The organism is Chitinophaga sp. CC14 (assembly GCF_048957795.1).
GTDB classification, from domain to species: domain Bacteria; phylum Bacteroidota; class Bacteroidia; order Chitinophagales; family Chitinophagaceae; genus Chitinophaga; species Chitinophaga ginsengisegetis.
Genome location: NZ_JARBFY010000003.1, coordinates 1,903,155 through 1,960,825, shown reverse-complemented (window position 1 = coordinate 1,960,825; position 57,671 = coordinate 1,903,155). Strand labels below are relative to the sequence as shown.

Sequence of the window (57,671 nt, the reverse complement as noted above, 5' to 3'; positions counted from 1 at the left end):
GATCAGCTCCCTGATCTTTTCACCGGCGTTGCCATGCAGCTCCCTGTACAACACCACCGCATCGTATACAACTGTTAAGGAAGCATAGGCCGGAATAAGATCCAGGATGTATGGTTTATGCAGCTCCTGCAACTGCCGGAATGCCTGCATTACCCGGCGGTGAATATCCTCACTGATCTGCTGTTCCCATTCAATGATTACAGCCCGGTCGCCCAATGGAGATATAGTGTAGTTTCTACGCATTAGCTTATGAAGATAAAATAACTATTGCACATTACTATTAATAGCGTAAATTCAGGGTACATAACGTATCCATGAATGAACCTTTTTAGCCTGGCAAAGCTTAAATTGGGTCCATCACTACTTATTTTGCTATTAGCGGATTGTTTTATTTTCTCGGGAGCAAAGGCACAAATTAAAGCAGACTTCAATGCATCATCAACCAGCGATTGTGAACTGCTACTAACAACATTTAGTGATAAATCAACAGGCCAGCCTATATCCTGGCAATGGGACTTCGGTAACGGTTATACCTCTACTGAACAGCACCCCGGGGCTACCTATGTCAAACCCGGCGTGTATACGGTATCCCTCACGGTAAAAGATGCCGCCGGACAATCAGCTACCATCACCAAAACAGGATTTATTACCGTAAGATCCAGACCTAAAGTGGATTTCACAGCCACCAACGTAACCGGCTGCGCACCTTTACAAACCACCTTCACAGATAAATCAGACCCGGTAAGCGGCACTCTCCTTACCTATACCTGGGATTACGGAGACGGCACCACCGGCACCGGCAGCACCAGTACGCATACTTATCAGCAGGCCGGGAAATACCCGGTAACGCTCATCGTTACCAACAGCTATCAATGCACCAGCTTCAAATTAGTGGATACCATGGTAAAGGTAGCCCCTCCCATTGTAGCCGGTTTTTCCGTACCCGAAAAAATATTCTGCAGCGCCCCTGCCACCGTGCAGCTCACCAATACTTCCACCGGACCAGGTACCCTCGTTTACAACTGGGCTTTTGACGACGGCAGCACATCTTCTTTAAAAGATCCCGGCACGCATACCTTTACCAGCAAAGGGCTCCATGCTATTACGCTGACAGTGACCAATGAAATGCACTGTACCTCGGTCAAAAAAGCAGCCGATATTAACGTGGCCGCCTATACTACCAACTTTACCTTTCCATCACCCGTTTGTGCCAATACACCCGGCACTTACGGCGGCGTATTTGCTACTACAGATCAGCTCAAAGTAGCCTGGGAAATAAACGGGCAACCAGCTTTGAACAACGCGGACAATACCACTGTCTACACCCCTCCTGCTACCGGTTCGTTAAATGTTAAACTAACCGCTACCTATGGTAAATGTGTGGAGGTGGTAGAAAAAAAACTGGATATAAAACCATCTCCCACCGCCAGTATCAGCGTGATGATACCTCCTTTCTGTAACATGCCCGCTACCGCCACGTTCACGGACAATGCTCCTGCTGCCGCTGCCTGGCAATGGGACTTTGGCGACGGGCAAACTTCCACCGCGCAACATCCCGCACACACCTACACTGCAGCCGGCAACTACACCGCTACCCTGGTAACCACCAGCAAAGATGGCTGCGCAGCTACTACCAACAGCAGCTTTGATATAGCCCCGGTAAAAATAACGGCAGATGGAAAAAACAGGAGCGGCTGCGAAGGATTAATAACCACCTTTGGCGCGGTGGTTAACAATGCAGACGTTATTAAAACCTACCAATGGGACTTCGGCGATGGTAGCCCGGTATCTGCGTTAGCAGCGCCTGTACATCAATATAATAATGCGGGCATCTACACCGTTTACCTCACCTATACTACCGTCAACGGCTGTACGGGAAAAGTAGAAACAGTGAATAAGGTAGAAGTATATAAAAAGCCTGTTCCTGAATTCTATTCACCGGACGCCCCCGAAATCTGCGGTAATAACCCGGCAGCATTCAAAGACCAATCAGATATTGGCGACAGCTGGCGATGGGATTTTGGAGATGGAGCCACCGGCACCGGTAAAAACACCACATATAGCTACCAGCTACCAGGAACGTATACCGTACAGCTGATAGTAGGTAATCACACCTGCTATGATACTATTGTTAAAGAGAAATACATTACCGCTACCAATCCATTCCCCCGGTATTCGATCCGGCCGGTCGACTGTAACAAACGTACCACCATTGTTTTTGAAGATCATTCTATCGGGGCGGAATCCTGGCAATGGTCCTGGGGCGATGGTACCGATACTGCCTATACCGTGCCTACCGCAACTTTAACGCACGTTTTTCCCGGCAGCGGCACTTACCAGGTGGCACTTACTACGAAAGACAGTCACTGTACCACGCATGAAGGACTAACGGTAACAGTGATTGCTCCGTCTCCTGTGGTGATCAGCACCGATAAAAGTACGCTGTGCAGCAACGATGTGCTGGGCGCCGCCATCACCAGCTACAACCCGGCTATCTATAAATCTTCCGGCTACAAATGGCTGGCTGGTGGCATCGATCAGAGCGATCCTGACGACCAGCAAACATTCATCTACAAAAATCTTTCTCCCGGCAAACAACTCATACAACTATCAGCCGAAAACCTGCAGGGATGTATAGATCTCAGTAACATCGTTCCCGTAAATGTACGGGGTCCTGTTGCCGCGTTTAAACTGCCTGCCGCCAAATGCGCGGGCAGCGAACTGAGTTTCACCGACATGACCAATACCACTTACAGCGCAGGTATTAGCGAGTGGCAATGGGATTTCGGAGATGGCACTCCTGTAGAAACCTTTACCAAAGGACCTTTCCGGCATACCTATAAACAACCGGGAAATTATAACCCTATGATGAAGGTGACTGACAAAGAAGGTTGTGTAAGCTATGGCTATGATAATACCCTCCAGGTAAAAGGCCCTCAGGCCGTATTCGATGCCAGCAGCTATCTTGTTAAACCAGGCACAGATGTATACTTCTACAACAAATCCAGCGAAACCGGTGGCGCTATCACCAGTGTGAACTGGAGTTTTGGAGATGGCCATACTTCTACCGCCACCGGAACAGTGACAAACAACTACACCCTGCCAGGCGCCCACCAGGTAGTACTGCGCGTGCAGGATAATAATGGTTGTGAAGACAGTGCCAAAAAACAGGTAAGGGTATCCAGCGTTGGCGCCGACTTTACCTATAGCTCCCGCTTTGCAAATGGTGGCAGTTGCGCACCTATGATCTTCTTCTTTACCAATACTTCTCTCAGCTATACTTCCAGTTATTGGAGCTTTGGCGACGGCACTACTTCCATTGAAGCCAATCCTGTACATACCTACACGGAACCAGGGCTTTACGAGGTGATCCTAACCGCACAGGGAGAAGCAGGCGTAACAGACAAATACATTGATACCATAGAAGTAAAAGGTCCCTATGCCGCTATAATAGCCAGTTCCGACGGCGGATGCCTGGAAAAGGAAATTCAGTTTAATGTTGTCAGCAAGGGTTCGCAGGATTTCAGCTGGGATTTTACGGACGGCATTATTCTTCATACCACCGACAACGTAGTGAAACACGTTTTTAAAACACCGGGCATTTATCAGCCGAGACTACTGCTGACTGATGCCGCCGGTTGCAGAGGCAGCGCCCTTCTCCGCAACCCCATCGTTATTGATAAACTGGATGTGCAGTTAACACCAGCACCAGCTATTCTTTGCGGTAAAGGAACCGTTACATTCAATCCTGTATTCAACAGCTTCTCTATTGACCAGTTAGGCAAACCAGCTACCTACAAATGGGACTTCAATCCCTCACTGGTACCATCCAACGAAACAACCGCTACTCCTTCTTTTTATATTCCTGCACCGGGCAGGTATGATTTTAGTTTTACCACCACTACCGCTTATGGTTGTAAACAAACAGTGACTACTAACGTGAACGTATATACTAAACCGGAAGCCATTATTGCAGGCCCCGATAAAGTATGTGTATCCTCACCGGCCGGGTTCAGCGGCAGCGCTGCGAACGACAATGGTCTTACCTGGGAATGGAACTTCCCTAACGGGGAAAAACCAGCCGGAAGTAAGCCTCCGCAACAGGTATTCTCCCAGCCTGGTCCGGCAGATATATCCCTTGTTGTTACCAATAAAGATGGATGTACTGATACGGCCCATCACCTCTTAAACGTGCTGCCTTTGCCCGATGCAAAAGCCACCTCTATGAGTGAATTTATCTGTTTGCATAATACTACCCTGTTACAGGCTACCGGTGGCGCCAGTTATGAATGGACACCGGTTACAGGACTCAGCAACCCGCTGATCGCAAACCCGTCGGCTAGTCCTGATACCAATACCACCTACCATGTGAAAGTAACAGACAGCAACGGATGTATCAATACCGACCAGTTAACGCTGCAGGTAATCCAACCGTTTAAGGTAACGGCCTCACCGGATACCTCCCTGTGCCAGGGTGCAGTGCTGCCGTTATATGCCTCCGGCGCTGATTATTACAAATGGGAAGGCACCGGGCTGGCAAATCCTAATGAAGGCGTTACCACGGCTACGCTTACTAACACAGGCAACTATACCTACGCGGTAACAGGCTACGACAGCAAAGGATGCTTCTCTGATAAAACATCCCTGCAGGTAATCGTAGCACCGTACCCGTTAGTAAACACTGGCCCCGACCGGAATGTTCCTGCCGGCACCCCCGTACAGCTCACTGCCTCCGCCAGTAACGATGTGGTCAGCTACAAATGGTCGCCATCACAGGACCTCAACTGCCCCGGCTGTGGCAGCATACAGGTGATTCCCAATCTTACCACCACCTACGCTGTGGAAGTGGAAAACCGCTATGGCTGCAAAGCAAAAGACGACGTTACCATACACATCCTGTGCAATCAGTCTGCCATTTACATGCCTAACGCATTTACTCCCAACCAGGATGGACAAAACGACCGCATCTATCCTAAGGGAAAAGGCGTAAAGGAAATCGGGTACCTGCGCATTTATGACCGCTGGGGAAAACTTATCTTTGAAAATATTCACTTCCAGATCAATACCCCTGCCGCTGGTTGGGATGGCCGGATCAACAATCAGGAAGCCGCTTTTGGAAGCTACATTTATTACATGCAAACCATCTGCGAAAACGGGGAGAAATTTGAATTCAAAGGAAGCATCCTACTGGTGAAGTGAGTCGGCTACCAGCAACTTCATAGCATTGTATGCCCCGTCCGACAGCCGGTACGGCCGTTCGTTTACCATCTGCACAAACTCAACGCTAAACGCCAGGAACAAAGGAAAAGGACTGCCCGGTGAAACGCTGGCGGTAAGCGTGAGTGGTTCGGTAAGGTGGCTATCCAGTATCAATGCCTCACTGCTTATTTCATCGCTTTCATACTGCGCTTCCTCAAAATCAATCGCGCTAAAGCCACAGGTAATGATTACATGCGTGGCGCCGCGGGGCGACTGCACCTCCCTTGCCGGATAGAATGGCGGTATTATTATAGTTCCTTCCCCGGCAGCACGATCAATAGTTGCCGTTAAAGGCGCATAAAAAGAAGTGCTCATCCCGCTCGTCGTATTGAACTCAAACTTTTCCATGATCTTTATGTCGCCATTCATCACGTTACGATATCCCCGCTCACTGGTTACATCGGCTTTTATCACCTTCAGGAACTCCCTGAGGAGGCGGGGTGTAATTCCACTATCGGCAGCATTCCTGATCATATAACGGAAAGCGGAACGAAGCAATTTTCCTGCCCGGCCAGCCCGGCCAAATTCCATGCTGTTTTCCCTGCTACGCTGGAATGCAGGATCAGCCGATATCCGCGCCCCGGATACCCCGGATCGCTTTCTGACTACATAACCACGTTTAGTTTTATAAAAAGATAGATTTTCGATTGCGCCATTAAATTGCAACAATCCGTCCTGTTTACTCATCGTTAAAATGTTTTCGTTAAAAGATAGGCAGTTTAGATAGCTATGCCTGTTAAGCTTCGCCTGTTGATTACACAGACGTACCAGGCGAAAGTATCCACTACCCTGCATGCGTAAAAACAAAGCTGCCGCTTTTACCGCTTTTTGCCGCTTTTTGCCGGAATACGTCCCACCGGTTTATGCATAGTGCATTCATAGTGCATGAGGAGTGCATTAGGAGTCCATCAGGAGTGCATGGTAACAGTATAGATAGCGCATGGGATACGCAGGTCCGAAGCATGGCAGAAGCAGGTGACAGGTAACTTCACAGTGGCGTGGAGTTAAGTACTTATTCCCCGGGGAATGTATAATTATAATATTCACTTAACATGATAACCAGCAGGTAAAATACTACCTTTATCCGTTCAAACAAAACTCAACAGGAATGGAAATACCAGGTAACTTCATTAAAATATTTCCGGAATATCAGGATGTTTTCTATGATGATTTGGAAAATCACAGGAAATACTTCCTGCCATTATGTTCTATCAACCTGAAATTCTTTTCGCAAGACAAGGATCAGTGGCTGCATTTTGTTTCTGTAAAAGAGATATACGACGGCCGGGTAGGTGAAAACACTACCTCGTTTCACACAGATTACACCAGGTGTGATATGTTCGGGTTTGATATCATAGATGGCAAATATAAGTTTGACGCGGATTGGGAATACTTTACCGTTTCCACTGAAATTTTGCCGGAAAATTATCACCTGGAGTATAGCGATGAAGAGATCCAGTTTAATTTTAATGAGGCAATGTACCAATTAAAGAAGTCGTACTATAAAAAATTCGGAAAACTGTATGACCGGGATTTCTACAGACCCGGTTTAACGGTAGATGGAATCAGGAAATTAGAAAGACTGCTGAAACTTACTGCAGAAGATATACACAAGGATGAACCTTCAGATTACTTCGCAGAAAGTATAAGTAAAAAAATCAACGGCATAATAGATGAAGTTAATGTAGCTAATCTTCCGCTCGACGAATGCGAATACGCCGGCACCAACCTGATAGATAAGCCTGTTAAGGCAGATGAAAGTATTTTCAACTATATAGCCTGTATGGAAGGATATAATTTCCAGGAAAATGCCGCTGATCAGATCTATTTGTTTTATGATGATCAGATGAAGAAAGCGGTGATCTGTTTGGAATATACCTGATAAAAGCCTGTAAAAAAAGGAGGCACCCTCTTTAGGTGCCTCCTGTACACTGTATTATAACCCTATGCCTACCATTTTACTTTCAGTTCAGAACGCCTGTTCTGTTTATAATCCTCTTCTTTACATGGCACACCGTCTTTACAACCGTTCACAGGGTTGCTTTCCCCTTTATTGCTGTAGTAAAGGCGTTTCGGATCGAGGCCCTTATTAACGAGGTAATCTATTACTGCATAGCAACGTAACGCCGACAGATCGGTATTATACTGATCAGAGCCACGGTTATCAGTAAAGGATGAAATCACGATCTTCCAGTCGGGATGACGCTTCAGCACCGCTGCCACCTGGTCCAGGATTCTGCGGGATTCAGTGAGCAGGGATGCGCTGTTATAATCATAGAGGAACTTCAGTTCTTCCAGTTGCTGTTTATCTGTTTCTTCTTCCGCAGTATGCTTTCTCGTTACCAAACCTGGCTGCCCGCTTGTTACAGGTGGCTGTGGTGTGGTAGCAGGATCTGTTGTCACCGGCGCCGGGTTCTCCCTGCGGTTAATCCGGCTAAAGTAATCGGGATCAGAGAAGTAATAAATATCATCCTTACCCATGCTGCCCGGTTTGTTGGAAGCCAGGTAACCTTCATAGCCATTACGTTTCAGGATCAGTCCCAGATCATCGGCGCCGGAGTTGAACGGCACTTTCATGTTCTCGGGTGTTTCCCAGCTGGACTTCCCTCCTTTCACGCGGTAAATGTCGTAGCCGCCCATTCCTGCATAGCCCCTGCTGGAGAAGTAAAGGATACCATCTTCGTTAACGGTGGGAAAGGTTTCTGCTGCTACTGTGTTCACCTGGCTGCCACAGTTAAGCGGCGCTCCCCAGGAGCCGTCTGCCTGCTTCTCCGAATACCAGAGATCTGTTTGCCCCAGGCCACCCGGGCGGTCTGATACAAAATACAGCACATCGCCACCGGTGCTAAGCACCGCATGACTGGAAGAATATCCGGTTAGGTTGATGCCGGGCATCAGTACCGGTGTTCCCCATTTACCATCTTTTTTTACAGATTGATAGATCTGCAACTGGCGGACACCATTTACGAATCCTTTGCCGGTAACAGGTACACCCTTGCCTTGTATGTTAATAGTGGCATAGAGGGTATCTTCTGTACTGTTAAGACATACCGGGCCAATATGATAATCGTATTTACCCAGCAATGCAGGCGCCAGTTCTTCCAGGTACATATCGGTATTGCTACCGGTGTATTGCTGGTAAACGTATGCTTTATAATAAGGTTGTTCAGTGCGTTTATCAATAGGTGGTTTTGACTGCGAGCCATTATTAAGCGCCATGGTGCGGTAGCCGTTTGACATCAGCAGCAATCCTTTCTGTACTACCCCGCTTACCAGGTCGGAGCCCTGGGTGTTCAGTTCTTTAACCGGTTTTAACTGCACCGGAACGCCCTGTTTACGCCATACAACAGCACTATCGCAACCCTGCAGCGCAATGTCTTTTAATTTAAGACTGTCCGCATTGGAGGTGGTGAACAACGCATACTGCTGCTTTGCTTCCTCATATTGCTCCAGTTGCCGGAGCGCTTCTCCATACGCAAAATAAACCGCTGCAGGACGGTCGGGACGGCCCGTGATCTCCTTGTATACATCCGAAGCTTCCTTAAAGTAACCGATCTCCTGGTAACTATGAGCCATCTTCATCAGCTCATCTACCGGCATCTTACTTCCCTTGTTACGGGCAATCCTGTTATAAAGCGCTCCTGCCTCTGCATACTCCTGTCTTGCATAAGCTGCATCAGCCAACTGCGACAAGCTTTTCTGCTCCTGGCTGTACAGGTTGGAGGCAATCAAAAACAGCGGAATAATAATTATAGTGCAACGTATCATACGGGTAGTAACTAAGAGTTAAAAATACCTGGGATTCCTTACAGTGAAATTTTTCGAAGGGATTAAGAAGCCTAATGATATTTCATGCGATCCACCCTGGTAACCTGCCATTTTATTAATACTCAGATCGTAGGAATACCCGATGCGGAGATTTTCTGTAGCATAGAATTCCACCATCACGCTGGCTGCATCCAGTTCACTCAGGTCTTTCTGCAAACCGGTTTTGTTCCACAAACCCACACCCGTACGATAGGATGCGCCGGCCCACAGCTTTTCGCCGATCAGCAAAAAGGCATTAATGTCTACGTTAGTAGGTCCTTTAAAATCTTCTTTGATAAGAATAGAAGGCTTCAGCTGTAAGTTATCGCCCAGCGGGAACATAGCACCTGTAGTAATATACAGGTGCTGTGTTTTACGGATAGTAGAATAATTGTTTCCTTTCCAGCTGTAACGGGTAGCATCGGTATAGAGAGAAAACAGGTCCATGATGGAAGCGCCTGCATAAAAGCGGGGAGTATAGTAATAAACCCCGAAGCGGGCATCCGGCACCCACACACTCTTTTTACCCAGGGGTATGGCGGAATCGTCGTTATCGGTGTATTGCAGCGCGTTACCGTCAATGGAATACTGGGTAACGCCACCGCCTAACCCGATGCAAAGCCGGCGCGTATCTTCATCGTCCAGCGGAATCCGGTAGGAGTACGAACCATACAGCGATAAAGCATCCTGCGGGCCCAGTTTGTCAAACAACATTTGCAGCCCCAGCCCCACCTTGTTATCACTGGCAGGCGTTACTCCGTCTACCGACACGCCGCCTGTACGGGGCGCGCCGGGAAATCCGGCCCACTGATGGCGGTATACGGTGTTCACATACAGGTCTTCCTTATAGCCTGCATAGGCAGGATTTATGCTTAACCCGTTGAACACGTACTGGCTGAACTGTATGTTCTGTTGCGCCACTCCGCGCATCCCTATTGCCAGCAGCATCACCATTATTCCTGCTCTGAGTACTGTTTGCATCTTTTACTTTTTTTGTAGCAGATAATATTTTTATTGTCTTTTACCGCAGTATTGTTATCCAGCCTTTATACTTTTTAATACCACTCTCCTTCTTCACTTCCAGTATATAGTAGTAGGTGCTTTCGTTCAGGTTGGAACCGTCCCAGTCGTTACGGTAATCCTTCGATTGGTACACCTGTCCACCCCAACGGTTGAAGATGTAGATCGCAGAACCCGGATATTTCTCCAGCCCGCCGATGACGAACCTTTCGTTCTTGCCATCGCCGTTTGGCGTGATCACATTCGGGAAGGATAAGTCTGAACCTTCTACTCCTACCGCAGACACCCCTACGTTATTGGTACTATCGGCATCCGGCATGTTTGTACTGTAAGCGGTGGCTTCGTTGATCAGCTGTCCGCCTTCTATTACACGGGCTGTCAGCGTCATTTGTACGGAAGCTCCAACTGCCAGGTCGCCGATATTCCATTCTATCAGTTTAGTCGCCGGCGTTACCACTACTTCTCCTCTTTCTGCGGAAGTATGACTAGGCACATCCAGCTGTACCGGTAAGCGGTCCTCTGCTTTCACAGCGGTTACCGGTATGTTACCCGCATTCCTTACGGTGATGCGGTAGGTCAGGTTCTGACCCATGCGGTAAGGTCCAACCGCCGGCGCCACGATTTCTTTGGTTACAACCAGGTCGCCTGCCAGTTTATCGGTATCTGTGATAGTGACAGTAGCGTCGCTGGCAGCACCTTTCGTGAAGGTGTAGCTGGCCGATTGTCCGCCGGTGAGCATGAATACCACTGTTTCCGGTGTTTCTACTTCACTGTCGTTCAGCACACTCACTGGAACGGTTACACTGCTGGCGCCTGCCGGGATGGTAATCGTGCCGGTAATGGCGGTGTAATCAGCATCCGGCGTGGCAGTACCACCTATCATGTATTGTATAGTGATGGCGTCTGCTGTGCGCTTGCCGCTGGCCAGGCTGATGGTGAACTCGCCGTTGACATTCGGCTCAGTCGCATCCGGTTTGCTGGCGGTAACAACCAGGTTCAGGTTAGTGTTATCATCGTCTGCAATGTTTACGGTAGCAGTGCTGTTAGTACCTGCGGTGTAGTTAACGTTGCCCGACTTACCACCGGTAACAGTAAGTACTACTGTTTCCGGCGCTTCTATCAGGTCATCATTTGTTACGCTTACGGGAACGGCTACACTATTCTGACCGGCAGGGATTACTACCGTGCCTGTGAGGGCGGTGTAGTCAGTACCACCTGTAGCACTACCTGCTATGGTATAAGTAACGGTAATGTCTTCAACAGGTATTTTACCGCTGGCAAGACTGATCGTAAACGCTCCCGGTGTGGCTGGTTCTGCCGCATTTGGTGTAGTGGCACTAACCACCAGGTCCAGGTTGGTGTTATCATCGTCTGCTATGTTCACCGTAACAGTATTGCTGGTACCTGGTGTGAACACCAGGCCGGTAGCAGTACCGCCGGTTCCTGTGATAATTACTGTTTCATTTCCTTCAATCAGCTGGTCGTCGGTTACGGTTACCGGTATGGTAACGCTGTTCTGACCTGCCGGGATTACTACTGTACCGGTGAGGGTGGTGTAATCGGCGCCACCTGTAGCCGTACCTGCTATGGTGTAGCTGGCGGTGATATCCACGGAAGCGGTAACACCTGTTGGTAAACCAATACTGAAGCTTCCATTAGCAGCCGGTTCTGCACCGTCGGCGTTTTTGGTGACGTTCAGCACCAGGTTGCTTTCATTATCCGTGATGTTCACGGTAGCATTACCGGTACCTGTGAGGGTAAAGCTGGTAGAGGTACCACCGTTCAGTGTCAGGATCACAGTTTCTGTACCTTCTATCACCTGGTCGTCTGTTACGGTTACGGGAACGGATACACTATTCTGACCCGCAGGGATCACTACCGTACCTGTAAGGGCGGTGTAATCTGCGTTCGCAGTAGCGGTACCAGCAATGGTATAGGTTACCGTGATAGCTTCTGAAGAAGTAATGCCTGCCGGCAGACTGATAACAAAGTTGCCGTTAGTAGCCGGTTCTGCGCCGTCTGCACCTTTAGTAACGGTCAGCGCCATGCTGGCCGGAGTGCTGCTTTCATTATCAGTGATATTTACGGTAGCATTACCAGTGCCGGTAAAGGTGAAGTTGGCAGAAGTACCGCCGTTAAGCGTACCAATTACTGTTTCTGTTACTTCTATGATCTGGTCATCTGTTACGGTTACGGGAACGGATACACTATTCTGACCCGCAGGGATCACTACCGTACCTGTAAGGGCGGTGTAATCTGCGTTCGGGGTAGCGGTACCGGTTACGGTATAGTTCACCGTGATGTCTTCAGATGAAGTGATACCTGCAGGCAGGCTCACAGTAAAGTTGCCGTTAGTGGATGGTTCTGCACCATCTGTTCCTTTGGCGATAGTCAGTGCCAGGCTGGCTGGTGTGCTGCTTTCATCATCAGTGATGTTTACGGTAGCATTACCGTTGCCGGTGAAGACGAAGCCGGTGGATGTTCCGCCGTTGAGCGTCATCGTCACGGTTTCAGTTACTTCAATTACCAGGTCATTTACCACGGTTACGGGAACGGCTACACTATTCTGGCCTGCAGGGATGGTGATGGTTCCTGTGATGGCGGTGTAGTCTGCACCACTGGTAGCGGTACCACCTATTGTATAGTTTACCGTAATGTCTTCGGAAGAAGCGATACCTGAAGGCAGACTGATATTAAATCCGCCGTTGGTAGCCGGTTCTGAAGCATCTGTTACTTTGGTTACAGTAAGTACGCGGTTAGCCGGTGTATCCTCATCATCTGTAATATTCACGGTGGCATTACCAGTACCTGTAAAGGTAAAGCTGGTGGATGTACCGCCGTTCAGTGTCATGATCACGGTTTCGGTGTGTTCAATCAGCTGATCATCTATTACTGTTACCGGTACATTCACACTGTTCTGTCCTGCCGGGATCACTACCGTGCCGGTGAGGGCCGTATAATCTGTTCCGCTGGTGGCAGTGCCGGTGATGGTATAGTTCACGGTAACATCTTCAGAAGAAGCAACACCTGCAGGCAGGCTGATGGTAAATGCACCATTTGTTCCCGGCTCTGCGGCGTCTGTGGTTTTAACCACACTCAGCACCTTGTTGGCAGGATCGCTTTCATCGTCGGTGATGTTTACCGTAGCATTGCCTGTACCGATGAAGGTGAAGCTGGTGGATGTTCCGCCGTTCAGTGTCATGATCACCGTTTCGGTGTTTTCAATCAACTGATCATCCATTACTGTTACCGGTACGTTCACGCTATTCTGACCAGCAGGGATCGTGATGGTGCCGGTGATGGCGGTATAGTCTGTACCGGCAGTTGCGGTACCACTAATGGTATAGTTAACGGTGATAGCTTCAGAAGAAGCGATACCGGTTGGCAGGCTGATGATAAAGCCGCCGTTGGTAGCTGGTTCTGATCCGTCTGTTGCTTTGGTTACAGTAAGCACCTTGTTCGCTGCTGTGTTCTCATCGTCCGTAATATTCACGGTGGCGTTACTGGTACCTGTGAAGGTAAAGCTGGTAGACGTACCGCCGTTCAGCGTCATGATCACGGTTTCGGTGTTCTCAATCAACAGGTCGTTGATTACGGTAACCGGTACATTCACGCTGTTCTGACCCGCCGGGATGGTGATCGTTCCGGTGATGGCCGCATAGTCTGCACCACTGGTAGCAGTACCACTAATCGTGTAATTAACGGTGATAGCTTCAGACGAAGCGATACCTGCAGGCAAGCTGATGTTAAAGCCGCCGTTGGTAGCAGCTTCTGCTGCGTCTGTTGTCTTTAATACCTTCAGCACACGGTTAGCCGCTGTATTCTCATCATCCGTGATATTCACGGTAGCATTACCACCGGTAGTGCTGGCAGTGAAAGTGAAGCTGGCAGAAGTACCGCCTGTGATAGTGGCATCTACGGTTTCGGTATTCTCAATGAGCTGGTCATTTGTTACTGTTACCGGAACCACTACACTGTTCTGACCCGCAGGGATCACCACAGTACCGGTTAAGGCGGTGTAATCCGTACCACTGGTGGCAGTGCCGCCTACGGTATAGTTTACCGTAATGCTTTCGGATGAAACAATGCCAGCCGGCAGACTGATCGTGAAGCTACCGTTTGTAGCCGGTTCTGCGCCGTCTGTTGTTTTCACAATAACGAGGGTGCGGTTAGCCGCGGTGTTCTCATCATCTGTGATGTTCACGGTTGCTGTGCTGCCACCGGTGAAGGTGAAGCCGGCAGATGTACCACCTGTGATGGTCATACCCACTGTTTCGGTATTTTCCAGGATCTGGTCATCCATCACCGGTACCGGTACGGTTACGCTATTCTGACCGGCAGGGATTACCACGGTACCACTGAGGGCGGTGTAATCTGTTCCGCTGGTAGCTGTACCGTTGATGGTGTAGCTCACGGTGATCGCTTCTGAAGAAGCAATACCTGCAGGCAGGCTGATGGTGAACTCACCATCCGTACCTGGTTCTGCGCCGTTCTTAGTAGCGGCTACAGCGAGTATGCGGTTAGCCGGGATATTGTCGTCATCCAGTATGTTTACAGTGGCGCTGGTGGTGCCGGTGAAAGTAAAGCTGGCAGAAGATCCGCCGCTCAGCGTCATCACCACTGTTTCTGTATTTTCTATCAGCTTGTCGTCGATCACCGGTACGGAAACAGTCACACTGTTCTGACCCGCAGGGATCACTACCGATGCGCTCAGCGTAGTGTAATCAGTACCTGCGGTGGCGGTGCCGCCGATAGTATAATTTACCGTTACGTTCTCAGATGCGGTAATACCGGCAGGCAGACTAATAGTGAATGTACCGGCTGTAGACGGTTCTGATGCGTCGGCAGCTTTGGCTACACTAAGAATCCGGTTAGCCGGGATGTTATCATTATCGGTAATATTCACGGTGGCGTTACCGGTACCTGTAAATACAAAGCTGGTAGATGTACCGCCGTTCAGCGTCATGATCACAGTTTCGGTGCCTTCAATGATCTGGTCATCTGTCACTGTCACGGGCACGGCTACACTATTCTGACCGGCAGGGATGGTGATCACTCCTGTGATAGCGGTGTAGTCTGTACCAGCCGTAGCAGTACCTGCTATGGTGTAGTTAACAGTGATGTCTTCTGAAGAAGTAAATCCGGCAGGCAGACCGATACTAAAGCTGCCGTTGGTAGCCGGTTCTGCGCCATCGCCTGTGTTGGTTACCACCAGTACGCGGTTAACAGCCGTGTTATCATCATCTGCAATATTTACGGTAGCATTACCGCTGGTAGTGCTGGCAGTGAATGCAAAGCTGGCAGATGTACCATTGGTCAGCGTCATGATCACAGTTTCTGTGCCTTCAATGATCTGGTCATCTGTTACGGTAACTGGTACGGCTACACTATTCTGACCGGCAGGTATGAGTACTGAACCGGTAAGGTTGGCGTAATCAGTACCATTTGCGGCGGTACCGGTGATGGCGTAATTCACGGTGATATCTTCTGCTGCAGTGATACCGGCAGGCAAACTTACATTGAAGTTGCCGTTGGTGCCTGGTTCTGCGCCGTCTGCTGTTCTGGTTACCAGCAGCACACGGTTTGCAGCGGTGTTATCGTCATCATTAATATTCACAATAGCATTACCGTTGGTAGTGCTGGCAGTGAAGGTAAAGCTGGTGCTTGTACCACCTGTAAGCGTAAGGATCACGGTTTCATTGTTTTCAATGATCTGATCATTGATCACACTCACTGGTACGTCTACACTATCCTGTCCCGCAGGGATCACTACCGTACCGCTAAGGGTATTGTAGTCGCTTCCACTTGTGGCGGTACCACTTACGGTATAATTCACGGTAATATCTTCGGCCGAGGTTACTCCTCCAGGCAAACCGATCCTGAAGCGGCCGTTTGTTGCCGGCTCAGCTGCATCGCCTGCGTTACTTACGCCCAGTACCCGGTTGGCCGGCGTGTTATCGTCATCTGCGATATTCACGGTAGCATTTCCACTGGTGCTGCTTGCCACGAGCGTGAAGTTGGTGGAGGTAGCTCCCGTAGCCGTTAATATTACTGTTTCTGTATTTTCTATAATCTTATCGTTGGTTACTACTACGGTTACCGGTGCACTATTCTGACCAGCAGGGATCACCACGGTTCCACCCAGGGCGGTGTAGTCAGTGCCACCTGTAGCGGAACCGCCTATGGTATAACTAACCGTGATATCTTCTGATGCAGTATATCCTGCCGGCAGTCCTACTGTGAATGTGCCATTGGTAGCTGGTTCCGCACCGTCTACAGGATTGGTTACATTGATCACGAGGTTAGCCGCCACATTGTCGTCATCTGCAATGTTCACGGTAGCATTACCGCTGGTGGTGCTGGCAGTGAAATTGTAGCTGGTGCTGGTACCACCTGTCAGCGTGAGAACCACGGTTTCGGTAGTTTCAATTACCTGTTCGTTGATCACCGGTACAGTTACCGTTACACTGGTTTGACCGGCAGGAATAATCGCCGAGCCACTCAGCGCGGTATAATCTGCACCGCTGGTAGCACTACCACTGATAGTATAATTCACGGTGATGGCTTCGTCTGCGGCAACAGTTCCGGGCAGACTAATGGTAAATAAGCCATTTGTGCCTGGTTCTGCCGCGTCGGTGGTTTTCACCACAGAGAGTACGCGGTTAGCGGCCGTGTTATCATCGTCTGTAATATTCACGGTAGCGCTGCCATTGGTAGTGCTGGCGGTAAGTGTGAAGTTGGTGGAAGTACCGCCGTTCAATGTCATGATCACGGTTTCGGTATTTTCTATCAGCTGATCATCCTGCACCGGTACTGAAACGGCCACTCCGTTCTGTCCTGCCAGGATCACCGCTGTACCTGCAAGTGCGGTATAGTCTGTACCACTGATGGCAGTACCCGTTGTGGTATAAGTAACGGTGATATTTTCAGCCGCTGTATATCCTGCCGGCAGGGTGATATTGAAGGAACCGTTGGTACCAGGTTCTGCGGCATCTCCTGCATTAGCAACACTCAGTACCAGGTTAGCTGCCACGTTATCATTGTCAGTGATATTCACGGTAGCATTGCCGGTACCGGTGAAGGTAAAGCTGGCAGAAGAACCACCCGCGAGGGTTGTGGTCACTGTTTCTGTATTCTCAATGATCTTGTCGTCTGTTACAACCACAGGAAGGTCTGCACTTTCATCACCTGCCGGGATCAGTACTGTACCGCTTAAGGCGGTGTAATCAGCATTGGCGGTAGCTGTACCTGTTACGGTATAGTTTACCGTAATACCTTCAGCCGCGGTAATACCGGTAGGCAAACTCACCGTGTAGGCGCCATTGGTAGCTGGTTCTGCTCCATCTGCTTTTTGTGCGATAGTCAGTACCAGGTTGGCTGGGTTGCTGGCCTCATCATCAGTAATATCTGCGGTAGCGCTGCCGTTGGTACTGCTTGCCACCAGGTTGAAGTTAGTACTGTTGCCGCCCGTTAATGTTACGATCACCGTTTCTGTGTTTTCAATGATCTTATCATCTTTTACTGCTACCGGCAGCGTTACACTCGGCTGACCGACAGTGAGTACAATGGAGCCGCTAAGAGCGGTGTAGTCACTGCCGCTGGTGGCGGTACCGGCTACGGTATAGTTTACTGTAATATTCTGAGATGCTGTGTATCCTGTAGGCAAACTGATCGTGAACGTTGGGTTGGTAGACGGTTCTGCGCCATCTGTGTTTTTCGCAATGCTCAATACAAGACCGGTCGGTGTATTATCATCATCTTCAATATCCATAGAAGCATTACCGCTGGTAGTGCTGGCCGTGAAGTTGAAGTTGGTGCTGGTACCGCTGTTCAGCGTCATGGTCACCGTTTCGGTTCCCTCAATGATCTGGTCATTGGTTACCAATACCGGCACCACTACGGTGTTCTGGTTGGCCGGGATCACCACGGTACCGGTGAGGTTTGTATAATCTGTGCCATTCACTGCACTACCTGTAATGGTATAGTTTACGGTTACATTTTCTGCAACGGTAACACCTGTGGGCAGGCTGATCCTGAATTCACCGTTAGCAGATGGTTCTGCTGCATCAGTGGTCCTGATCACGCTCAGCACCAGGTTATCAGGTGTATTGTCATCATCCGCAATATTCACGGTATCCCTACCATTGGTAGTGCTGGCGGTGAAGGTAAAGCCGGAAGAAGTACCGCCGGTGAGACTCATAATCACAGTTTCTACATTTTCTATGATCTGGTCATCTTTTACATTTACCGGTACAGATACCCCATTCTGACCAGCAGGTATGATCGCCGTAGCGCTCAATGCCGTATAGTCGTTGCCGGTAGTGGCAGTACCTGTAACGTTATAGTTCACCGTGACAGGCACTGATGAAGTATAACCAGTTGGCAGGGTGATACGGAACGAGCCGTTGGTACCCGGTTCAGCAGCATCTGCTGATTTAGCCACACTGAGTACAAGGTTAGCCGCTACCCCATCATCGTCTGTGATATTTGCAGTAGCATCACCATTGGTAGTGCTTGCCGTGAAGACAAAGGCCGGAGAAGTGCCACCTGTAACAGTAGCTATCACTGTTTCTGTTCCTTCTATAATCTTATCGTCTGTAACGGTCAGCGGTACAGGTGCACTGTTCTGGCCGGCAGGTATTACAACAGAGCCGGTGAGTGTAGTGTAATCTGTTCCGTTAACGGCGGTACCTGCGATGGTATAATTTACTGTTATTGGCAGGGCCGATGTAACACTGGTTGGCAAACTAACAGTGAATGCGCCGTTAGTACCTGGTTCAGCTGCATCGGTTGTTTTGGTAATGCTGATTACCTGGTTAGCTGCGGTATTATCGTTATCAGCGATGTTCACGGTAGCCGTACTGCTGCCGCTTGCAGGCGTGAAGGCAAAGCTGGTGCTGGTGCCTCCTGTAAGGGTCAACGCTACGGTTTCTGTGCCTTCTATAATCTGATCGTCTTTTACGTCTACAATCACCTTCACGTCGTTCTGACCAGCAAGTATCCGCGCGGTGCCGGACAGCGTGGTATAATCGTCGCCACCTGTGGCTGTACCAGCTATGGTATAGGTAACGTCGATGTCTTCAGATGAGGTGTAACCTGCAGGCAGACTGATAGTGAATTCCCCATCTGTAGACGGCTCTGCACCATCTCCAGTGTTGGTTACCAGCAATACTTTATTTGCGTTGGTATTATCATCATCAGCGATATCCAGGCTGGCTGTGTTGCCGGCTGCATCTGCACTGTAGGTGAATGAGTTACCGTCTGTACCACCTGTAAGGTTTAATATAGCCGTTTCCGTTTTCTCAATAATCTTGTCATCTATTACCGCCAGTGGTATGGTAATGCTGTTGTTATTGGCCGGCAGGGTAATAGTGAAAACTGAATAGTCGGTATTACGTATGGCAGTGCCAGTCATGTTATACGACAGCGTGATATTGGCAGCGGAAGTATAACCGGCAGGCAGGCTTATCGTATAGGCGCCATTGGTAGACGGTTCTGCGGCATCAGTGGTCTTCACCACTTTCAATACCTGGTTCACAGCAGTGGCGTCATCATCTGCAATGTTTACAGTAACCGCATCGTTGGCCGGATCCGGCGGGAAGATGTAGGCGTTACCACCACCATCTGTAGCGCTGCCCGACAAGAGCGTGATTGTCATTGTTTCAGTAGGCTCAATGATCTGGTCGTCCAGTACCTTGAGATTTACTGATATAGCATTGGTATTAGGCGGAATCACGATAGTGCCGAGTGCTTCATAGTCCACACCGGATACACCAGTGCCGGATACGCTGTACCCTACCGTAATAGGCCATGCAGAAGTAGCCACTCCCGCCAGCTTCACCGTAAATGAGCCGTTGTTAGCTGGTTCTGAGGCATTGGTGCCTGGAATTACCTGCACCGGCGTACTGCTGGCAGCATTGGCATCTATGATATTTACTACCGCTCCGTTACCGGAAGGATCTATGGTAAACGGATAACTGCTGGAAGCTGCGCCAGTGAGTGTCAGTATCACGGTTTCCGGTCCTTCAACCGCACCGTCATTACCGGCGTCAACATCTATGAACACTTCATTGGCTCCCGCCGGGATCACAATATTACCACCCGACAGTCCCAACAAGTTGTAGTCAACTGTATTATCGGCTGTTCCTCCCATCGGGCTATTAGCAAAGGTCACCACCACATCTTCAGAGCTGGTAACACCCGGTGGCAGGGAAATCCTGTACTGCCCGTTAGTGCCGCCTTCTAGAGCATCGGACACTTTGGTGAGTAACACAATATTGCTGTTGGCAGCATGATCATTGTCGGTGATATTCACGGTAGCAGAGCCGCCGCCACCTGCAACGGTGTAGGTAAACAGTGCGTCGCTACCTCCGGTGATATTCATGATCACGGTTTCATCCGGCTCAATCACGGTGTTGTCTATCACATTCACGGGAACGGATACACTATTCTGACCGGCCAGTATGGTGATGGTACCGGTAATAGCCTGGTAGTCTGTACCAGGAGTTGCGGTGCCACCGGCAATGGTATAAGTTACCTGGATATTGTTGGCAGCGGTAATGCCTGTTGGCAGGCTCACTTTAAAGCTACCGTTAGTAGATGGTTCTCCCGCATCGGCTGCTTTAGTAACAGCCAGTACCTGGTTGGCAGCGGTGTTATCATCATCCGTCACATTCACCGTTGCGTTGCCGTTGGTAGTGCTGGCGGTATATGCAAAGCCGCTGCTCGTGCCACCGCTAACAGTAAGGATCACGGTTTCTGTACCTTCTATGATCTGATCGTTGGTAACGGTTACGGGAACGGTTACACTATTCTGGCCGGCAGGGATTACAGCGGTACCTGTAAGGGCGGTGTAATCGGTGCCACCTGTGGCTGTACCACCAATTGTATAGGTGACGTTGATGTCTTCTGATGGTAAGATACCGGTAGGCAAGCTAATAGTAAACTCACCATTGGTACCCGGTTCTGCCGCGTTGCCGGTGTTGGTAACACTCAGCACACGGTTGGCCGGTGCGTTTTCATCATCAGTAATATTTACGGTAGCATTGCTGTTAGTAGTGCTGGCAGTGTAAGTGAAGCCGGTGCTGGTGCCGCCGGTCAGCGTGAGTATCACCGTCTCGGTGTTTTCCACAAGCTGGTCGTTGATCACACTAACTGGTACGGATACACTGTTTTGACCCGCAGGCAGGGTTACCGTGCCGGTAAGCGCGGTGTAGTCCACACCACTTCCCGCGGTACCTCCTACTGTGTAGTTTACGGTAATTGGTAACGCTGCTGTATAACCTGTAGGCAAACTGATCGTAAAGGCGCCGTTGGTACCTGGTTCTGACGCATCGCCGCCATTCACCACACTCAGTACCTGGTTCGCGGCAATGTTATCATCATCGAGGATATTAGCCGTAGCACTGCCGTTGGTAGTGCTGGCGGTAAAGGCGAAGCTGGTGCTGGCGCCGTTGGTAATGGTGGCGGTGATCGTTTCTGTACCTTCTATAATCTGATCATCTTTTACATCTGCAGAAATCACCACACTGTTCTGACCCGCAGGTATAATAGCGCTGCCACTTAATGTGGTATAGTCGGTACCATTAGTACCGCTACCTGTAACTGTATAATTAACCGTTACCGGTTCTGATGAGAGTATAGTTGAAGGGAGACTAACCTTGAAGCTGCCATTAGCAGCAGGTTCTTCAAGATCTGCCTGTTTCACAATGCTGAGCACACGGTTGGCGGCAGTGTTGTCGTCATCCGTGATATTCATTGTTTCCTGGCCATTGGTAGGGCTGGCAGTGAAAACAAGACTGCCGGCAGTGCCACCGGTAATAGTTACCACAACTGTTTCGGCGTTCTCAATGAGTTTATCATCGATCACGTTTACAGGCAGTGTAATACCGTTTGCACCGGCGGGGATGGTAGCGGTGCCGCTAAGGGTAGCGTAGTCCGTTCCACCGGTAGCCGTGCCACTTATGGTATAGTTCACCGTAACAGGCTGGGCAATCGTTACCCCTGTAGGCAGCTTAATGTTGAACACATTGTTTGTTGCCGGTTCGGCGGCATCACCTGCTTTGGTGATGCTGAGCACGCGGTTGGCCGGGTTATCATCATTATCGATAATGTTTCCCGTAGCGCTGCCTTCAACCGGATCAGGGGTAAAGGTAAAGCCACCGGCAGAGCCGCCGGTAAGAGTTATTACTACTGTTTCTGTGCCTTCTATAATCTGATCGTCCACTATGGTACCAGCTGAAGCTGAACCCAGAGCACCAGCTGGAATAGTAGCTGTTCCGCTGAAATGGAACGGAGTCAGGCCGTTATAATCTGTACCTAATATTGCGGTACCACTTACCGTATAATTTATCGTTACGTTTTGAGAAACGGTTACTCCCGGAGCAAGCAGGTAATTGAATCTGATAGAGCTGCCTCCTTCAGCCCCATCGCGGGCTACCTGCACTCTTATCATGCGGTTAGCGGCTGTATAGTCATCGTCAGTAATGTCTACTGTAGCATTTCCAGCTGTTGTGGATGCGGTGAATACAAAGCTACCACCGGTTCCGCCGGTAATAGTCGCAACAACTGTTTCGGTCGGTTCAATGATCATATCATTGATAACAGTAACCGGTACGGCTACACTATTCTGACCAGCCGGTATGGTTACAGCGGCAATGGTGTTATAGTCAGTGCCGGCAGTAGCCGTTCCTGCTACAGAATAATTCACGGTAACAGGCACAGAAGAAGTGATTCCCGCAGGCAGGCTTACGGTGAAGCTGCCAGGAGTACCAGGTTCTGCTGCGTTACCGTTATTGCTGATGCTCAGCACACGGTTAGCGGTAGTGTTATCATCATCGGTGATATTTGCAGAAGCATTGCCGTTTGTAGTGCTGGCGGTATAATTAAAGTTGGTAGAAGTACCGCCGGTGAGCGTTACTACTACTGTTTCGGTACTTTCTATCTCCTGGTCGTTGATCACATTTGCAGGCAGTGCAACACTGTTCTGTCCTGCCGGGATGGTTACCGAGCCGCTTAACGCAGTGTAGTCTGTACCACTGGTAGCAGTACCACCTATGGTATAATTCACGGTAATATCTTCCGAAGGTAAAACACCCGCAGGCAGACTGATCTTGAACGCGGCGTTGGTAGCCGGTTCTGCGGCATCAATAGTTTTAGTGATGCTCAGCACACGATTGGCCGGGGTGTTATCATCATCATTAATATTCACTGTAGCATTACCATTGGCAGGGCTGGTGGTGAAAACAAAGCTGGTGCTGGTACCACCTGTGAGCGTGATGGTAACCGTTTCGGTATTTTCCATCAGCTGATCATTGATCACAGTTACCGGAACCAACACACTATCCTGGCCGGCAGGTATTAACGCCGTACCTGTAAGCGAAGTATAGTCGGTACCGCCAAGGGCAGAGCCGCTTATCGTATAAGTTACAGTAATAGGTTCTGAAGAAGTGATACCTGTTGGCAGACCAATCTTAAAGGCCCCGTTGGTGGCTGGCTCGGAAGCATCGCCTCCGGCATTGATCACGCCTAAAACGCGGTTAGCCGCGGTATTATCATCATCAGCGATATTCGCTGTAGCGCTGCCGTTGGTGCTGCTCACAGTGAAAGTAAAGCTGGTACTGGTACCGCCGGTCACCGTTGCAATAACGGTTTCTGGGATCTCAATGATCTTATCATCAGCAACGGTGAGCGGTAAGGACACACTATTCTGTCCTGCAGACAGCAGAACAGTTGTTCCCAGGGCGGTGTAATCTGTGCCACTGGCGGCAGTACCGGTAGGTATATAGGCTATGGTAATATCTTCTGATGAGGTGACACCCGCAGGCAGGCTGATCGTGAAAGCGCCATTGCTAGCCGGTTCTGCGGCATCAGTTGTTTTAACGATGCTCAGTATACGGTTGGTGGCAATGTTATCATTATCAGCAATAGTAACAGTAGCGTTGCCGTTGGTAGTGCTGGCGGTATAGGTAAAGCTGGTGCTGGTACCGCCGGTAAGCGTTACAAGCACGGTTTCCGGAATCTCAATCACCTGGTCGTCGGTTACACTAACGGGCAGGGCTACACTTGGTTGACCAGCCGGTATAGTAACGGTACCTGTAAGGGTGGTATAATCAGACCCACCTGTGGCTGTACCGCCTATGTTGTAGCTGACGGTAATGTCTTCAGTAGGAATAATACCTGCCGGCAAACTGATGGTAAAGCCACCATTAGCTGCCGGTTCTGATGCATCGGCCGTTTTGGCGATACTCAGTACCAGGTTGGCCGGTATGTTTTCATCATCTATTACATTCACGGTGGCATTACCGGCAGCAGTACTCGGTGTAAGGGTGAAGTTGGTGGAGGTGCCGCCTGTTACGGTCAACAACACTGTTTCCGCTTTTTCCACGAGCTGGTCATCGCTTACGATAACCGGCACGGCTACACCGTTCTGGCCCGCAGGGATGATTACTGATCCGCTCAACGCGCCATAATCCGCGCCTGGTGTGGCGGTACCGCCAGTGCTATAGCTCACGGTAATATCCTCCGATGCGGTAACACCCGCTGGCAGGTTTACATTGAAGGCGCCGTTGATAGCCGGCTCTTTAGCATCACTGCTCCAGGTTACGCCTACGGTTGTTTTAGCAGGATTATTACTGTCGTTATCATTAATGTTCAGGGAGGCAGCAGCCTGTGTGCCGCTGATATTATAACTGCTGCCGCTGGTAGCGCCGGTGGCGGCGTTCAGCGTAACTGTTACGTCTTCTGTTATTTCAAGGATGTTATCATCGGTAACCACTACGGGCAAGGCTACACTGTTACTTCCCGCCGGGAAGGTTACAGTGCCGTTCAGTGCCGTATAGTCGGTGCCGTTAGCCGCGGCACCTGTTACGGTATAGTTCACGGTAATATCTTCTGTGGCCACTATGGATGCAGGCAAGCTGATACTAAAGGAACCGTTCTGTGTACCTTCTGTACCGTCCTGTACTTTGTTGATGGCCAGTACTTCTTTGACAGCAGTTAAACCGCCAAAAGTAGAGAAGTTCTGAATACCGCTGAATTCAACGTATTCCACGCCATCCTGCTGACCGGTAGCAGATGGGGCGATCTCGGTAATATTCGCCAGTCCCTGAGGAGCCAGATCGGCCAGGGTAGCGGTAATGTCACCGGCATGCTTGAACCATGTCCACCGTTGTGCGCCTGTTACGCCGCGGGTACCGGAAAGCATGTTCTCTGCATTTGTTCTTTCTACAGGATTCCAGAAGAGGCGAAGCGTTACGCCGTTGTTCTGGGTCAGATTAGCACCGGTATAGGTAATCTGTACCAGTCTGCGCATTAACTGCGTACCATAATCGGTACCGCTGTTTTTGCCCAGCGCTGCGGTCATATCCCTGTTCACATCTACAATAGCAGACAGTTTGGTTACGTCCATTGTGTTGCCGTTCAGGGCAATGGAAGCAATGTATTTATTAGGATCAGAAGGATCAATGAAATAAAGTGTGCCGTTATTGATACAGGTGGCGGCTACTGTTCTCACGGTAGCATCCGGCACCAGGTTGGCGGTGCGTTCAGGATGACTGGTAATGAGCGTAAACACCACACCATCTGTGAGTGCGCTTACATTTTCGAAGCTCACCACACCTCCATTAAAGGCGGTAGCTGGTATTTCAGTAACTGTACCGGTAGCAAAGTTACCGTCGCCATCCTGGTCGATCATGATGGTGAAATCGGCGGCTGCGCTACCTCCTACGGTAATGCCGTTCAGATCGAACTGCAAACTGAGTGGTTGCGTGCTGATATCATAATTGGTGAACTGCGTTTTCCATTCCTGGGTGAGACGTTCAGCGATACAGCTGCCAACCGGCAGGTCGGTGCCGGTTACAGTGAGCGCATTGCTGTTGCTACCGAGTATGAGATAGCTTTTATCTGCACCAAAAGTACTGGTGTTATCTGCATTGGTAGCGGCAATGGAACGGATACCGGCAGTGAGGATAGAGCCGGTATGCACGCTGCGGGATTGTTTCTGTACAAGCCCTTCTGCATCATCCCTACCAATACCAAAGATGTTGTTTTTATAAGTACTATTAGCGGTAGCGTTCCAGATCACGGAGCCGTTTGTGGCCAGGTAATTCTGTGCCGCTGATTGGTCAAGCGTAATACCGTATTTGATACCGAGGTATGATTCTACCTGCTGCGCCTGTGTAGGCGTGAGCGCGGATTTGTATACGATTACTTCAGGGATCTTACCGTTGAAGATCCGGTTGTCCAGTGAAGTATTGTCTGTGGTGCGGCCTCCTATTTCAAAGAAAGAACCGTCTACACCAGTGCCGCAGCTTGCACCGAGGGCACTTTGTCTACCATTTAGCCAGGTGCGTCCGTTCAGCGGGTTATTGGCATTTACATAAATACCCCTGGCGATTATTGGACCTGCATAAGGAGGAGTGGATGGCGCCACCAGGCATCCGGAGCCGTCGAGACTGAAATTACCAGTGGAGCTATACAGCAGTCCTCTGCCGGATGCACCCGTTGCTGACCAGTTACCGTTGGAACTGAAGATGCCTGTCAGCCCGTTTGGAGGAAAGGCTTCCGGTTTATTTACAGAGAATATAGACAAGTCGGCTGTTGTATTCCAATTGGCGGCGTCATTTCCTTTAAGCGATTTGCCCAATGCACCGGTGAAATCAATTGCCGGGTTAAAGTTAATACCGTTAGGAACACGAACGATATCTGCCGAAGCAGTGATCGGATCTGTATGACTTGGTTGTGCAGCACGGAGTTCTGTCACCATAGTACCGCTTTGGTTCAACCATTGTTCTACCTGGTTGCTGCCATTCACCTGTACGTCTGCATCTGCTTTCACCCACAGCTTTTCACCCGGCACACCGCCCGGTGAGGTAACGAAGCTGGCAAAAGTGAAGTATTGGCCATTGGTAAGATCAAGGGTGGTTGAATAGCTTGGAACGCCGTTCACGTCTCCTTCAGACAGCTGGATGAACTGGTCTGCCCCGTCAAAAGTAGCATCGCTGCTTATTGCCAGGTAAGGCGTGGTAGCGCTTAACGGCAGCTGATTTTTCGGGATGGAAATGGCCACCGAACCAACGGTACCTGTTTCCTGCACTTTCCAGATTCTCGCCATACGCGTAGTTACAGCGGAGCTACCGGTGATGGCGGTGGTAAATAAAGTGCTGGCGCCATCATCGCCCCACACCATATATGATTTATCTGCTGCGAATGTATTGGTATTGGCAAGATTGCTTGCAGCAATGCCGCCCAGACCCACTGTGGGCTGGAAGCCTGCATTGATGCTCCTGCTCTGCTTCTGTACCAGTCCTTCCACATCATCGCGGCTGATACCGGTGATATTGTTTTTATAAGTAGCATTGGCCGTAGCATCCCATACTTTAGTGGTGCCATCGGTAGCCAGGTAATCGGTAGCAACAGTTTGATCTATCGTATAGCCGTACTTGATAGCCAGGTAAGTGGATACACGTTGTCGTTCAGTGGCAGTTAACGCGACGGGATATACGATAATATCTCCCAGCGTACCGTTCCAGGACTGGTTGATATCCCACGGAGCGCTACCTACCTGGGCGCCGCCGGTACCTGTATTCCAGGCTTTCGCCAGTGGCCCGCCCAACACTTTCATTTTACTGTACAAGGTGGCATTGCCGCCATTGCCGGCCCATGATCCCACCATTTCATTAAACATGCCCGCCTGCCAGTTACCGGCAGCACTTACCACGTCATCGGCATATCCCACAAAATCAGCGGTGCCGTTACTGCCAATCGTCGCAATACCGGTAGCCGTGCTGGTACCTGCAGCGCCGTATCCGAGCATATATCCATTGCCGGCGCTGGAGGATAAGCTACCTGTACCGAAGAATGTTCTGGCACTGGTGCCTAACGGCAGCTTGGTAATATCCAGGTTCAGATAATCTGCCCCGTCAAATTTCACTACCGGGTTAAAGTTGGCGTTGTTAACAGTATTATTCATGTACAGCGGCTGACTTGCCGGTACAGTTGTTTGTGTAGCGTTGTTCAGTTCTGACGCGTAGTCCGTCCAGCCATTGATAGCACTGTTGTCTGTAGTGCTGGATGTACCTGCATCGGCACGCAGCCACAAACTGGTACCAACCACACCACCGGGCGTTTTGATAGACGCACCGTAAGTGAAGTATTGGCCGTTGGTTAAATCCACCGTAGCGGCATATTGTTTCACGCCGTTGAGCGTTGTTTCAGTCACCGGAATGAACTGGTCCGTTCCATCAAAGGTGTCGTCATTACTGATGATGAGGTACGTTTGCGCAGCATTGGGCAGTGCGTTGTATGGCACTGCTACCTGTACGTTACCAATGGTACCGGTTTCCTGTGCCCTCCAAACCCTTGCCATGCGGTAGTTAGCCACAGGGTGACCAGTAAGCGGAGTTTTAAAGAGACTGCTGCCGGCGTTATCACCCCATACCATGTAAGATTTATCCGCTGCAAATGCATTTGTATTTCCTGTATTTGTTTCAGACAGGCTGTTCAGGCCGATAGCCAGTTGTATGCCATCTGCCGTATTACGGGATTGTTTCTGGTTAAGATCTTCCGCATCATCGCGGCCGATACCGGTGATATAGTTTTTATAAGCACTGTTTGTTGCAGCGCTCCATATGGTGCTGCCATCGGTGGCGAGGTAATTAGAGTTGCCATTATTCAGCGAAATACCGTACTTGATGGCCATGTAAGTATTGACACGCTGTTGCTCATTTGGAGTGAGTGCATTTGCATACACGATCAGGTCTCCCATTCGGCCACTGTAGGAGTTGGGACCGTTCCAACCAAGCTGGAAGGGGGTATTGTTACCGGTAAGTATACTGTTATTATTACCGTTAGCTACGTTTAATCCATTCCGGTAAATGGCCTGCCGGTTGGCCGCAAGACTATTGTCGTTGGTGGCTGACCAGAGGATGATCTGGTTATTGATATCTCCTGCGTTGTAAGTAAGACGGTTACTGATATAAGGAGCATCCCAGTAAACAATATTATCAGACCAGGTGGCATGCAGGGTGAACTGGGTGCCTGTACCCGCAGGTTCTGTAAAAATAACAGCGGCAACAGTATTCGATTGGCTACCTGCAAAAAATGCGGCTTCTCCGGTGTAAGTACCTGTTTTCAGTAATGAAACACCTGTCATTGCATTGATCACATTGGTGCCACCATTAAACTTCACCACCGGGTTAAAGTTCATGTTGTTCGTAGCATTATTGAAATACAACGGCTGACTGGCCGGTGTAGCTTGTGACATATTATTCCCATTAGGGCTGTAGTCGTTCCAGCTACTGATCGGTGTGTTATCTGCGTTGGCAGAAGTACCCAGATCCGCGCGCAGCCATACCAGGCTACCGCTGTTTACTCCGCCGGGATATTTTACCGCAGCGCCGAAGGTGAAATAGATACCATCAGGCATCAGGCTGGAGTTGAGCGTAATTGTTTTATCTGCGTTCAGCGGCAACTCCTGGTTAATAGTAGCAAAAGTAGGATCTGTACTGATCAACAGGTATGCTTTCGTACCCGGTGCATCCGCTTTGAGTGTAATTGGCTGATCCGCCCAGTTGGTTTTATCTACCTTCCAAACGCGGGGCAGGCGGCGGGTAACGTTTGTTCCGCTTATAGTATTTCCGTAAGAGGTGGCTAACTGCCCGTTATCTCCAAATACAAAGAAAGATTTATCGTTGGTAATAGTATTAGTATTCTGTTCATTGGTAATAGCAATGCTGTTACCCAGGGAGAGGGTTACAAAACCAGTGTCTACACTGAGCGATTGTTTGGTGTTCAGTGCAGTGGCGTTGTCTCTTCCTATACCGGTAATGCGTGATTTATAAACAGGATCGGCGGTCCAGTATTTAGAGCCATCGGTGGCCAGGTAATCTGTAGCGCCGTTACCGATCGTAATACCGTATTTAATACCGAGGTAAGATTCTACCGACTGGCGTTCAACATCTGACAATACGCGGTTATAGGCGATCACTTCTCCCATATTACCCTGCCAGTAAAGTCCCCTGGCGGCTATAGTACGGGAGCCGATAGAAATAAGATTGGCGGTGAGTGGTGTTAGATTAACGGTACCCTGGTTGTCAAAAGTATAGTTTTCAAACAAGCGTATACCGTTAGGGGTATTGTTTGCCTGGGAGGCGCTGAAAATGTATGGTTTACCAGGTGCGGCAGTGAAAAATCCACCTACACCCGCCAGTGCTGCGGCATTCTCCAGGTACTGCAGTTGTCCTGTATTAACAACCCGGAATTCCATTCCATGAGATGAACCCACTGCTCCACTGCTGACAAGTTCCCTGGGTGTTGCCGGAGCAAACCCTAAGCCGCTGCCCACCGCAAAAATGGTGGATGTAGCAGGATCAATGCGTGTAGTAGTGATATCCAGGAAATCGTCCGTACCATCAAACACAAGGCCGTAGTTAAAGTTGAGTGCTTTTGCATCCGTGATAGGCTGACTGCCCACTACCCCTTGTAGCGCATTATTGCCATAGTTGCTGTAATCGTTCCACTGGCTGCCACCAGACATGCCATCATCTGCACGCAACCAGAAATTAATACCATCTTTTACACCATTCGGTCCGGCGATGCCCCTGGCGAAAGTAAAGTACGCGCCATCAGCCAGCACGTTGCTGTTAACAGTAACGGTACCATCGGCATCCAATGCGTAGGTAGCATCCCCTGCACCAAAAGTAGCATCGGTGCTTACGAGCAGGTAAGTCCGCGCGTTGCCGCCGGACAATTTGAAAGTAATATCCTGGTCGGCCCAGTTATTTTTCTGCGCTTTGAAAATGCGCGCCATGCGGTTGTTAATATTACTGATACCAGTTACCGGTGTCAGGAAAGTAGTAGCTGCGCTGTTATCTCCAAAGGTGAAGAAAGAAAGATCGTTGGTAATAGCTGTTGCATTGTTTTTGTTAGATGTAGCAATTGCCGCACCCACAGCAATGGTTACTATGCCGGTATCGGAACTCACAGATTGTTTCTGATACAGCATGCCTCTGTCGTCACGACCTATACCGGTAATATGTTTAGCGTAGCTGCCACCAGTGGAAGCCTGCCACATTTTAGTAGTGCCGTCGCTGGCGAGGTAATCCAAAGGCGTGTCTATTCCCAGCGTAAGACCATAACGCAGCGCCATATAGGATTGTACCTGCTGACGTTCCAGGGCACTCAGCTTGCGGGAGTATAATATTACTTCGGGTATATCACCATTGTGCACCGCATTGTGACCGGCTCCTATATAATCTCTGTTGCCGACTGGTGACACGAAGTTTACCGCGTTGGCATTGGCCGTCAGTAATATCTTTCCATCAATACCGGCTGCCCAGTCGTTGGTGGCGCTCCAGATATTCAGCAAATGTGAATTGCGCACATTTACACTGGCAGGGTAAGCAAAGTTTCTGCGGGCCGTGCCGGAACCGAAATAAGTATATTGATTGTTATTGCTCCATACATATATAGACTGATTACTGGCATAAGTTCCTCCAAATTCAAAAGGATAATTGACGCCAGCGGTAGCAGCATCAACATTAGATGTTTGTACGCTAAATATCTCGCCGGCAGTAAAAGTATTGGCGACCTCCGGCTGTTGTATGAAATAATTGCCGCTGGCGCCACTGCCGTTAAAGCTTACACCCGGGTTAAAGTTGAAGGATGCTTCCTTCCAGGGAGCATTGCCTCCATTAACAGGCACCCAGGTACGACGGGCAGCGCTCAGCTCTTTCCATTGTGCCACGCTGTTGCCGCTCATTACTGCGCTATCCGCACGAACCCATACTTCCAGGCCCGCTGCTATACCAGCCGGTGCAGCCTGTGCATTAGCGAAAGTGAAATAGGCACCATCCGGCAGCTGGTTGCTGTTGAGCGCCACCTGACCTTTTTCATCCAGCACATATGCCTGATCTCCTGCTCCGAAAGTTTCATCGTTACTCACCAACAGGTAGCTGGTGGTATTTCCGCTGATCAATGCCATCCCGATAGGACTATTAGCCCAATTGGTGCGATCCATCTTATAAACACGTGCCATGCGCACGGTAATATTGCCCAGTCCTGTAACGGCCTGGCTATACGTAGCCGGCTGGCCATTATCACTGAACGTAAAGAAAGAACGGTCGTTGGCTATAACACCGGAGTTTTCCACACTGGAGGATGCAAAGCTGTTGCCCACCCAAAGGGTTACATTGGCGCCATCCAGCTGCGACCGGCTCTGCTTCTGGAGCAAAGTACCATTATCATCCCTGCCGATGCCGGTGACGCGTTCACCGTAACCGGTGTTTTTAGACGCGGTCCACATCCGGGTACTGCCGTCGCTGGCGATGTAATCGGTAGAAGCACCCGCTGCTGTTTTCACAGTGATACCATATTTCAGCCCCAGGTAGCTGTTCACCTGCGCGCGCTCAGTGGCGTTTAACCGCCTGTTATAGAGAATCACTTCAGAAAGGCGCCCGCTGAACATGGAGTTATGCCCCGCACCGATAGCAGAGTTAGATGCTCCTCCTCTGCTGAAAATAACCGGGAAGGCTGCGCTGCTGCCGATCGTTTTTCCATCAAAGCTCACTGCCCAGTCGCCGGGAGCGCTCCAGTTATTTAATATATGCGCCCGGTTTATATTTATGCCTCCTATCGAATAACCAGGGCGTGAGTTAGTACCAAAGTGCGTATAGTGGGTACCGTTATAAGAATAGAAGGTTGGGGCAAGCGTGCTTGGATCCCCACCGAATTCAAACGGGTAACTCTGTGTAGTGGAAGTTGGCGCCAGGGTAGAAGTTTGCACAGAGAATATTTCGCCGGCAGTATAGCTTTCAGTGAATCTTGGTACGCTGAAATAGTTGGTTCCGGGCAAGTTGACAGTGGCGTTATAGTTAACGGGGTTGTTTTCCCAGCCAACCGGTGCATTAGCAAGGGCTAAAGGCCATTCTCTCTGCGCGGCCTGATCCTCCCATTTGAGGATGCTGCCATCAACCACTGTGACACCTGCATCTGCTTTCACCCATGCCTGCAGATTGTTGGCTACCCCACCGGGGAACCGCTGCAGTTTACCAAAGGTGAAGAAAGCACCATTGGCCAGATCGGCGCTGGAAAGGGTTATGGTACCGGCGCTGCTCAGTTTCAATTCTTTGCTAACGGTACCGAAAGCAGCGTCTGTGCTGATGAGGAGGTAATTATTTTCTGTACCGCCGTCCAGTTTCAGGGTTACCTGCTGGGTATTATCCCAGCCGGCAGTTTTCTGTACCTTCCAAACGCGGCCCATACGCTGTGTGGCGTTTGTGCTGGTTACCGCAGTAAAGTAACTGGTAATACCGTTGTTATCACCAAATACCAGGAATGATTTATCCTGTGTGAAAGTATTTGTATTGGCAGCGTTGGAAACAGCCAATGCATTTCCTAATGCAATGGTCACGATGCCGGTATCCTGGCTCAGCGATTGTTTTTGATTCAGCATGCTGCAATCATCGCGGCCAATACCGGTGATGCGCGTGCCGTAACCTGTATTGGAAGCAGCGGTCCATATTTGCACAGCGCCATCGCTGGTAATATAATCCGTTGCACCCGCATTCAGCGTGATACCGTATTTCAGCGCCATGTATGATTCAATGCGCTGTATTTCTGCAGGAGTAAGATCACGGTTGTAGATGAATACTTCGGGGATCAATACTTTTGAAAATTCACCGTTAAATGCACCGCCCACATCCAGGGTCCATACGCCGGCATCAGAAGCCGCACCGTTTTTCAGCAGAACCCCGTTGCCTTTAAATTCATATGCGCCGGTTGCGCCCCTTTCAAATGAGTAGAGTTTACCTTTTGCGGTTATTGCATTTCCGGTATTCAACCAGGCTTCCGAATACAGCCGGTTTTCCGACCCGGCGTGCCAGCCCAATAATTTATTACCGGTGGAACTGGTGAATACGCGGCCGGTTTGTGAGCCTTCCAGGAGTCCCATACCCATAATGGAATAAGCGCCCGTTACACCAGCCGAAGCAGGTACTACGTGCGCGTCGTTACCATCATAATAAATGGCGGGGTTGAAGTTCACCATGCCGGTGGTATTGTCCGGATCACCTGTCACAATCATATGATTGGCATTCCCGGAAATATCGCCCCAGTTCACGCCGTTCACTGCCTGATCCGCCCGGTACCAGGCCCGGATGCCGCTGTTTACACAGGCAGGCCCCTGGAAGGTCATAGGGATGCTGTTGCCAAACTCCGATGTACCACAATTATTGGCGGGTATGCGAAGCGTGGCTGTCCAGAAACCGATGCCGGTGGCGCCGGGTCCTGTATTATAAGTAATCGTTTGTGTAGAAGTACCAGCGGCTAATCCTGTTAGCGTCGTAACATAATATTGCCCGCTCGTTTTGTTCGTAGCGGGATCATTGGCGTAAATATCTACCGTGTATTGCGCACCGGCTGTTATATTTGGTATCGTGAGCTGCAACTGGTACTGCCCTCCCCCCTGTGCGGTGGATGAAACCAGTACCGGCGTTTTGCCGGCAGCAGCTGTGTAAGTACAGTTACCGGCTGGCAACGCGATGCCCAGACCGGTATTATTATAAATGGAGTTATTGGTGATGATCACCTTGTTAGGGGCGTCATTGTTAATGCCCGTGGCTTTGTTGTCGTGTATCACGCAACCGCTTACCTGTGCATCCGTTACGCCTGCGCCACCGTAAAACCAGATGGCGTGGTTAGTGTTGTTCACCAGGGTATCGCCTGCCAGGTCTACATCTGTTACCGCATTGGCGCCGTTTACCACGATGCCCGACCGGGTTTGATTATAGAAAGATGAATTAACGATATCTACATTGCCTCTGGCGAAATTGCCGCCAAACTCAATACCATCCGTATTATTGGTGAACTTTGAATTAGTTACCTGGAAATTTGTGGCTGCCGCAGCTACAGTAATACCATCTACATCGAATTCATTAAAAGTAACATTATTGATGGTGACTCCCGTAGCAGCCGCCAAAAATGAAACGCCCACATCTGCATCATCTGTATTGGCAAGTTTATCCCCGTTCAGCACGGAGTTACTAAGGTTAAAGCCGTTTACGGTACTTTCAAACCTGACAGAAGCATTCCCCCCGTAAAGTCCGGGTACCCGGTTCTCCGTCTCCAGCTTATTGATCGTAATATTGCTGGCGGCGCCATTGAACCAAATGCAATAGATATCATTTTCATTTATGTCTACTGTATCCAGTGTAACATTGTTTGTTGTATTATCGAAGCGGATGGCGTAGTCCCCATCATCATCCGCTCCTATTGCATCCATATCTATCGTGGTCCGGTTAATCTCAAAATTGGTAGTGGTATAATCGCAATAGATACCCAGCGATACCCCACTCCATAAGCTATCAAGCTTCACATTCCTGAACATCACATTATTAGCTGTTTCCACTGCGCCGGCAGTATTATCGAGCACAATTGCATTCTGGAAACCGCTGATATTACTATTGGTCAGTGTAAACCCGTTCACGCCTGCATCCCTGAACACAATACCTTCAGCGCCCCGCACATTCCCCGCTGTGCTCAGCTGGATATTGTCCATCACCAGGTTGGTCTGCATACCGTTTGTAAAATAAAAAGCCCGCCCGATAACAGGGCCGGCGCTACTAGCTGGTTCTACATCCGTAGAATATATATTCTTTACCGTTAGATCCGTTGATGCCCCCTGCACCCTCATAAATGCATTCAGGTAGTTACCAACCGTACTGAAAGATCGTATATTATCAATGGTGATACCTGTCCTGTTCGGAAAAATGTCTACATCAATATCCCCGTTGTTCTGTATGGTAAAATTCCGGATAGTTACACTATCTGCATTAATCACAAAGGGATTAATAACGGAATTGGTACCGGTGGAATACAGCAGGATCTTGTTCTGCCCATCGATAGTCAGCTTCTTTGACGTAATGGTGGGCATGGAAGACGCGAGCGTAATCTGCCCGTGTACATTGAACACGATGTTATGCGGCCCCGCGCCCGCTGCGTTTGCATCCAGGATCGCCTGTCTGAAGGAACCAGGCCCCGCGTCATTCGTATTGGTGACGGGAAAGCTGTTTGCAGTCGCGGCAACGGTCATCATCATGCCAAACAGTGCCAGCAACAAACGCTTACAGCCTTTGCTGAAAAATCTTGAATCGGGATTCGTAACATTAAAGAGGGACATAATGCAATAAACTTTGTGTAATGAGGGGGCCGGTCGGCTATGTTGTACATAGCAAACAGGGAAAGATCCTTTCCAGGAACCTTTGCGTGCTTGTATTCAGATATGGTTGCTTATTAAAAATGGCAAACTGCTCTTTTCATCCGGTACAGATCCAACACAGGTCGCATCACAGGTTTCATAATTGACGGGATTTTTGACAGTACAGCATTGTAAGGCCCGCATGTTGCGGTAATTGGGTAAAGCTTTCCATAGGAAAATATTAAGATTACAAAAAAGGATACGGGTATCATTAGTTCGTCCTGAAAAAATTCTTAGAATTGCTCACATGACTCAACGGAACAAATCTACTAGGCAAAAGTAGATAAACTATACCTGCGCGATTGTCGTTATCATTCAATGCATATGTAGTATTTACACTACATTTCTTTCCAATCTGACTGAACACTTCTAAAAAAAATCCCAGGAACGCTGTACCACTGCGTCCCTGGGTAACCGACTGTCCATTAGAGTGCATTGCACTCATTTTATTAATCCCTATCCTATGAAAACTTATTGAACAAATGCAAAGTGGTTTTACCGGTATTCTTTCAGGGCTGCCGGAGTTCCGCAGAAACAAGGTGGTTGCTGATCCTAACATCTTAGTGTCATATCAACACTAAAAATATGGCGGTGTTTTTATGTTACCGGCTCAGATCGACTTTGCAAAAGTAGCAGACGCCTGCTGGTTTTGAGGTAGTACTTCTTTTAGTAGCGTATAGTAAAAAATTTACAATACTGTAATATATATACGAAGAAAAAAACGTTAATTTAGTGGTCGATAAACCGCTATGCCACCTGTGTTCCCTAACCAGCATCTAAAATGATAAATATACTGATAGCAGATGACCACTCGATAGTAAGACTTGGTATGAAACAAATTATCTGCTCTTTGCCCGGCGCCATGCTTGTTACAGAAGCCAGAACATTTGATGAAGCCATTTTCCTTATGGAAGCCCAAAACTTCGACCTGATGATACTGGATATTAATATGCCCGGTGGAAACAACCGCCAGATGATCGATGCCGTGAAACTACGGCAACCGGGTATCAGGATACTGGTTTTTTCTGCTTACGATGAAATACTGTATGCCCTTAACTATATCCAGGCAGGCGCAGATGGTTATATCGAAAAAAATTCTCCGGATGAAGAATTCAGAATAGCCATCAATGCTGTTCTTAAAGGGGAAAAATATATCAGCAGGGCAGTCAGGGATCTGCTGATTGGTAAATTTACGGGGCAACAGGAGCGTTCCAACAACCCCTTCTCGGTGCTTTCTCCCCGTGAAATCGAAGTAATGAACCTGCTTACAAAAGGACTCCCCCTGATAAAAATTGCAGAGATACTCCACTTGCAGCTAACCACCGTGAGCACTTACAAGACACGTATTTTTGAGAAAGTAGGCGTAAAAAATGTGATCGCTTTAATAGAAAAAGCGCAGATGTACCAGGTAGCTACCCATTAATGCGGAGCTGCAGCGATACTTTAGTGCCTCCGTTTACACCAGGATAGGCAAACATTCTGCCGTTGATCAACGTAAGCAACTCCTTTACAAGGATCAACCCTATTCCGGCGCTGTCGTACTGCCCGTTGCCATCCTTTTCCGCGTGATTGATCCAGTCTCTTATTGCCGGCGACATACCGTAGCCGGTATCGGATAAATGTATGGTTAAAACACCTTCACCTCTTTCAGCGGTTAATTCCACTACTCCCCTGGCGGTGTATTTTATGGCGTTATCCAACAGGTTATGCAACACAACCGCCAGTAACAGCTTGTTTACCACAACCGTGGTTCCTGGCGGAATATGATTGATGACGGCTATCTCTTTTGAGCCGGATACCGGTCTGAAGATCTCTATCTTTTCTTCTATCAGCTGGCATATGTCTACCGTATCTTCAGCAAATTCACCTGTCAGGAAAGAGATCCGCATGTAATGGATCAGGTTATCTACCAGGTGATGCATGCGATAAAGGCTGTCGTAAGTAACCGTTTTTATTTCCGTCTCATTTAACACACCGGAAGAGGGTTCATCTTTATTAACCCTGAGCAAAAACCTCAGCGGCGTTTTAATATCATGGGTGATTGCAGCCAGAAGCCGCTTATGCATAAAACTTTGTTTACGCAGCTGTTCATCGGAGTCCTGCAGTATAGTCATTGTTTTCTCCAACTCCCTGGTGCGGCTTGTTACCTTTAGTTCCAATAGCCGGTTCTTCCGCCTTATACTCCTGATATGTATTTTGTATAGTAAGATGATGAGACAGATCAGCGTAGCTAATACTGCCAGTCCGAACCAGAGTCTTTCGTAAAAAGCTTTCTGTACGCTGATGACGAGTACCTTTTCGATATACTGATCTCTCCCGAACCCTTTCAGCTTCCGGATACGGATACGATAATCCCCGGACGATAAAGAAGAGAAAGTGATGGTTTTATCGCTGTTCACAGGTAACCATATCTGTTCTTCCTGCCGGTCATCTTTCTCCAGTGAATAATAAAACTGCAGGTTCCTGGGATCGCCAAAGTAGGGAGAGCTGATATGTAACCGGAAAGTTTGAAAATTATTGGGCAGATTAAATTGTGCGGAGGCCTCTGTTACTTTCAGGTTATGCTCCACCCAGTCTACATATATTCCTTTGTCCGGCATCTCCATCCGGATAGCAGACGGCGTAAACTGCACCAGCCCATCCAGCGATGGCAAAGAAATATCGCCGTCGTCATACTCAAAGGCACAGGGTTCACAGCCGCCGTTAAACTCGTTCGTATTAAAGCCCTGGTCCTTTCCGAAATAATAGTAGTATACATCGTGCTGCTTTCCATCTGCAAAATCAAGTGCATCCTGCCTCCTGATCCTGAATAACCCTTTATTTGTAGTGAGCCAGAAATAGCCCTGGTCGTCTTCCGTAATACAATGAGTGGTAGCCATATACCGCTGCCGGTCCTGCGGCAGGGCCACCAGCCGTTCATTCCGGTAAAGAAAAACGCCCTTGTTATATGTAGTAATCCAGACTTCTCCCCGTTTGGGAATATAGATACTTCGTATATGCCCTTCTTCCAGCCCCCTGATAGTGTCGGTACGTCCTGACGGCAAATGTACCCTGTATAGCCCTTTGCCTGTGCCCACCCATAAAATGCCTGTTCCCGGTTTTCCCTCTTTCAGGTAGGTAACATCATCAACCGCGGCAGGAAGAAAATGTAATGGCTGCTTTAGATCAGCCGTTTTCAGATAGTACAGTCCGGGATATTTCCCGCCCACCCATAAATTTCCATCAGGATCGATGCAAATCTGGCTAACGAGGTACGGTAATTCAATCTGGCGCAACATCTGGCTGAAATCCGGTGATACCGCCATTAACGTTTTTCCACCTCTCCCCCAGTATCTTCCCTGGCTATCACGGACCAGTGTATATTTCTCCATCGTATTTTCCCTGTTGAACGACGACGGCAGCCAGCTATATTTTCCTTTTTGATTAAAGACGAGCCCGGAAGATGTTACCACCGCATTGCCCGGGAAAGGTGCCTGTGCATAAAATACTTCCGCTTCTGAAGTATCAGATTTACGCACTATAAATTGTTGCCTGGTAGCAATATAGAAGCCCTTTGTGGAACTTCCCAGGAAAACCCGGTTGTTAAGCTGATCGTAATAGATGGAAGAAATGTAGTTCCGGTGTAAATCGAAATCACGCAGCACCAGCGAACTACGTATACCCACGCCCGGTTCTATCTCTAACTGGTAACAATTTTTATCCGTATAAATAAAAACCTGGTGCGCCGCCAGGTTCCAGAACAATTCCATTTTACATTTAGTAAAAGCAGGGTCAGACAATACATCTCCTATAAGCGGTACTTTTACAGGCTGCCCGTTTTCCCATCCCGTGATGTGTCCATCCCTGTTAAGGTAGAAAAGCCTGCCACTGTAAACAAACAAACGCAACAGGTCGAGCTGGGGCTGTATAATGCGATACGCCAGCTTCCCCTGCTTCACAAGGGAAATGGTATCACGATATACAGCAAAATAACTTTCTTTATCCAACGGCATCACAACCGGACGCTCCTTTGCAAAATGCGCGGCATAGTCATCAGGCCATCCCCTCATGGGGTAGTAGTCGTTATTGAGGGCAGCATACCGCTGGTATTTATATCCAGGCAGCTCCGTGCCCATGTGCTTTACCGTACTCTCTGTAACTGTTAATATTTCCCCCTGGTCGGTTTCTACCGTTATAGCAGTATCATTGGGATGAACCCTGGCCATCCTGCTGCTTTTCAAGCCAGGCACGTTATCGCTGTTAAAATTGAGAAAGTAGTTGCCATCAAACCTTGTTAACCCGTTTTCCGTGGCCAGCCACAGGAAACCATTCTTATCGGGCACAATAAATTTGACGCTGTTTTGCGGCAGACCATCATCATCAGTAAAACGCCTGACAAAATAATGCACAGATGTGTCCATTGAAACAACAGACTCCGCTGGCATGAAGTTCAATAAAAACAGGTTGAGACAAAAAATAAGGTTCATCTTGGCAATAAAAACACTTCAACACGACAATACAATATCACAACAATACAACTTCATCCGTAATATTATATATATCCGATAAAGATATACAATATTTACTTGTCATACCCTGTAGGTTGCCGGATAACTTCCGCGAATACATTTATTTTATTTACATAAACACAAACTTATCAAAATAGAACAGGGCTGACCACAACGGTCAGCCCTGTTTATTTTTAGCCCCCTAAATTTTCCTGTTATCAGAGTTGTATGAGATATCCGCTGCCGGGCTTTAACCGGAAAGTATAATCAGACTGTGATTCACTTCCGTTATTCGGCATATTCGGATCATAATAACGGGCATGATAAGAAAGCGTAGCATCTTTTTTCAAAAGCAGGCGTGTATTCTTACTGGCATTTTTTATAGTAAAATCTTCATTGCGGTCAGTCCGGTTGTAATAGCCATCAGGGCCATATTGCCGGTTAACAGAGACGGTATTCACCAGGTAATCCAGTGCGATAAAGTTTTCCGCTGCCACCGGCTGTACCTTATTGGGCCACTGGTAAAATGCCAGGTATACATCTCCTATATTGTAGGTAGCTCCGGCGCCATTGTTACCGGTTTGACGTTGGTTCTCTATTTCTATACTGGCGTACACTTTATTATATATCCCGTAGTTCACCTGGAAAGGCGCCGCAAAATTAGCATCGTCCTCCACTTTCCTCATCTTGAATACAATCGGAACACCCGGCGTTTGTGCGGTATAGGTCATTCCTTTAGCCAGTAAAGCAGACAATCCCTGCACACCCATCACCAGCTGTACCCCCTCTTCTCCGGGTACACCTGCCACAGATACCTTTATTTCCGAAGCATCTATCAACGCTTGCTCTTCCGATGTCAGCGAATTGCCGCCATTGACAATACCCAGCACACTGAAGGCTTTACGAAAAACCTCTTCCGCCCTGGCCTGCTCTGCATTTGTTTCTATTGTCATGATACCCAAACGGCCATAGGTTACACTGCTTACATACAACGGCGCGTAACCGTCAAACACAGCAGGATCCACATTCCGGTCTATCAACTGCCCGTCCTCCGGCAGATCCATGTCTACCGTAAAATTTTGCTGCAGGAACTTCACCATAATTCCTGTAGTGCGGGATATCTTTGCCAGATCCTTATCTCCACTGGTAACATTACTTACAAACAGCAGATTGCTTTTTGAATTATAACCATACAGCGTTTTCAACTCCTGGTAATAACTAAACGATTTCATCTCAAAGTTCAGCCTCGAAGCGCCGGCAGCACCGGCAAAATCTGTTGTCAATGCTTCTCTTACCATCTGGAACATACCTGACGGCGAGGCCAGCGGCAACGTTCTCGACACTTTCACCGGCGAAGTTGGAATAGACACTGATACGGTGACAGGACGCCCATAACCTAATACCGGGTTCAGTGTGAATGCCTCTATACTGCTACCTTTGATGATAGAACCAGGATATACTGTATTAGAATTCGTTGTGTTCACCACAAACTCATTTGCATCAAACAACTGGGCATAAGTATACGTGGTAGTATTGACAATATCCCTGAACTCCGGCCCACGGGGCGTTACGCTCTCCTTACCCGGTACATCAATGTCGCCGAGGGATTTGCGTGCATTCAATATTGCTGCCGCCGTTATTCCCGGCAATAAAGAATCCGGCGCCTTTCCCTTCACACTAAAAGGCGTAACAGGAAAATCAGGAAGATGGGAAAAAGAATACCTTCCCTTCTTTTCCCCCGCACGCTTCGCCTGCTCTTTCATACAACCGGAAAGCAGTACCGGTACCATTGCATAGATAAGTAAACGCCTGAAAGGAAACATAGTGTTTGTTTTATAGTAATTTCTAAATAATGACCTGTTAAAAAAGAAGCTCCTCATAAGCTGGTCTATCGCCGCAAATGCAACTCGCTCACCTGCTTGATCAATCCATATTGCGTGGCTGCCACAGGCCCTACCGCCCTTACCGGAAATCCGGCGCCGGTACGCGCTGTGGCCATCGCACGGGGATACTGACCGGGCGCTTCTATGTTCATGATACTATGCACCGCGGGATCCCGCACATCTCCAAAATCATAACTGGGATCATCAAGTACGGATACATCTGCCGGCATGCCGGCAAAAAAATCGCCCTCCTCTTTTGCATTTTTATTTTGATAGAGGGATAAATAGAGTTTATACCGGTTAACAGAAATATCAAAGAATCCTACCGGCTTACCGTAGGTCCTCACTGCACCACCCTGGTAAGACACCCCTATCAGCCGTACGTCCATATAAGGTTTCAAACTGTTGATCAGCAATTCGCTGGCAGAAGCGGTTTGCCCGCTTACAATAAAGTACACCCGTTTCAGTGCGGCCAAGCCACCTGTTTTTTCAAACTTCGAAGTATTCGCCTCCACACTGTAATCGATGTCGTTAAGCGTTGCTGCACGCCCATCCACCATCACCGGGTTCCCACCACCATCCAGTATGTACTGCTGCTTCAGGATCGTTGCCTGCCCGGATTGCATCAATGGGTTGTAATATTCTTTGAACATCACCTGTCCGTCAGCACTAACAGGTACGATCATATTAGCCAGGTAGCGACAGGTATTCTGAAAGCCGCCACCATTGTAACGCAGATCCACTATCAGGGTACGTACACCCTGTTGCGCAAACCGTTTGAATAAAGGGTCCAGGTAAGCACGGGTGTTCTGTTCTTCTGTAAACCGCTCATAAGCGAAATAGCCGATCTTTTCTCCACCTGCATCCAGCAATTGTTCCTTGTACAAAGGATTAGGAGCATAAGTGATATTAACCAGTGTCACCTGCTTCACAACGCCGCTCTTACCATCCGCCATTTCCAGCTTCACGGTAGCGCCGGATAATGCCGTTGATGCATAGCTGTAAAAGGCATCAGTGGTAGCTACTGTACGGCCATTGACCGCCTGCACCCGGTCGCCTCTCTTTAACCCTGCGCCCGCCGCCGCACCGCCTTTACTGGCGGTTACGATCCGTATATCGTTATCGCCTGCCGCTGCCAGCGACAAACCAAAGTTGCCTACGCCGGCTTTCAATGCTTCCACTGCCGATAACTCTTCCGGCTTGTAAGAAGACGGATCACGCGGATCTACGATGGTAGAATACTTAGGCAGACCGGTATGATACGGATGCAACTCATACGGCTGCCCTGTGGCCGGGTTAACTGCAAAACGGGTAAGTTCAAACAGCTCTTTGCGCAGGTGGTCCAGATCAGCGCCCGGGGCGCCGTTTGCATAACTGCGGGGTGCAAACTGCTCAAAGGAAGGCAACTGCTTATTCCAGTAATACAGCTGCTGCGCATACAGATACACCGAATCCAACAGCAGGCTTAATGCCTCTCTGTTGCCCGGTAAAGGTATCGTCTCTTCCCGATCCTGCTTCCGGCAGGAAGCAGCACATAAAACAGCTGCCAGTAATAATGAATAACTGATACGCATATACGCCTATTTATTTACCGGGGATAATCTATTTGAAAAGTGGTCTTCACCGGCGAATTATCACTCAGGTATCGCATGCTGAATAAAATAGGTACTCCCGGATCGCTGGCAGAAAAACCGCCACTATGAGCGATGTAATTAATAAACTGATCATACCCGGTTATTGCCTGCGCCTGCGGGGTCGCCGAACCACCTATCAGGTACACATTGATTTTGGAGGTGTTTACCAACGTCTTTTCATACTCCGTAAGTGTTTCCGTACTACGGTTGAATATTTTCTTAATCGTTTTTTCATAGGCCAGCTTCACCTCCTCAGACATATTATTGCTCTCAATCACGATGATGCCCATACGGCCATACGTGATCGTGTTCACATAAACAGGAGAATAACCATACAGGGTGGCCAGGTCTACATTACTCTCGTCCACCAGCTTTCCGTTTGATGGCTCATCAAGTACCATCGTGAAATTCCTGGTGGTAAACTTGGCCACTATCGCCGTAGGAAACTGTGTTCTTATAACAGAAACATCGGTAGAAATACTTGAGGAAGAAAAAAGTCCTTTGATATTTACATTCGAACCATAGGCCCATTTTAGTTCATCATAATAATAAAAGTTGAATGTTTCGTAAAGAAACTCCTCTATTTGTGCGCCCGAAAAGCCCGGCGCCAGCAATGCTTTCCGCAGGAATATACGCGTCCTGGATAAAGATGGTGTGTCAATCACGCCTTCCGCCTCGTCTGAAGGGAAAGTTACCCGTGCTGTAATGGGATACCGCTTGTAATTCCGGATAGGTAAAGGTACATAGTTTGGAGTGCTAACAGAATATCCTTGCAGCAATGAACCAGGATATACGTAACCCTGGTTATCCGGCACTACCACCACTTCTTCTGTAGTATAAAATTTACTATACCCGGTGGCGTTAGGCCATAAACTGTCCCGGACGTACTGCCCCATATTCAGTTTCCTTTCATCGAGGTAGTCTTTCAGGCTTCCTTTCGGAGCCTGCGACTGTATCCTGACAACCGTATCTCCGTGTTTCTTCAACTGACTGAATGAATACGGCGCTACTTCCTGCATCGGCCCGTCTTTCTGCTCTGCCTTCTTGCTACAGGCACCCAATACCAACGCGGTAAAGAGAATAGCCAAACGTAATTTTTTTGTATAGATCATATGGTAATGATTAAAATAAGCAGCTACCTACCCGGCAGTAAGATCACCACCCGGATGCGATCATCAACATCCGGAATCCCCACCTGGCAGGTAGCTGCATCAATACGCTACAGAACAGGAATTGCTAGTTAGGTAAGTATAATTCAAACTTGGAGCTGTAAGGCGAGAAGTCGCTCACATAACGCAGGTTGATAGAAATAGGGACACCTGGTCGCTCAGGTGAAAACTTACCGCCATTGAGGATCAGGTCACGGAACCCGTCAAAACCATTTACTGTTTTCACCGCATCTGTACCATCAGCGCCAATCACATAAGCTTTGATTTTAGCCCTGTCCATCAGGCGTTTTTGTTCCTCTGTCAGGTGAACAGAACCGCCACCGATGGTAGAGCCCAGGTTCAACGTTGCATTCACTGCAAAATTTACTGCCTCATAAGAAGAATCAGATTCGATGGTCATCACACCCATACGGCCGTAATTTACATTCGTTACAATCAAAGGCGCATAACCGCCAAAGAGTGCAGGATCAACCGGTCCGTTGATGATCATGCCATCAGCTGGTGGTTCCATATTGATGGTGAAATTTTTCTGTATGAACATAGCACGGATCCTGGTTTTCTTATTCGAAGAAGTAATGGAGTCCAGCAGGTCAAATGTGAAAATACCGCCAATGTTCAGGTTAGCACCAAACGACAGTTTTAATTCATCGAAACTGTAAAAACGCTGCATATCATATGTGAAAGACGATATCTGTTCTCCTGTCCCTTCTTTTAAGGCATTCCGCACAAACCTGGCCTGGGCCGCAGGTGAAGGCACAGCTATCGAATCCTGGATAAAGTCCGTAGGGAAATCTGCATATACAGATATCGGACGACGGGAAACAACCGTATTCGGTATTGGCCGCAGCGACATGTCGTCAATACTGTTGCCATAATAGATCGCACCAATAAAGGAGGTCGTTCTTGTAATGGCATTAAGCGTAGGTGTCTCGTCAGAAGATACCTTCAGCGTCCTGCCATCCGGCCCGGTAATTATCTGGTCGATGCTCACGCCATTCTGTTTAAACTGATTCCATATCTGTTGCAGATGGTCCGAATTCCGCATCGGAATACGTATCGGGCTACTGGCAAACTTCTTAAAGTCAGCAAACTGATAAACGATGTCGCTCGTTAGGGGTTTCTGGACAGGCACAACTGTATCCTGGTTCTTTTTGCAGGAATAAAGCACTATTGAAGCGCAACCCAGCAATAGTAATACTTGTTTTTTCATAATTTCTTTTTAGTGGGAGAATATTAAGTGTTTATCAATTGGTGACACGGGAGCAGACACAAAACAGGTTGACAGTACAATTCCGGGCTTTCATAATACATAATGGGACATGCTGTGTCGGGTAATGTGGATATTTAACTACTGGTACATTACATAGCATAAAGGTATCACCTGCAAATCTGCAGGCAGTCATACAATGGAAATCCGGCCGCACTTTGTTCAAATGCGCCGGCAATCTGTTAAAATCTGTAAGCGTTTATTGATAGGGAATAATGATTCGTACATGCAGCCCTGTCCGGCCCTGTGTATGTTTATCCGTAACAGTCAGACTGGCGGGGTGCCGGGTCTTCCTGCCTAATATAGCCAGCCGCTCACGGGTAATGGTACCGGAAAGGGAACGCTTTCCCTCCCGTAGCTGCGGGTCCTGCAAGCCCCGCCCGTTATCTTCAATGATACATTCAAGTACCGGCCCCTGCTTTTCAATATGCACTTCTATGATGCCACCCTCGGCTATACCGCGGAAACCATGCTCAATAGCATTCTCGATAAAAGGTTGCAACAACATCGGAGGAATCATTAACTCTTCTTCTTCATACCCTTTGTAAATAACTATCCGGTAAGTGAACTTCCGCTCAAACCGCAACTGCTGTAATTCCAGGTAGTACGTCAGCGCACTCACCTCATCCGCCAGGCTCACCAGGCTTTCCCGGGAGTTTTCAAGTGAACGCTGTAACAACCCGGCAAAAGACTGCAGGTAACGGATAGATTGGTCCGTTTCCTGCCGCCGTATCATATGCTGTAATACCGCCAGCGTGTTAAAAATAAAGTGCGGCTCCATCTGGCTGCGTAATAACTGCTGCTCCAGTGTGATCTTTTCTTTAGCCGCTACAATACGCCGCTGCCGCAGCATCACTATCAGGATGATCACCAGCGCCGCCACCAATAATATTACCAGCACGCTGATCAGCAACAACAGGTTCCGTCGCTCCAACTCATCAGATACCTGTTTTTTCTCCAGGTTCAACTGGTCAATATGTTTTTCATGCTCTTTTACACGGTACTGCGTTTCCAACTCCTCCATCACCCGCAGCCGCTCCTGGTTATGGAATTCCTTCGATTTTTGCAGGTATGCTTCCAGCTCCGCCAACGCCATTCCATGATTACCCGCACGGATATAGTTACGCAACCGGTTCTCCCGCAACATCACCAGATCATTCATCCACGCGGTAGAATCCGGTAATAGGATATCCGCAGCACGTTGCAGATAACGCCCTCCCTCCTGATGCCGGCCCAACCGGGTTAGCACGTCGCCAATATTAAAATAGTCAGCCGCCAGCTCCTTCACCGCAAATGCCTCCGGATGCTGCGCTTTCACTGTAATGATCTTACGGCAATATAATAACGCCATATCCAGACTTTGCCGCCCGTAATAATAGGACGCCTTCAGGTACATGAGGTCGAGGTCTGCCGTGTCCACGAGGTCTGGATAACGGCTCACATGAGCATCCAGCAGCTGCATATAATATTGGGCGCTATCCATCTTATCCATTTCCCGGTAAATATTAACGGCCTCCCCGTAACCCCATAATAAAAGTGAGGGGTCTGCCTCCTCCGCGAGGCGGCTGTACTTTAATGACAGCTGTATATAAAATACCGCCGGCTCATACAACTGACCAGAACGGTTAAATGTCGCTACATCACGATACCGTTTGGCCCGTTCACTATTGCTGAAATAATCCTCCGGCGCCAAACGCAACTCTATTCCCACTTTATTCATGTAAAAATTGGTAGGTATCTGCTGTCCCAGCTCCTCAAAATAATAGGTACTTAACCGGCTGTACAACAACACCCGCTCCCTGAAGTATGCCGGATGCCGGCCGAAGAAATATTCAGCATCCGTCAGGTAGTACAACAAACTATCGCCGTTATAGACTTTGTCGTATAGCCGGGCCCGTAACAATGATAAAGTAGCATGGCTCAACGAATCCTTTGAATAGGGATACGCAGCCAGCTGCTGCTCCACCGCCAGGGCCAGACTGTCACGGTCACGCCACTGCCTTTTCGCAATATGCTCCTGCAATACCTTCACCTCCGGCGCCGGCGAAAAACTATCATGGGTGCTGACCACCGGTGGCCGTTCTACATGCGGCCTGCAACCTGTTGCTGTCAGCATAAAAAGTATTATCCAGCCGGATATGCACTGTTGCCTCTTCATCCTGTAAAGTGTTTATTGCCCCGTGAGAAACTGTACAACAAGCTCTTTCCTGCGGCCTGACACCGGAATTTCTTCGTTGTTCTTCAACACCAGCAGACCTTCTTTCTTAAAACTGTCGATATACTGGTAATTGACCAGGTAAGATTGATGACAGCGTACAAATAACTGTGGAGGCAACATATCTTCATACTCTTTGATATTGCCCGAAACAACTATTTTCCGCTGCCCGGTCAGTACAAAATGAGTATAACTGGCATTCCCCTGGCAATAGATGATATCGTGGAAGAACAGTACTTTAAGGGCATCCTGGGTCCGCAATACAATACGGTCGCTGGCAGTTTTTTTCCGCAGCGAAGCACCGGCAATCTCCAATTGCTGTGACATGGTGGCCGGTGGCGTTGTTTCCTGCCTCACCCGCTGCAATGCATGCTGCAATTCCTCCTCCCGGACAGGCTTCAGCAAGTAATCCAACGCCCCCAGCCGGATAGTCCGGATGGCATGCTGTGCAAAAGCGGTAATAAATATGACAGTAAAAGGTAATGGCCGGAAATGCTCCAGCAACTCAAAGGCATCTCCATCGTCCAGCTCAATATCAAGTAGTAACAACTGTGGCTGGGTAGCCCGAAGTACAGGTATGGCATCTTTAATACTACCGCATTCTGCTACGACCAGGAAATCATCATAGGGCGCCATCATCTGCAAAAGATCTTTGCGGAGCATCGGCGAATCGTCAATTATTACAGTCTTGATCATCTGCTACGGGTTATGGCTTTCATGGGCTAACCTCTCCTGAAAAATAGTGAGGCCCAAAAATAAGGTTCAGTTAACGGGCGCTTCGTGGATATAGCGGGTCAACTCTATACACTAACAAATCTATGATCTAAGATAGGAATACTCAACCAGTTACCGGCAAATATTATTAAAACAGCTATTTCATCTTCCTTCGCAGTTATTAAAATGCATGCCATGAGGCGCATATTTAAACGCGAAATACTAACAGATATTTGTCCTGATCTTCCTGCTTACCCCGATGTTCGTGGCGGCCCAAAAGACGCGTAATTGCGAAGAAAATTTCAAATGGGTAAAGGAAACCTTCTACCCAGGGAGTGCTGGATATTTCCAATACCTATGTAGTGGATTCGCCCAACAAACAGTTCAAGCTTGGTTATTCCCTGTCCAGGAGCCTGCGAATACCGGATCTGGCCATCGATGGAAAAGGGATTACGCCTGATTATTATATTGATAAAAGCATTCCTGCTGTGCAATGGTTGAACTACGTTGTGGGCATATTGGAACAGTAATACCTGTTCCCGGCAGGATTATCACAAGATTATAAAAGAAACCTTTCCTATGCATTTACTTTAAGGATTACCAGATCTATTTTAAATTTTTATCCAGATAATTTTTCAGATCAACAATATAGCCGTCGAAGAAATCTTCAATTATTTTTTTATTGCCGGGGTTTACTATTTTACCGTTGGGATCAAAAACGCTTTCGGGGTATGCCAATTTATAGTTAATCTTCCGGGATGTAGCTGCGCCTAAAAGCCCACCGTTTGGCGATATGCTGCTTTGTGTTCTTCCGGCTCCTGGTTGAACAAATTTATATTCATTAAAGGGCACATCATTTTCAGAAACCACATCGTTGCCGGGGCTTATCGTAAGTTTGGCATCGAAAATAGTGGCGAAGATCCTGGACGCGATGCTGTAGCTCACAAGCAGCGTGTCTTTTAAATCCGTAACCACACCAATATACGTCAGGGATATAAGGTCGGCACCACATTTCGTTTTATCGCCGATCGTTGCAAAATCCCGGTAAGCCAGAAACGTTTTTTTGACATCATTGGTGTAATCCAATTTAAGCCCGCGATGGCTTTTAACATAATTCACCACAGCATCATAAAGCTGTTCCTTCGTTTTGCCGGGATAGGCAAGTTTTACATATTCCACATCATTTACCGGTTGCACTTTCCCGATGTACCCTCCTGTAGATTCATCTATTTGCGGCTTCACCTGAAAATATATGCCCTGTGCATTGGTACCAATTGAGAGTAGCATAAAGATGAAGAGTAGCGCTGCTCTGATATTTTTCATCATAAAAATAAATTTGATTAATTACGGCTATACCTGCTATTGAAATCTACTTTTGTGATCACTCCCTTACTATCCACATGCACCGTTGTTATGGTAACATATTGACTGGTCCACCTGGTATCTTGCGCTGCCTTTTGCCCGGTTATCACCGTTTGCCCAAAACCATTTGTAGCTGTTTCAATATAACCAGGTGTATAGGTACCCCCAGACGTGTTGGTGACGTTTTCATATACTACCACCTGCCCGCCAGTTTCATCGGTAGCTGTTCTGGTAGGCACGCCCCAGCTTTTATATAGTTCGGAGAGCTTTGCACCCACCCATGAAGCCTTCCAGGCTTCTCGCTTATAAATACCCCTTTTGTAATCGGCATACAGTTTATCGGCAGCATAACGTTCGGCTAATGCTTCTTTAGTCTTTTTGTCAAGTTTTGCTTCCTGTCCAAAAACTGGTATTCCAGCAAAAAGACAGAGAACAAAGCACAATGAATAAATGAGCTTCATGATTTTTTATTTTTTAAGGATAACGCTTTTTAATTTTACTATCGGGTTATAGTATGAATAGGTCATTCTCATTTAACCGGGTAAATCTACGCTGTTCATAAAACGATCTTTCACTATTATTGTACCAGCGTGTTTTATTCTTCGTTGTTGTAATAAAGGGAACCAGTAACACCTGGTGGCTACAATATTTTTCATCTCCCATCAGGAAACACTTTTCAAATTTAATTCCTTTGCTTCGTAAAAACAATACTGAAAAACCAGTGAGTAAGGTCGTTTATTTGCGGCATATCTGTGCTGGGGCAATTACTTTGTGGGCTGTTATTGCAGGTAGAAATAAAAGCGTTTAGATACACTTACACTATCGTAGGTAAACTATCAAATCCTTTACTGGCAATGGTTGCAGGAGTTTCTGGTATTTTTGGAATCAAAGTTCTTTAACATCTTACCACATTGGGATTTTGTGCAAATAAAAAAGGTCCACTTTCGTGGACCTTTGTAATTAATTGATAATCAGGTGCCCAGAACAGGAATCGAACCTGCACTCCGTTGCCGAAACAAGATTTTGAGTCTAGCGCGTCTACCAATTCCGCCATCTGGGCAATCTTACTAATGAACTTCGCCGCGTCAATTGCGGGATGCAAATATAGAAACTCTTATTTAATCTGCAAATAAATTTTACATTTTTGTATAAATAAATTTCGTATCCCGCATAAACAGGGCGTTTCAGGAGTTCACAAATGACGAAAATACCCTAAATTCAAAGATGGAAAACAAGATACATATCGGACTTATCGGGGAAGAAAAACACCCGCATGATAACAGGGTAGCCTTTACGCCTAAACAATGCCAATGGATCATGCAGCACTTTCCACAGGTACAGATTTACGTACAGCCATCCCCGTTACGATGCTTCAAAAACGATGAATATGAAAAAGCAGGCGTTCCGCTGCAGGAAGACCTCTCCCACTGCACCATCCTGCTGGGCATCAAAGAAGTGCCCACCGATAAACTGATCGCAGGAAAAACATACCTCTTTTTCAGTCATACCAAAAAGAAACAGCCGCATAACCAACGTATGCTGCAAACCATCCTGGAAAAAAATATCACACTCATAGATTATGAATGCCTCATACATCCCGATGGACAACGTATCCTGGGCTTCGGCTTCTTTGCCGGCATAGTAGGCGCACATAATGGCCTCATGGCATACGGAGAAAAAACACGGTCCTTTCATTTCAAAAGGGTACACACCTGCCACGACTTCCAGGAACTGATCAATCATTACTTCGGGATTAAACTGCCGCCGCTGAAAATAGTGATCACCGGCTCCGGACGCGTAGCAGCAGGCGCGCTGGAAATAATGGGTATGCTGGGCATCAAATATCTCCCCCCGGAAGAATACCTGGTTAACACCTATTCCTACCCGGTATATACCCAATTAAAAGCTGGTGAGCTTTACCTGCGGAAAGACGATAAAACATACAGCCGTGCCGACTTCCACGCACATCCGGAAGCATACGAGTGTCGCTTCCTCCCCTACGTTACCGTAAGCGATATCCTCATGAACGGTATCTACTGGGATGAAAAAATCCCGCCACTCTTCCAGGCGGATGACCTTAAAAAAGAGAACTTCCGTATACAGGTCATCGCCGATATCACAGACGATACCAACGGCTCTATCCCCTGCAACCTGGGCGACAGCACCATTGAAAACCCCGTGTACGGCGTTACAAAAGATACGATGCAGCAAACCGCACCCTATCTTCCCGGAACGGTAGACATGATGTGCGTAAGCAATCTGCCGAACGAACTACCACGGGATGCTTCGCAATATTTCGGCGATCAGCTGATGAAATATGTATTTGATGAATTGCTGAAAACAAACAGCGAAATGATCAGCAATGCAACGATTGTTGCGAATGGCCGGTTAACAGAGCGGTATGCGTACCTGGAAGATTATGCAAAGGGGAAGCTATCGTAGCAGGTTAACAGCCCCTTTCAGTTGCTTTTCTATTCCATCTATGTTCCTGTAACGGATGAAATATACATATGCTCCCAGCGGTTGTAGCTGCCCTTTGTAAGTACCATCCCATCCCTGCATCACATTGGTGGTAGAAAATATTTCCACCCCCCAACGGTCAAATACCCTGAACTCCAGCAATACCTGCCCATTCGGCTGCCGGAGCCGGAACACATCATTCAGGCCATCTCCATTTGGAGTAAATGCATTTGGTACATACATATCCACCGCACATTCCTTTGCCACTGTTTGCAGGGTAACCGTACCACATTCATTGGAAACAGCCACACGGTAAATACCCGGGTAACGGATGGCATAAACATTCCCGGTAAAACCATTCTGCCACTCATACCTGTCGTAGCCCGGCGCCAATGTTACAGTAGTTGGCCGGCCGGAAAATAAGCATACTTCAGGGACAAGACTTACCTCTGGCTTCTCTTTTAAAGCCAGATGCACAACAATGGTACTATCACAGCCACTTGTGGTAAACAGCGTGCTCACATAACGCGCAGCAGCAGTCACACTTCTGCCGTCAGGCAGCGTATAGTGTTCTCCGTTGCAAATGGTGTCATATTTCTCCAGGTTGTAAACAGGCATCACGGTAAGCCGCGTGGTAATAATACTATCGCAGCCATAAAAGGAAGTGAAGGAAGACACATACGTACCGGAAACCTTCACAGACCGGCCATCCGGCAATATATAAGGCTCCCCTTCGCAGGTGATGGCAGTCTTTGCAATGTTATAGCGGGGTTGCATCTGCAGGTCCGTAACAATAATACTGTCGCAGCCTTTCCTACTCTTGAAACGGGAAGTATACTGTCCCGTAACATTTACCACACGGCCATCCGGCAAACGGTAAGTGTTGCCATCACAAATATTAACAGATTCCTCCGTAGTATAAACAGGATTCACCACCAGGGTTGTAATGATAATACTGTCGCAGCCCACCGAGGAAGTAAGCGTACTGTTATAGATACCTGCATCCGTCACCACCCTTCCATCCGGTAACCGGTAATTATCTCCCTCGCAAATAACTGCATCCTGCGGATAATCCCTTTCCGGCACGTTTAGCTCAGTAGTAATAATACTATCGCAGCCCTCGTAAGTTTTTAGGGAAGATGTATAGCTACCGGAACTGTTTACCTTTCGCCCATCCGGTAACTGGTACTCCTGCCCACTGCAGATAGTCACTTTTTCAGTGAGCTGATACACCGGCAACACCTTTAAAGTAGTGGTAATAATACTATCGCAACTATTGCTTAATCTCTTCAGGGTACTGATATAAACGCCGGCTGTATTCACTTTCCTGCCATCCGGCAAAGTGTAGGTATCCTTACTGCAAATACTCTTTGTAACGCTCTCCTCACTATTGCCCCCTATAATGATATCCTGCGTTTTTTCATCTGTACTGCATTGACGCGTCACTTTTACTTTTGTGGTATACTTTTTTTTAGCAGCGTATGTATGTTGTGGCGATAAATCAGTAGAAGTAGTGCCATCTCCAAAATCCCATAATACACTGGTTACGCCCACTTCATTATTCAACTTAAAAACAGGACTGCCACCGCATATATCCGAAACGGTAAAGTCGGCAGGAAAATAAAGGAAGCTATTTACAAATGTGGGAAAAGACAAGGATGTTCTGTGCCGTCCCATGCCGGTAGGGTCCATATCTATCGCGTCCCGCTGAAAATTACACCCTATCCCTCTCACCTCGGGGTTATGAATCATCCCCACATACCGGTAGCCCGCATTATATACCTGTTCATATCCCATATAAATATGTCCGTCGGGCCCCATCTGAATCCCACCCATCTGGATATTATCAGTATTGGTTACAATCGTTTGCTGGGAAGCATTGATGTTGGGGGCGGTCAAATCATACTGAAATAATTTACCCCAATGGAGATAATTCATGCTCACCACATACAACAGTTTGCCGCTGATGGTGAACTCAATACCAAGTGGGAAAATAACATTCAGCGACGCAAAAGGAGGACTGATCACGCCCGTGGTGTTATTAAACTTCAGCAGATCTACCACACTCATTGCACCCTGCCTTATAGATCCCAGGGAATGCACCAGCGTAGCGCCATCAGGTGAAAACTTGATATAACCGGTTTCCTCCCATCCTCCCGGATGAATAACAGCGCCGGTTGTATAAGTAGTGGCAGCAGATAATCCGGCGGGGGAAAGCAGGTATACGTGAAAGGTAGCGCCATTGGCCGAATGCGTCACTATCCAGTAATCCCTTCCGTTACAGTGCCGGGTTGCCGCCATTTTTTCCGTGCTCTGATTCTTATTCAGCAACAATGTATTTTTTGTCGAAGGAATAATATCACCGTTTCCGTTATCCAGTGCCATGTCCAGTATATTGTAACGGAATCCCTTACCAGTCATAGTGGTAAACAGGTAATACTGTCCCGGATGCCCCGGAAAAGGCACCGCAATACCCGACTGTACACTGGATGGATCGCCCATAAGGCCCGTTCCATTAGGCATGATACCGTGCTGGGCGTTCCAAACTGTAGATCCTTCTGTATAAAAAAGCAGTTTGCCGGTGGCGCCGTCACAAATAGTGGCTACCCCTTCGCGGGTGTAAGTTTGTCCATCTGTAAGAACTGTGGCGGGGGTAGTGTTGAAGTCAAGCCCGGCGTTATATCCGAAGTACCAGATATTAATTTCTTTCTGGGCATGCACGATAACGGGCAACAATAAAAGCAACAAACAAACTCTGGCAACTCGAAGCATATCAGGATAAATAGAGCACCAAAATACAAAAAATCTACAGGTATAAATAATACGGCCGCAATAATTCCACAAATCCGGGCGTATACACCCGCTCCGCATCATACACGGAAAGTTCGCTGATCACCGTATTCACCGGCTTCCGGGAAAAAATGCCCACGGTCCGGAAAAAGCCGTGCTTCACACTCTGCCGGATATACAACACCTGCTTCAAATGAAGCCCCGCCTCCAGCGCCAACGCCCGGAAACCTTCAAAGGCGGTATAAGGCAGTAATACCGACAACTCTCCGGACACGGCCAGCTGCTGGTCAACCGCCGCCAGCAACTCCCCGTAGCTGAGGTTGGTGGCGTGCATGGCCTGGTCTTTCGCTGCGTGACCACTTTTCAATGCACGCTCGTAGAACGGCGGATTGCTGATAATAAAGTCATACTTCACGGCGCCATCCATTTTTCGTATATCCTGTCGCGTTAGGGTTAAACGATGCGCCCAGGGCGATTCATCAAAATTTTGTATGGCCTGGTGGGCGGCCCCGGCGTCCAGTTCAACCGCTGTAATAACGGCGTCTACCTGTTGCGCCAGCATAAGACTCAGCAGCCCGGTGCCGGCGCCTAAATCCAGTATAGCCGGCGCCGTTATCTCGTTGTCGGCCAGGTACTGCGCCGTGAAAGCTCCTTGTATACAGGCGTCTGTACAAACTTTCATGGCGCAATGCTCCTGGTGAACGGTAAACTGCTTGAATTTAAAAAATGTATTTGCCATCTTTATTTTGAATCTAACACCACAGCGAGGTTAGGCATCCGTAAGTTACGGTGTACGGATACGGGGTTGGCCTGCCTGATCACACAATTCTCTACCTTACCACTGCCACTTACCCGCTCCGGTAACTGTTGTACGTATAATACCTGCGGTACATTACGGTTGATGCCCACTACTGCCTGCTTCGCAAAGCGACTGTAGAATTTGGCCACCAGCTGATTTTTTCCTTCTTTCAGCGATAACAATAATACTTCCGATTGTGTACCTCCCCTTTCCGGGTTATTGTGCAATAGCTGCTCTTCTCCGTTCAGGTATACCGCAATACCATCTCCGCTATTAAATCCTACCAGGTAGTCACCTGCCTTCGGGGCCGTGATCTCCTGTAAAATATAACCGGCCACACTTTTATCGGCGGTTAAGGCAATGGGAGCATCATTCTTCCAGTCGCTGTGCAGGGTCCATGCGGCGTTATCGTTATTCGGCCAGGGTTTGGAAGGGTCAATATCTTTCACACTGCCATGCGTACCATCAATACCGGACCAGAAAGGACCTGCGCTGTACATCGGTCCCCACTGCAGGGAAGCCGGATCATTTTTCAGCGGACTGGTAACGCC

Annotated in this window: 22 protein-coding genes and 1 tRNA gene (2 of these 23 cut by a window edge); 5 read left to right on the top strand and 18 right to left on the bottom strand. The window is 48.3% G+C overall.

Features of this window, described 5'->3' with window-relative positions:
- On the bottom strand, window positions 1-243 hold the 5' portion of the coding sequence (pxpB, locus tag PV783_RS17935) for a 5-oxoprolinase subunit PxpB (protein WP_420989028.1). 468 nt of this gene lie to the left of the window's left edge; 243 of the gene's 711 nt are visible here — the first part of the coding sequence; the start codon lies at window positions 241-243; its stop codon lies off the left edge, out of view.
- 126 nt (window positions 244-369) lie between these two features.
- On the opposite strand from pxpB, the gene PV783_RS17930 reads away from it, so the two are divergent.
- The gene (locus PV783_RS17930; RefSeq protein WP_420989027.1) at window positions 370-5,199 is read left to right on the top strand and encodes a PKD domain-containing protein; all 4,830 of its coding nucleotides are present in this window, start codon (window positions 370-372) and stop codon (window positions 5,197-5,199) included.
- Here PV783_RS17930 and PV783_RS17925 read toward each other — a convergent pair.
- Window positions 5,185-5,946, bottom strand: a complete 762-nt coding sequence (locus tag PV783_RS17925; protein WP_420989026.1) for a hypothetical protein — start codon at window positions 5,944-5,946, stop codon at window positions 5,185-5,187. The two genes, PV783_RS17930 and PV783_RS17925, sit on opposite strands and share 15 nt — an antisense overlap.
- 421 nt (window positions 5,947-6,367) lie before the next feature.
- On the opposite strand from PV783_RS17925, the gene PV783_RS17920 reads away from it, so the two are divergent.
- On the top strand, window positions 6,368-7,141 hold the full coding sequence (locus tag PV783_RS17920; protein WP_420989025.1) for a hypothetical protein: 774 nt from the start codon (window positions 6,368-6,370) through the stop codon (window positions 7,139-7,141).
- A 68-nt stretch (window positions 7,142-7,209) separates the two neighbouring features.
- Here the strand turns inward: PV783_RS17920 and PV783_RS17915 are convergent, their stop codons facing one another.
- From PV783_RS17915 to PV783_RS17905, 3 genes are read right to left on the bottom strand one after another with little or no spacing between them, the layout of a single operon-like run.
- A complete protein-coding gene (locus tag PV783_RS17915; RefSeq protein ID WP_420989024.1) occupies window positions 7,210-9,027 on the bottom strand; it encodes an OmpA family protein in 1,818 nt (605 codons plus the stop codon).
- A gap of 18 nt (window positions 9,028-9,045) precedes the next feature.
- Complete coding sequence (locus PV783_RS17910) at window positions 9,046-10,047, bottom strand: PorP/SprF family type IX secretion system membrane protein (RefSeq protein ID WP_079467689.1); 1,002 nt, start codon at window positions 10,045-10,047, stop codon at window positions 9,046-9,048.
- A 40-nt stretch (window positions 10,048-10,087) separates the two neighbouring features.
- Window positions 10,088-36,262, bottom strand: a complete 26,175-nt coding sequence (locus PV783_RS17905; RefSeq protein ID WP_420989023.1) for a Calx-beta domain-containing protein — start codon at window positions 36,260-36,262, stop codon at window positions 10,088-10,090.
- A gap of 859 nt (window positions 36,263-37,121) precedes the next feature.
- Here PV783_RS17905 and PV783_RS17900 point away from each other — a divergent pair.
- On the top strand, window positions 37,122-37,763 hold the full coding sequence (locus tag PV783_RS17900) for a response regulator (protein WP_111580590.1): 642 nt from the start codon (window positions 37,122-37,124) through the stop codon (window positions 37,761-37,763).
- Here PV783_RS17900 and PV783_RS17895 read toward each other — a convergent pair.
- The 7 genes from PV783_RS17895 to PV783_RS17865 form a co-directional block, all read right to left on the bottom strand.
- Entirely contained in the window at window positions 37,753-40,806 is a 3,054-nt protein-coding gene (locus PV783_RS17895; protein ID WP_420989022.1) for a two-component regulator propeller domain-containing protein, read from the bottom strand. The two genes, PV783_RS17900 and PV783_RS17895, sit on opposite strands and share 11 nt — an antisense overlap.
- A 239-nt stretch (window positions 40,807-41,045) precedes the next feature.
- Window positions 41,046-42,650: a thiol-activated cytolysin family protein gene (locus PV783_RS17890; RefSeq protein WP_420989021.1), complete on the bottom strand. Its 1,605-nt coding sequence runs from the start codon at window positions 42,648-42,650 to the stop codon at window positions 41,046-41,048.
- A 65-nt stretch (window positions 42,651-42,715) separates the two neighbouring features.
- On the bottom strand, window positions 42,716-44,284 hold the full coding sequence (locus tag PV783_RS17885) for a S41 family peptidase (protein ID WP_420989020.1): 1,569 nt from the start codon (window positions 44,282-44,284) through the stop codon (window positions 42,716-42,718).
- A 14-nt stretch (window positions 44,285-44,298) separates the two neighbouring features.
- Window positions 44,299-45,456, bottom strand: coding sequence for a thiol-activated cytolysin family protein (locus PV783_RS17880; protein ID WP_420989019.1), 1,158 nt, complete (start codon window positions 45,454-45,456; stop codon window positions 44,299-44,301).
- A gap of 124 nt (window positions 45,457-45,580) precedes the next feature.
- Complete coding sequence (locus PV783_RS17875) at window positions 45,581-46,723, bottom strand: thiol-activated cytolysin family protein (RefSeq protein ID WP_420989018.1); 1,143 nt, start codon at window positions 46,721-46,723, stop codon at window positions 45,581-45,583.
- Window positions 46,724-46,979: 256 nt separating this feature from the next.
- Window positions 46,980-48,938, bottom strand: coding sequence for a histidine kinase (locus PV783_RS17870; protein ID WP_420989017.1), 1,959 nt, complete (start codon window positions 48,936-48,938; stop codon window positions 46,980-46,982).
- Window positions 48,939-48,950: 12 nt separating this feature from the next.
- On the bottom strand, window positions 48,951-49,691 hold the full coding sequence (locus PV783_RS17865; RefSeq protein ID WP_420989016.1) for a LytR/AlgR family response regulator transcription factor: 741 nt from the start codon (window positions 49,689-49,691) through the stop codon (window positions 48,951-48,953).
- Between the two features lie 353 nt (window positions 49,692-50,044).
- Between PV783_RS17865 and PV783_RS17860 the strand changes: the two genes are divergently transcribed.
- Window positions 50,045-50,239: a hypothetical protein gene (locus PV783_RS17860; RefSeq protein ID WP_420989015.1), complete on the top strand. Its 195-nt coding sequence runs from the start codon at window positions 50,045-50,047 to the stop codon at window positions 50,237-50,239.
- Window positions 50,240-50,315: 76 nt separating this feature from the next.
- Here PV783_RS17860 and PV783_RS17855 read toward each other — a convergent pair whose 3' ends face one another.
- The 3 genes from PV783_RS17855 to PV783_RS17845 all read right to left on the bottom strand — a co-directional run bounded on the left by PV783_RS17855 (window position 50,316) and on the right by PV783_RS17845 (window position 52,131).
- Window positions 50,316-51,035: a hypothetical protein gene (locus PV783_RS17855; protein ID WP_420989014.1), complete on the bottom strand. Its 720-nt coding sequence runs from the start codon at window positions 51,033-51,035 to the stop codon at window positions 50,316-50,318.
- 14 nt (window positions 51,036-51,049) lie between these two features.
- Complete coding sequence (locus tag PV783_RS17850; RefSeq protein WP_420989013.1) at window positions 51,050-51,532, bottom strand: hypothetical protein; 483 nt, start codon at window positions 51,530-51,532, stop codon at window positions 51,050-51,052.
- Window positions 51,533-52,047: 515 nt separating this feature from the next.
- A tRNA-Leu gene (locus PV783_RS17845) sits at window positions 52,048-52,131 on the bottom strand.
- A gap of 164 nt (window positions 52,132-52,295) precedes the next feature.
- On the opposite strand from PV783_RS17845, the gene PV783_RS17840 reads away from it, so the two are divergent.
- Window positions 52,296-53,513, top strand: a complete 1,218-nt coding sequence (locus PV783_RS17840) for an NAD(P)-dependent oxidoreductase (RefSeq protein WP_420989012.1) — start codon at window positions 52,296-52,298, stop codon at window positions 53,511-53,513.
- On the opposite strand, the gene PV783_RS17835 is transcribed toward PV783_RS17840, so the two are convergent.
- The 3 genes in view from PV783_RS17835 to PV783_RS17825 are tightly spaced (at most 34 nt apart) and all read right to left on the bottom strand, a layout consistent with a single transcriptional unit that may run on beyond the window.
- On the bottom strand, window positions 53,505-56,303 hold the full coding sequence (locus PV783_RS17835) for a gliding motility-associated C-terminal domain-containing protein (protein WP_420989011.1): 2,799 nt from the start codon (window positions 56,301-56,303) through the stop codon (window positions 53,505-53,507). The two genes, PV783_RS17840 and PV783_RS17835, sit on opposite strands and share 9 nt — an antisense overlap.
- 34 nt (window positions 56,304-56,337) lie before the next feature.
- On the bottom strand, window positions 56,338-57,060 hold the full coding sequence (locus PV783_RS17830) for a tRNA1(Val) (adenine(37)-N6)-methyltransferase (protein ID WP_420989010.1): 723 nt from the start codon (window positions 57,058-57,060) through the stop codon (window positions 56,338-56,340).
- A 2-nt stretch (window positions 57,061-57,062) separates the two neighbouring features.
- Window positions 57,063-57,671, bottom strand: the 3' portion of a protein-coding gene (locus PV783_RS17825; protein WP_420989009.1) for an alpha-L-fucosidase. Its footprint extends 1,527 nt past the window's final position; the window shows 609 of its 2,136 coding nt (coding positions 1,528-2,136); the start codon falls outside the window, past its right edge; it ends in the stop codon at window positions 57,063-57,065.

What these genes read in the sequence shown, in the direction of transcription:
- PV783_RS17925 (WP_420989026.1), bottom strand. Translation starts at nt 5,946, where the DNA reads ATGAGTAAACAGGACGGATTGTTGCAATTTAATGGCGCAATCGAAAAT.
- PV783_RS17920 (WP_420989025.1), top strand. Translation starts at nt 6,368, where the DNA reads ATGGAAATACCAGGTAACTTCATTAAAATATTTCCGGAATATCAGGAT.
- PV783_RS17915 (WP_420989024.1), bottom strand. Translation starts at nt 9,027, where the DNA reads ATGATACGTTGCACTATAATTATTATTCCGCTGTTTTTGATTGCCTCC.
- PV783_RS17910 (WP_079467689.1), bottom strand. Translation starts at nt 10,047, where the DNA reads ATGCAAACAGTACTCAGAGCAGGAATAATGGTGATGCTGCTGGCAATA.
- PV783_RS17905 (WP_420989023.1), bottom strand. Translation starts at nt 36,262, where the DNA reads ATGTCCCTCTTTAATGTTACGAATCCCGATTCAAGATTTTTCAGCAAA.
- PV783_RS17900 (WP_111580590.1), top strand. Translation starts at nt 37,122, where the DNA reads ATGATAAATATACTGATAGCAGATGACCACTCGATAGTAAGACTTGGT.
- PV783_RS17895 (WP_420989022.1), bottom strand. Translation starts at nt 40,806, where the DNA reads ATGAACCTTATTTTTTGTCTCAACCTGTTTTTATTGAACTTCATGCCA.
- PV783_RS17890 (WP_420989021.1), bottom strand. Translation starts at nt 42,650, where the DNA reads ATGTTTCCTTTCAGGCGTTTACTTATCTATGCAATGGTACCGGTACTG.
- PV783_RS17885 (WP_420989020.1), bottom strand. Translation starts at nt 44,284, where the DNA reads ATGCGTATCAGTTATTCATTATTACTGGCAGCTGTTTTATGTGCTGCT.
- PV783_RS17880 (WP_420989019.1), bottom strand. Translation starts at nt 45,456, where the DNA reads ATGATCTATACAAAAAAATTACGTTTGGCTATTCTCTTTACCGCGTTG.
- PV783_RS17875 (WP_420989018.1), bottom strand. Translation starts at nt 46,723, where the DNA reads ATGAAAAAACAAGTATTACTATTGCTGGGTTGCGCTTCAATAGTGCTT.
- PV783_RS17870 (WP_420989017.1), bottom strand. Translation starts at nt 48,938, where the DNA reads ATGAAGAGGCAACAGTGCATATCCGGCTGGATAATACTTTTTATGCTG.
- PV783_RS17865 (WP_420989016.1), bottom strand. Translation starts at nt 49,691, where the DNA reads ATGATCAAGACTGTAATAATTGACGATTCGCCGATGCTCCGCAAAGAT.
- PV783_RS17855 (WP_420989014.1), bottom strand. Translation starts at nt 51,035, where the DNA reads ATGATGAAAAATATCAGAGCAGCGCTACTCTTCATCTTTATGCTACTC.
- PV783_RS17850 (WP_420989013.1), bottom strand. Translation starts at nt 51,532, where the DNA reads ATGAAGCTCATTTATTCATTGTGCTTTGTTCTCTGTCTTTTTGCTGGA.
- PV783_RS17840 (WP_420989012.1), top strand. Translation starts at nt 52,296, where the DNA reads ATGGAAAACAAGATACATATCGGACTTATCGGGGAAGAAAAACACCCG.
- PV783_RS17835 (WP_420989011.1), bottom strand. Translation starts at nt 56,303, where the DNA reads ATGCTTCGAGTTGCCAGAGTTTGTTTGTTGCTTTTATTGTTGCCCGTT.
- PV783_RS17830 (WP_420989010.1), bottom strand. Translation starts at nt 57,060, where the DNA reads ATGGCAAATACATTTTTTAAATTCAAGCAGTTTACCGTTCACCAGGAG.